The organism is bacterium SCSIO 12827, from assembly GCA_024397995.1.
Classification (GTDB): domain Bacteria; phylum Pseudomonadota; class Alphaproteobacteria; order Rhodospirillales; family Casp-alpha2; genus UBA1479.
On record CP073746.1, the window covers coordinates 1776158 to 1833828 of the forward strand.

Below are 57671 nucleotides of genomic sequence, written 5' to 3' on the forward strand. Positions count from 1 at the left end.
ACCGGCACGATGAACAGGGTCACCGCCTGGGCCGGGTCGATCACCATGACCATGATCGGCAGGCCCACGGCCGGGATGCCGGCCCCCAGGACCCCCTTGACCAGGGAGCCGGAAAACAGGCCCAGAATGATGACAAGCAATGCGATGGTGGAAAAGTCCGGCAGCGTCATGGTCTGGATATCCGCCGGATTTTGCCGTGTCCGGATGGGCTGGAGAGAGGATCAGGTAACGATGGGCGTATCCTGCCGGGCCCCCCACTCGGACCAGGACCCGTCATAGACCGCGACGTCTTCCTTGCCGATCAGGTAAAGCGCCAGGGCGGCGTAACAGGCCGTGACGCCGGACCCGCAACTGGTCACCAGCGGCCGGTTGAGGTCGACGCCCGCCTTGTCGGCCAGGGCCTTGATTTCCTCGGCCGAGCGCATGGTGCAGTTCTTGCCCGTGTCCATCAGGTCGCCGTAAGGCAGGTTCAGTGCGCCCGGCATATGGCCGGAGCGCATGCCTGCGCGCGGTTCCGGCGAGGTGCCGGCAAAGCGACCGGCGGCGCGCACATCAAGAACGTCCTCGCGCTTGCCGTCGATATTGGCCATGACCTGATCGACCGTGCGCACCATCAGGTGATTTTCGCGCGGCGTGAAATGGCGTTCCCGTGGATTGGGTTCGATGTCGGTCACCGGGCGGTTTTCCGCCAGCCACTTGGGCAGGCCGCCGTCCATGACGCAGACGTCGTCATGGCCGAACAGGCGGAACATCCACCACACCCGGGCCGCGGCCATGCCGCCACCGTTGTGGTCATAGCAGACGATGCGGTTGCCGTCGCCCAGGCCCAGCTTGCGCACCTTGGCCGAGAAAATATGCGCCGGCGGGATCATATGGGGCAGGGGGTTGTCGGGATCCTTGACGTCATCGATGTCAAAGAACACGGCGCCGTCGAGGTGCTGCTTGGCGTATTCCTCCCGCCCGTTGCGGCCGTCATTGGGCAGGTAATAGGTGCAGTCGACGATGCGCACGTCGGGGGCCGACATGTGATCGGCGACCCAGTCGGTGGAGACCAGAGCCTGCGGATTGGAATAGGGCATGGGGCGGTTTCCTTCCCGGCGATCAGGGCAGGAAGTCCGGGACCGGCAGGTCCTTGGACTTCAGGAAATCGCGGTTGAACAGCTTCGACGTATAGCGCGTGCCGATGTCGCAGAGGATGGTGACGATGGTCTTGCCCGGGCCCAGTTCCTTGGCCAGGCGCACGGCCCCCGCCACGTTGATGCCGGACGAGCCGCCGAGCACCAGGCCTTCGTCCTTGATCAGGTCGAAAATCAGCGGCACGGCTTCCTGGTCGTCGATGGAATAAGGCTGGTCGATCTTCAAGTCCTCGATGATCGCGGTGACACGGCCCAGGCCGATGCCTTCGGTGATCGAGCCACCTTCGGTCGCCTTGGCCTCGCCATCCTTGAACAGGTGGTACATGGCTGCCCCCTTGGGGTCGGCGCAGCCGACGACAATGTTCGGGTTCTTTTCGCGCAGGAAGGTGGAGGTCCCGGCCAGGGTGCCGCCGGTGCCGACGGCGCAGATGAAGCCGTCGACCTTGCCGCCCGTCTGTTCCCAGATTTCCGGCCCCGTGGAATGGTAATGGGCGCGGCGGTTGTCCAGGTTGTTCCACTGGTCGGCGAACAGCACGCCGTTTTCTTCCGTCGCGGCCAATTCCTCCGCCATGCGGCGGGCGATGTGCTGATAATTGTTGGGGTCGGAATAGGGCAGGGCCGGGACTTCGACCAGCTTGGCGCCGCACAGGCGCAGCATGTCCTTCTTTTCCTGGCTCTGGGTTTCCGGAATGACGATGGTGGTGCGGTAGCCGCGGGCATTGGCGACCAGGGCCAAGCCGATGCCCGTGTTGCCGGCCGTGCCCTCGACGATCAGACCGCCGGGCTTCAGGTCACCGCGCTTTTCAGCCTCCAGGATCATGTGGCGGGCCGGGCGGTCCTTCACGGATTGGCCGGGGTTGAGGAATTCGGCCTTGCCCAGGATTTCACAGCCCGTCGCCTCGGACAGCTTGTTGAGGCGAATAAGCGGCGTGTTCCCGATGGCGTCCACCAGGCCCTTCTTGATGTTCATGTATTTGAGTTCCGTCCCTAGAGGTTCGTCAGCTTGGGTTCGTTGGGGTTTTCGGCAACATAACCATGCCTGCGGGGCCGATCAAGGCGCGGGCTTTGGATTTCGCACGGATTTCCTGTTCCGTCAGGCCGGTGGTTGGCGCTATTCTCCCCGCCCGCCGGGACGGACAAGAAACAAATAAACCAGAATGGAGAACGAACATGGCCGACGAACCGGTCCTTGTAGAGATTGACGGGCGTGGTGTGGCCACGGTCACGCTGAACCGGCCCGAAGTCAACAACGCCTACAACGGCGAGATGATTGATGTCCTGCTGTCGGGAATCAAAAGCCTGTCCGCCAACGATGCCGTGCGCCTGATTGTGCTGCGCGGCGCGGGCAAGCATTTCCAGGCCGGGGCCGACCTGAAATGGCTGTTGTCTGTTTCCGAGAAGTCGGAAGCCGAAAATCTGGAAGTCTCCCGGCGCACGGAAACCGTTGTGCGGCTGCTCGACACGTGTCCCAAGCCGACGGTCGCCGTGGTGCAGGGGTTCTGCGTCGGCGGCGGCACCGGCGTGATCGCCGCCTGCGACGTGGTGATCGCCGCGTCGGATGCCACTTTCACCATTTCCGAAGTGCGTTGGGGCCTGATCCCGCAGCCGATCCTGCCGCAGTTGATCGCCGCCATGGGATCACGCAACGTGCGCCGCTATGCCCTGACCGCCGAACGCTTTTCCGCCGATCAGGCCAATAACATGGGGCTCGTCCATGAAGTGGCGCCCCCCATGCAGCTGGAACGCACGGCGGAAAAAACGATCGAGGCCTTTCTGCGCAGCGGCCCCGACGCCGTGACTCAGACCAAGGCCAAGATTCTGGAGCTTGCGGAAACCAGCATCGACGAGGCGACGGCCGAAGAATTGGCCCGTCTGCATTCGGAAAAGCGCCAATCGGCCGAAGCCAGCGAAGGGCTTGCCGCGTTTATCGAAAAGCGCAACCCAAGCTGGTTCAAGGAATAGGGCGGACGATCACGTCCACTCCCGGCGCACGGCATCCCGGTTCAGCTGCAGCCATTGCAGGCAGATGATGATGGTGCCGTTGTTGATGGTGCCGTCGGCGACCATGTGGAAGGCGTCTTCCGCCGGGACCGTGAACACACGGATGTCCTCGTTCTCATGGTCCAGGCCGTGGATGCCGCCGGCCTTTGAGGCATCGACCCGGCCGAGGTAGAGGCCGATGGTCTCCGACGAGCAGCCGGGTGTCACCAGATAGGACGTGATCGGTTTGAGGGCGAGGAGATCGCAGCCGCATTCCTCCATGGTCTCGCGGGCCGCGACGTCGTCCGGGTGCTCGCCCTCCTCGACGATGCCGGCGACGATCTCAATCAGCCAGGGCGAGGGCGCTTGACCGCCCCAATTGGGCGACGGCGCGCTGGCGGCGGCACCGACGCGGAACTGTTCGATCAGCACGACCTCGTCGCGGACGGGGTCATAGGGCAGGACGGCGACCGCATGGCCACGTTCCAGGCATTCGCGGGTAATCTCGTTGCTCCAGCCGCCTTCGAACAGGCGGTGGCGAAGGCGCCATTCGTCCATGCGGAAAAAGCCCTGGAACACCTGGCGCCGCGCCAATACATCAAGATCGTTACTGTCCATCAGACATCGCCCTTTCATGCTGCGGCGGTAGTATGGTCACCTTAGGTTTCATATCAACGACTTCCCCACTGACGAAAGGCCGCCGCCATGACGACAAGCGAAAAGGTTTCCTTCCCGGGCGCCCTGGGCGAAACCCTGGCCGCGCGCCTCGACCTGCCCGATGGCACGCCCAAGGCCTATGCCCTTTGGGCGCACTGCTTTTCCTGTACCAAGGACGTGTTCGCCGCGTCGCGGGTGGCGCGGGCGCTGACGGAAAGCGGCATCGCCGTGCTGCGCTTCGATTTCACCGGGTTAGGCGCCAGCGAAGGCGACTTCGCCAACACCAATTTTTCCTCCAACGTCGGCGACCTGATTGCGGCGGCGGATTGGATGCGGGGCAATTTGGAAGCTCCCGCCATGCTGCTGGGCCATTCGCTGGGCGGGGCGGCGGTCCTGGTCGCGGCGGCGAAGGTGCCCGAGGCCAAGGCCGTGATCACCATCGGGGCGCCCGCGGACGTGGCGCATGTCGCCCATAATTTTCAGGAGTCGGTCGAGGAGATCGAGGCCAAGGGTGAGGCCGAGGTCCTGCTGGTCGGCCGTCCGTTCCGCATCAAGAAGCAGTTCCTCGACGACATTCGGGCGCAGAACGTACAGGACGCCGTGGCGGGGTTGAAAAAGGCGCTGCTGATCTTCCATTCGCCGGTCGACGCCACCGTCGGCATCGACAACGCCGCCGCCATCTATGGCGCGGCCAGGCATCCGAAAAGCTTCGTGTCCCTGGACGATGCCGACCACATGCTGTCGCGCAAGGAAGACGCGGAATACGTCGCCGGCGTAATCGCCGCCTGGGCGCAGCGTTATGTCTGCCTGGGCGACGCCCCGGCATCGCGCATCGCCCCCCAGGCCGCACCGGGCACGGTGGTGGTCGAGGAAACGGGGCAGGGCAAGTTCCAGAACGCGGTTTCCGTCGGTGGGCGCCACGTGTTGCTTGCGGACGAGCCCACGGACGTGGGTGGCACAGACACGGGGCCCGGGCCCTATGACTTCCTGCTCACGGCGCTCGGCGCCTGCACGGCCATGACCATCCGCATGTACGCGGATCTAAAGAAGTTGCCGCTGACCAAGGTCCGGGTGACCCTGACCCACGATAAGATTCATGCCGAGGACTGCGCCGATTGCGACACCAAGGTGGGTAAGCTCGACCGCATCGTCCGCGACCTGCATTTCGAGGGCGATCTGAGCGACGAACAGAAAGCGAAGCTTTTGGAAATTGCCGACAAATGCCCGGTCCACAAAACCCTGCATTCCGAGATCGTCGAAGAAAGCCGGTTGGTCTAGGGAAGAGCAGGGGTGATGGATGGGCCTGCGCTGAGCTGATCGGATCGATAGTAATATTTATATTTCAAATATTAACCTACGAAAGAATTCGTTATTTCGGCGCACTGGTATCAGGTATTTATTCCCCTGCCGGCAATGAGCCGGTCACCGCGCCGGGGCACCCCGGCGATTTATTGAGGAAAATGAGCATGTTTTCCCGCACCAAACCCGCCACTTCAGCCGCCGGCAAACCGGCTGCGAAACCCGCCATCAGCAAGCCTGCCGCCAAGCCGGCAGCGCCTGCGAAAAAGAAATAATTTCGGATGCGGCGGCCGCCCTCACGGCCGCGTAACCGATGAACAGGGCCGCCGGATTCCCCCCGGCGGCCTTTTTCATGGGCGGTGTCAGTTGCCGGGCACCCAGCCCCAATAGCGGCCCGAAGCCCCCAAGGCCGCCGTGATCAGACCGAGGGCCAGATTGATCGCGACGATACGGCGGATGACATTCAAGCTGGCGCCCCCCGTGGGCCAGTCCTGGGCGGCGACGGCTGCCTGGAAGGTGCGGTAGGGCGCGAAGAACAGGTAGATGAACAGGGCGTTCATGACCCAGCCGATGCCGTGCATCCAGTGAACATGTATCGGCGCGGCGGCGAAGGTACCGTATTGCAGGGCGATCACCGCATAACCCGATACCGGCAGGACCAAAACGGCGGCCCATACCCATAGAAAGAACCGACCGAACACGCGGTTCCACAGCTTCAGGCGTTCCGGCGGCGGCGTGATCCCGCCCACGGCGGGGCGCAGGATCAAATAAGCGAAGAACATACCGCCGACCCAGACGACGGCGGCGATCGCGTGGAAACCGGTTGCAAGGGCGCTGAGCATGCGAATATCTGCCTTTCTAGTTCATCGCGGCGGCGGCGTCGGTCAGCTTTTTCAGCACGCCGGTCATGGTCTCGATGACCTTGTCCACCGTGTTGCCGTGGCGCTGCGCCAACCATTTGGGATCGTTGTAAGCGATCCAGCTGCCCTTGTCGTCCTTCCAGGCCAGAACCTTGAGCGGCAGGTCGATGCCCATGGTCCGCGTCGCCTGCATGAGCGGCGTGCCGAGTTTGGGATTGCCGAAGATCAAGACTTCCGTCGCGGGCAGGCTGAGGCCTGCCTTTTCGGCGCCGGCCGTGTGATTAATGCGGGCCAATATGGTGATATTCTTGGCTTTCAGCAGCTTTTCCAGGCGGTTTAGGGTTTCGCCGGGGGGGTGCTGGCTCGGCTTGACGATCAGGCCTTCGGCGGCCTGGGCCGGAGTGCTCAGGGGCGGGGCCGATATCAGGGCCAGGGCGGCGACGGCGAAGAAAAACAGACGATGGATGCGCATCCGGGAACTCTCCTGTGACGGGGGCGAAGATTTCAAAGTGTAACGGGTTCCTTGGCGCCGCGTGAACAAAGCTGCGTGAGTTGGTCTTCCATGAAAACCACCTGCGACACGCTTGGTCCGCCCGGTCGAGGAGGGGGCTAGGAGGCGTCGGGCAAGGGCAGACTGCGCGCCACGGGGAACACGAGATGGGCCGATGTCCCCGGCCGACCTCGCTTTCCATTTCCAGAACGCCGCCATGCAGTTCGATCAGTTTGCGCGACAGGGTCAGGCCCAGGCCCGTGCCTTCGTGCTTGCGGGTTAGGGAGCCGTCGACCTGCCCGAATTCGGACAGCGCCACGGCCATATCCTCGGGGGAGATACCGATCCCCGTGTCTGACACGGTCAGCCGTATGGCGCCGTCGTCCTGCTGGCGCGCCACGACGGAGACAGCCCCTCCTTGTTCCGTGAACTTGATGGCATTGGACAACAGGTTGACCAGCGCCTGTTTGACGCGCAGTTCATCGGCCATCAAGGGCGGCAGGTCGGCGGGGCAGTCGATCATCAGCGAGACTCCTGCCTCAAGCGCGCGTTCGCGTACCAGGCGATGGCAGGAGTTGAAGATCAGTCCCAGGTCCAGGCGTTGTTCGTTCAGGCTCATCTGGCCGCGTTCGATACGGGCCAGGTCTAGAAGGTCGTTGATGAGCTGCAGCAGATGCTTGCCGGCGTCGTTGATGTCGCCGGCGTATTCCTTGTACTGGGGCACGTTCATGGTGCCGAAGGTCTCGTTCACCAGGATGTCGGAAAACCCGATGATGGAATTCAACGGCGTGCGCAGCTCGTGGCTCATATTGGCGAGGAATTCCGTCTTCGCCCGGTTGGCCAGTTCCGCCTCTTCCTTGGCCGTACGCAGCGCTTGGTCCGACTGCCATTCACGGGTCACGTCACGGGCGAACCCCCGGTAGCCGAGAAAGGTGCCGTCGTCGGCGAACACGGGCGCGCCACTTATTCGGGTATAACGAAGATTGCCTTTGCTGTCGTTCAGGCCATATTCGAAGTCCCGAAACGGTCGCCGTTCCGCCAAATCCGCCCGATGCTGCTCGAAGGCGATGCGCTGCGCGGGCCCTCGGATCACGGCAATGGCTTCGCGCGTTTGACCGATCAAGTTCTCCGGCGACAGGCCGTATATGGTCTGCAGTCGGTCGGAGACGAAGGTGAAGCGGTGTTCGGTATCCGTTTCCCAGAACCAATCAGCGGCGGCGAAAATGAAGCGCCACCAATCGTCATCGTTCAATTTGCCGACCAGCGGGCCGGCAAGTTCCGGCGGCGGGGGCCGCCGCGATACGGTTTGACGCGACAAGGCAAGACCGACGGCGGCGGCGAGGGCCGCGACCAGGGCCGTGGTTAACGGACGCCATGTGTCGGCGGCCGTCGCCGGAAGCAATCTCGGTGCCCCGATTGCCTCCCATAAAATTACAAAAAGAAACGTAAAAACAAGACAGTATATGTATTTTTTCATGTAATTAATAACGGAGTATGCAAGCTCGTTGTTGGTATAAAAACCGTTCAATGAGGTCCGCCGGACTCCGGGATTCTCCCGCCGTTTCGCCCTTTTTCAGAGTATAACGTGAAGATCGTGAATTATCGGAGCATGAAATGACGGTGGAAAATTCGGCCTGGTTGCCGGCGGCATTGCTCCGGGTCGGCCAGATGGCGCAGGCCGATGCCGCGGCCATCGCGGGCGGCATTCCCGGCATCGATCTGATGGAAACGGCGGGGGCGGCCGTCGCCGCACGGGCCCAGGCCCTGTTTCACAGCCGTCCCACGGCTGTTTTATGCGGCCCCGGTAACAACGGCGGTGACGGCTTCGTCGCGGCGCGTCTCCTGAAAGAGCAGGGGGCCGAAGTGCGGCTTTACCTTTTGGGGGCGCGGGAAAAATTGCGGGGCGACGCGGCCCTGGCGGCGGACCGCTGGGCCGGTGCGGTGGAAGAGTTGACGGCAGGCTTTGATCCAGCGGGGGCAGGGGTTATCGATGCTCTGTTCGGGGCCGGCCTCACGCGCCCGCTCGATGGTGTCGCGGCGGCCGTGGCGGAAACCCTCAACGCCGCATCGGCGGATGTCTTGGCCGTGGACATCCCGTCGGGCGTCATGGGTGACACGGGTGCCGTCGCCGGATTGGCTATACAGGCCCGGGAAACGGTGACTTTCTGCCGCCGCAAGCCGGGCCATTTCCTGCGCCCCGGACGGGATTTCTGCGGTCGGATGAAAGTCACCGACATAGGCATTTCAGACGCCGTGGTCGCGGCCCAGGCCCCCGATACCTGGGTCAACAGCGCCGACATCTGGTGGCCTGATTTCCCCCATCCGGGGCCTGGCGATCACAAGTACACGCGCGGCCATGTGGTGATCTGGGGGGTAGGTGCCATGCCAGGCGCGCCGCGTCTGGCCGCCGACGGAGCCCGGCGGGCCGGGGCGGGGATCGTTTCCATCGCTTGCCTGCCCGAGGACACGGGGATATTCCGCGCCGGAGCACCCGGCGTGCTGGTCCGCCCCATGGGCGATGCCGCCGTGTATGAAACCTATGTCCAGGACGGCAACAAGACCCTGGTCGTCGGCCCCGGCAACGGGCCGGGCCCGGATACCCGCACGCGGGCCCTGGCGGCGCTGGCCACGGGCAAGCCGATGGTGTTGGACGCCGACGGCATTTCCGCCTTCGCGGACGATCCCGATGTCTTGATGTCGGCCTTGCACGGCAACTGCGTAATCACCCCCCATGGCGGTGAATTCGCCCGTGTTTTTCCAAACGGCGGCGACCGACTGAGCCGCGCGCGCCAAGCAGCCAAGAAATCGGGCGCGGTGGTCTTGCTGAAGGGCTTTGACACGGTTATCGCGGCCCCAGATGGTCGCGCAGTGATCAACGCCAACGGCTCCCCCCATTTGGCCTCCGCGGGTACCGGTGACGTGCTGGCGGGCATCACGGCGGGGCTGCTGGCCCAGGGCATGGCGTCGTTCCCGGCCGCCTGCGCCGCGGTCTGGCTGCATGCGGCGGCGGCGCAATGCATCGGCCATGGCCTGATCGCCGAGGATATTCCCGGTTTGCTGCCGGGCATTGTCGGCGCCCTTCCCGGGGCCGTGACGGGGGGTGTGCCCGGGCAAATTTTCACCCATTTGCCCCTTGAACCGACCGGTAAAAGCGAACAGGTTTAACGGGATGTCCGCGTACCTTTGAAAGGGCTTTGATGACCGAACATAAACCGAGCAGTTTCCTCGACCGAACCCTGGCCAACCTGCGCCGGGGATGGCAATCCATCGCCGGATCGTCATACGACGAGGATGCCGCAAGCACGCGCCCCAACCTGCCGGATGAGGACGCCGGGCGTATTCTGGAACAGATGCAGGAATGCCTGGACAATAAGGGTGGCGAGGTTTCGGCGCGGACCAAGGCGGCGGCCTTGGGCCGGGTCTATCTGGCCCTGGACAAGGGCGGGCGCGAGAAGTTCCTGCGCCTCATGGCCGGCAATTTCGGCACCGACGCCAAGGCTGTCGAGACGGCCATCGGCAAGTTCCAGGCGGCGGATACCGATGCCGCGCGTCTGGACGCGCAGCTTGCGATCAAAAACAGCCTGCAAGCCCCCTGGCGCCGGTTGCTGACCCAGTTCAACGCGCTGCCCGATGGGGTCAAGTTCCTGGTTGATCTGCGCGCGGAACTGATGCCGCTTGCCAAGTCTGACGCGGGTCTTAAGGCCATGGAACATGACCTGCGGGACCTGCTGGCCAGCTGGTTCGACGTCGATTTCCTGGAATTGCGGCGGATCGCCTGGGATTCCTCGTCGGCGTCACTGTTGGAAAAGCTTATCGCCTACGAGGCCGTGCATGCCATCAAGGGCTGGGAAGACCTCAAGAACCGGCTTGATTCCGACCGCCGTTGTTACGCCTTCTTCCATCCGCGGATGCCCGATGAGCCCCTGATCTTCGTCGAGGTCGCCCTGGTCAACGGCATGGCGGCCAATGTGCAGGCGCTGCTCGACACCAACGCCCCGGCGACCGATCCGGCCGCCGCCGACACGGCGATCTTCTATTCCATCTCCAACGCGCAGAAGGGCCTTGCGGGCATCAGCTTCGGCAACTTCCTGATCAAACGGGTGGCGCAGCAGCTGTCCCAGGAGTTCCCGAATCTCAAGACCTTCGCGACCCTGTCGCCGATTCCGGGTTTCCGCAACTGGCTCAACGAACTCCTGGCGGAGGGTGAGCCCAAGCTGTTCTCGGCCGAGGAGCGCAAGGCCCTGAACGCGGCCACGGGCCGCAAGGGTGGGGCCAAGGGGTCGTTGATTTCGGTCCTCGACACCCCCGCTTGGATCAAGGACGACGTCATGACCGCCGCCCTGCAAGGGCCGTTGACACGCCTGGCGGCGCGCTACCTGGCCAGGGAAAAGGGCCGGGGAGGGCGTGCGCGCGACCCGGTGGCGCATTTCCACCTGTCGAATGGGGCGCGGCTCGAACGCCTCAATTGGCTGGGGGATACCTCGGACAAGGGTTTGGCCCAGTCGGCGGGGCTGATGGTCAACTACCTTTATGACCTGGGCCGTATCGAAGGGAACCATGAGGCCTATACCTCGGCCGGCAGCGTCGATATGTCCTCGGGCGTAAAGACGCACCTGCGGGGGTGAGCCGGCGGGGCGCTGGTGCGGGGCCGATTTCCCGGTTGTAATCGTTGTCAGAATGGATAAAGTCGCGCCGCTCGCTGGTCGGGCATCCCGGCGGCGTTGGCGGGCGTGGCGGAATTGGTAGACGCGTCAGGTTTAGGTCCTGGTGGCCTTTGGTCGTGGGGGTTCAAGTCCCTCCGCCCGCACCATCCTCCAAAATGGCGAGGTTGCGCCTTCGGTTTCGGAGGCGGGATTATTCCGACCAGCCGTTTATCGTTGCCGGGTCCGGGGTGGCAGCCTATATATCCGCCCGGGAGTTGAGGGCTTAATCCTAGTGTGTTTTACAGGCGGCGCCGATTTAGGTGCTTCGCCGCAGATTTCCGAAACGGGAGTTCCATGCAAGTCGTTGAGACAAAATCCGAAGGCCTGAGCCGCGAGATGAAAGTCACCGTGGCCGCCAAGGACATCGAAGAGAAAATCAACCTGCGTCTTCAGGAAGTCGCACAATCCGCCTCGCTGCCCGGTTTCCGACCCGGCAAGGTGCCCGTGGGCCTGCTGCGCAAGCGCTTCGGACCGTCGATCCTGGGCGAGATCCTGGATCAGGCGGTGAACGATTCCTCGGCCCAGGCGTTGGCCGAGAAAGGCATCCGTGCCGCGACCCAGCCGCAGGTCGAGATCACTTCCTTCGACGAGGGCAAGGATCTGGAATACACGCTGGCCGTGGACATCCTGCCCGAAATCACACCGATGGACTTTTCCAAGCTGAAGCTTGAGAAGCTGGTCCTGAAGCCGGATGAAAAGCAGATCGAGGAAACCCTCGAGAATCTGGCCAACGCCCATAAGTCGTCCGAGCCGATCACCGCCAAGCGCAAGACCAAGTCTGGTGACGTCTGCGTCATCGACTTCGTCGGCAAGCTGGACGGCGTCGAGTTCGCCGGCGGCAAGGCCGATGGCTATCACCTGGAATTGGGCTCCGGCTCATTCATTCCGGGCTTCGAGGAACAGTTGATCGGCGTCGATGTCGGTGCCGACGTCGAGGTCAAAGTCAACTTCCCCGCCGAATATGCGGCCAAGGATCTGGCCGGCAAGGAAGCCGTGTTCGACGTCAAGGTCCACGAAATCCGCGAAGCTACGCCGGCGCCGATCGACGACGAGTTGGCCAAGAAGGCCGGCCTGGAAAGCCTGGACGCCCTGAAGGAACGCATCGTCGAGGGCCAGCGCCGCGAGTTCGATCAGATGGCGCGCATGCAGGTCAAGCGCGTGCTGTTGGATCAGCTGGCCGACAGCCATGATTTCGAGATGCCGCCCAAGATGGTGGAGATGGAATTCGACAACATCTGGGCCCAGTTCGAGGAACAGCGTAAGCAGGAACACGATCATGATCACGACCACGATCATGACCATGATCACGACCATGCCCACGATCACGACGACAAGTCGGACGAAGAGCACAAGGCCGAGTTCCGCGACATCGCCGAACGGCGGGTCAAGCTGGGCCTGTTGCTGTCCGAAGTCGGCCGCGCCAACGCCATCCAGGTGTCGCCGGAAGACGTCAACCGCGCCATGATGCAGGAGGCCCAGAAGTATCCGGGTCAGGAGCAGCAGGTGCTGGAATTCTTCCGCTCCAACCCCCAGGCGCAGGAGCAGATCAAGGCTCCGGTGTTTGAGGAAAAGGTCATCGATTACATCATCGAACTGGCCCAGGTGACGGAAAAGCCGGCGTCCTTCGAAGACCTGATCAAGGTTCTTGAGGCCGAGGACGAGGCCAAGGAAGCCAAGAAGCCTGTCGCCAAGAAGAAGGCCGCCCCGAAGAAGGCAGCGGCCAAGGACGACGCGGCGGACGACAAGAAACCGGCCAAGAAGAAGGCCGCGGCAAAGAAGCCGGCGGCGAAAAAGGAGTAGCGGCGGCGGGACCGGGGCGCTATCAGAGCATAGGCGGCCCGCCATCCCCGGACCCGTCATCCCGAGCAGCACGTATCATAAGGACCGCGGCATGACCGATCCCCACGACATCTACATGAATACCCTGGTGCCCATGGTCGTCGAGACCACTAACCGGGGTGAGCGCGCCTACGACATCTATTCGCGGCTGTTGAAGGAACGCATCATCTTCCTGACCGGTGGGGTCGAGGATCATGTTTCGAGCCTGGTTTGCGCGCAGTTGCTGTTTCTTGAATCTGAGAATCCGTCCAAGGACATCTCGTTCTACATCAACTCGCCGGGCGGCGTCGTGACTTCCGGCCTCGCGATCTACGACACGATTCGCTACATCAAGCCGGATGTGTCGACGGTCTGCATCGGTCAGGCGGCGTCCATGGGCTCGCTTCTGTTGGCTGCAGGTGCCCCCGGAAAGCGCTACTCGCTGCCCAATTCGCGGATCATGGTTCACCAGCCGGCGGGCGGGTTCCAGGGCCAGGCATCGGACATCGAAATCCATGCCCGCGAGATCATCGCGCTGCGTCAGCGGCTCAATGAAATCTATGTCGAGCATACCGGCCAATCGATGGAAACCATTGAAAACGCGATGGAGCGTGACAAATTCATGACTCCAGAGGAAGCCAAGGCGTTCGGCCTGATCGACGAAGTCGTCGCCAATCGGCCGGCCACCGGCGACGACGACGGCGGCAAGCCCGGCAAGGGTTGAGCTTCGGCATCCAACTAAACGGCTGTCCCCAGGTCTTGGGTGGCGGCGCAAATACTACGGGACGTCTCTCCGCCGCTACGTCTTTTGGCATAGCTCCATGGGCGTGATTGTGATTGAGTGTTGCACAAGGGTCCGGCTAACATGGTCTTGATCCGGGAGGCGGCGCGGGACCAACAGGATAAACAATGACGAAAACCACCGGCAGCGACTCCAAGAACACCCTTTATTGCTCGTTCTGCGGCAAAAGCCAGCACGAGGTGCGCAAGCTGATCGCGGGTCCGACCGTGTTCATCTGCGACGAATGTGTCGAGCTGTGCATGGACATCATCCGCGAAGAGCACAAGACGAACCTTGTGAAGTCGGGCGACGGCGTGCCGACGCCGATGGACATTTGCTCCGTCCTTGATGACTACGTGATCGGCCAGAACAGCGCCAAGCGCGTGTTGTCGGTCGCCGTGCATAACCACTACAAACGCCTGAACCACGGTGCCAAGAACAACGATGTCGAACTGGCCAAGTCCAACATCCTGCTTGTCGGTCCGACCGGTTGCGGCAAGACCCTGTTGGCGCAGACCCTGGCGCGCATCCTGGATGTGCCCTTCACCATGGCCGATGCGACGACCCTGACCGAAGCCGGTTATGTCGGTGAAGACGTCGAAAACATCATTCTCAAGCTGCTGCAGTCCGCCGACTACAATGTCGAGCGCGCGCAGCGCGGCATCGTCTACATCGACGAAGTCGATAAAATCAGCCGCAAATCCGACAATCCGTCGATCACCCGCGACGTGTCGGGCGAAGGCGTGCAGCAGGCGTTGCTGAAGATCATGGAAGGCACGGTCGCCAGCGTGCCGCCCCAGGGTGGGCGTAAGCACCCCCAGCAGGAGTTCCTGCAGGTCGACACCACCAACATCCTGTTCATCTGCGGCGGTGCCTTCGCCGGGTTGGACAAGATCATTTCCGCCCGCGGTAAGGGCTCCAGCATCGGTTTTGGCGCCGACGTGCGTGCGCCCGAGGAACGCCAGACCGGTGAAATCCTGCGCGAGGTGGAGCCGGAAGACCTGTTGAAATTCGGTCTGATCCCCGAGTTCGTCGGCCGCCTGCCTGTGGTCGCGACCCTGGAGGACCTGGACGAAGACGCGTTGGTGGAAATCCTGACCAAGCCGAAGAACGCCCTGGTAAAGCAGTACCAGCGCCTGTTCGAGATGGAAGACACCAAGCTGACGTTCTCCGATACCGCCCTTCGTTCCATCGCCGTCAAGGCCGTCGAACGCAAGACCGGCGCCCGGGGCTTGCGGTCGATCATGGAAAACATTCTCCTCGACACCATGTTCGACCTTCCCGGCATGGAAGGTGTGGAAGAGGTCGTCATCAATGGAGAGGTGGTGGAAGAAAGTGCCAATCCGCTGTTTATCTATGGCGAAAAGGCCGAAGAAGTGGAAACCAGCGCGTAATTTGCGTCTTTCCACGGTTATCCACGGTCTGGGCTTGCGCCGCAGCGTTCCATCCCCCACCTTTGTTGTGAAGCAATTCCAACCCGCCGTCGTCCTTGTGGCGCGGTCTTCCCGTGTTGAGGCCAGATGTTCCCAGGTATGAAGTCCCAGCAATTCCCCGTCCTGCCATTGCGCGACATCGTCGTGTTCCCGCACATGATCGTGCCGCTGTTCGTCGGGCGCGACAAATCCGTGCGGGCGCTTGAAGACGTCATGCAGGACGACAAGCAGATCCTGCTGGTGGCGCAGAAGAACGCGGCCCAGGATGATCCGACGGCCGACGACATCTACACCGTCGGCACGGTGTCGACGGTGCTGCAGCTTCTGAAGCTGCCGGACGGCACGGTGAAGGTGCTGGTCGAAGGCGTGCAGCGCGCAAAAGTCACCGAGTTCGTGGACAACCCTTCGTTCTTCGAAGTCGAAGCCGAACTGATCCCTGATGAGGAAGGGGATGAGAACGAGCTTGAGGCACTGTCCCGCTCGGTCATCGGCCAATTCGAGCAATACATCAAGTTGAATAAGAAGATTCCGCCGGAAGTTCTTGTTTCAATTAACCAAATTGACGAGGCAAACAAGCTGGCCGACACCGTTGCCTCGCATCTGGCGCTGAAGATTTCCGAAAAGCAGGAACTGCTGGAGATCGAATCGGCTGCCGAGCGCCTGGAGCGCGTCTATTCCCACATGGAATCGGAAATCGGCGTCCTGCAGGTCGAGAAGAAGATCCGCAACCGGGTCAAGCGCCAGATGGAGAAGACCCAGCGCGAGTACTATCTGAACGAGCAATTGAAGGCCATTCAGAAGGAACTGGGTGAAACCGACGAAGGCAAGGACGAGGTTGCGGAGATCGAGGAAAAGATCGGCAAGACCCGTCTGACCAAGGAAGCCAAGGAAAAGGCCGAGGCGGAGCTGAAAAAGCTGCGCTCCATGAGCCCGATGTCCGCCGAAGCTACGGTGGTGCGCAATTACCTGGATTGGATTCTGTCCATTCCGTGGAAGAAGCGCACCCGGGTTAAGAAGGATCTGTTGAAGGCCGAGGAAGTTCTCAACGAAGATCACTACGGGCTGGAAAAGGTCAAGGAACGCATCCTTGAGTACCTGGCCGTCCAGCATCGCACGAATAAGGTCACCGGACCGATCTTATGTCTGGTGGGCCCTCCGGGCGTGGGCAAGACGTCCCTCGGTAAATCCATCGCCAAGGCGACCGGGCGTAATTTCGTGCGCATGTCGTTGGGCGGTGTGCGGGACGAATCGGAAATCCGCGGCCACCGGCGCACCTATATCGGCTCCATGCCGGGCAAGGTCGTCCAGGGCATGAAGAAGGCAAAGTCGTCCAACCCGCTGTTCCTGCTCGACGAAGTCGACAAGATGGGCCAGGACTGGCGCGGTGATCCGGCCTCGGCGCTGCTGGAAGTTCTTGATCCGGAACAGAATTCCACCTTCAACGACCATTATCTGGAGGTCGATTACGACCTGTCGGACGTAATGTTCGTGACCACCGCCAATACGATGAACATGCCGGGCCCGCTGTTGGACCGCATGGAGATCATCCGCCTGTCCGGCTACACCGAGGACGAGAAGGTCGAGATCGCCAACCGCCACCTGCTGCCCAAGCAGATCAAGGCGCACGGTCTGAAGCAGGGGGAATGGTCGATTTCAGACGGCGCCCTGCGCGACGTGATTCGCTATTACACGCGGGAATCCGGGGTTCGTAACCTGGAACGCGAGCTGGCCAACCTGGCCCGCAAAGCGGTCAAGGAGATCATGATCGGGGCGTCCGAGACCATCAAGGTCACGTCCAAGAACCTGGAAAAGTACGGCGGCGTACGCAAATACCGGTTCGGCGAGATCGAAGCCGAGGACATGGTCGGCGTGGTTACCGGCCTGGCCTGGACCGAAGTTGGCGGCGAGCTTCTCAACATCGAAGCCGTCATGGTGCCGGGCAAGGGCAAGATGACCATCACCGGCAAGCTCGGCGACGTCATGCAGGAATCCATCCAGGCGGCTAAATCCTATGTGCAATCGCGCTCGGCTTCGCTCGGCATCCTGCCGCCGCTGTTCAACAAGCGTGACATCCACGTCCACGTGCCGGAAGGGGCGACGCCCAAGGACGGACCGTCGGCCGGCGTCGGCATGGTGACCTCGATCGTGTCCGTGCTGACCGGCATTCCGGTCCGCAAAGACGTCGCCATGACCGGCGAAGTGACCCTGCGCGGGCGCGTTCTGCCGATCGGCGGGCTCAAGGAAAAGCTGCTTGCGGCGCTTCGCGGGGGGATCAAGAAGGTCCTGATTCCCAAGGACAACGAGAAGGATTTGTCGGAGATTCCCGAAAACGTGAAGCGCGGGCTGGAAATCGTGCCCGTGACGACCGTTGACGAGGTGCTTTCGCATGCTCTCGCCAGCCCGGTGACCCCGGTCGAATGGGACGAGGAAAAGGCTGAATTGGAGGCCCGTGCCCTCCGGTCTGGCAGCGCCGATGACGACGATGTCGGCGGTGTGGTGACCCACTAAATTCAGGTAACCACTTACAATATATAGAAGTTTTTACGGACCGCCGGATCATCCGGCGGCCCGTTTTCGTGAAGATGGCGGAAATCCGCCCCTCCATGAGCATCGGGGGCATTCTTCCGAGCCCGGAATGAATGCCGGAAAATTCGTCGAAACCCGCAAAAATCTGGGGAAAACTGGGGCATGAAGATTGACGCCCCATGGGTGCGCACATACACTCTTTGCGATTCGAACGGGTGGCGAAACACCCGGTCGAGTGGGTGGCTAAACACCCGATCACGATAATAATCTATTTGTCCCAACCCGATACCTTTCAGCAAGAGGGGGCCTTTCAATTGAACAAGAATGATCTGATCGCAGCCGTTGCCAATAGCACCGGCTTGTCCAAATCCGATTCCGCAAGCGCGGTTGACAGCGTTTTCGACGCGATCGCTGGCGCTTTGAAGGGCGGAGACGAAGTCCGCCTGGTCGGCTTCGGCACCTTCAGTGTGACCAAGCGCGCCGCGACCACGGGCCGTAACCCGCGGACCGGCGAAAGCATCCAGATTCCGGCGTCCAACCAGCCCAAGTTCAAGGCTGGCAAGGGTCTGAAGGACGCGGTCAACTAAGACCGGCGTCTCAGCCACACGTAACGCCTACAGACCGGCCGCCGAATGTTTCGGTGGCCGGTTTCGTTTGGCTGTATGTCTTTGCGGCCGGGTTTTGCCCGTGGCGTAGGGCAGGGGGCTTGCGTGCTTGTGCCTGCCGGCATCTGCCCTTAAATAGAGCCCTCGGCAAACGGGCGGTTAGCTCAGTTGGGAGAGCGTCTGGTTTACACCCAGAAGGTCGGGGGTTCGAACCCCTCACCGCCCACCATTCGCCGCCGGGGGAGGGTGCCGCAAGCCTAAGATTTCCAAGGTAAGAGAGGTTAGTGGACTTTTCCCGCCGATCGTCCTTGACACTGCTTCCGGCGCTGGAGTACATGGTGCCCTCTTTCGCGCACCGGGGCCCATGCCCCAGGCGGAAAGACCCTTCAGAAGGGGGTGTAGCTCAGTTGGTTAGAGCGCCGGCCTGTCACGCCGGAGGCCGCGGGTTCGAGTCCCGTCACTCCCGCCATTTCCCCCAATTCCAGGTTTCCTTCGTGTCTATCGCCGGGCATCGGTTTTTTGCGCCTGCGTTGCGATAAAACCTTTGAAATTTATCCGGTTATCGGTCACTTTCCCCCGGTAGTCATCGACATGGCCGCATTAAGCCATCGACGTGGCCGCATCGCGGCATTCCTTAGAATGCATTCGGGGGGACCAAGGCAGGAAGCCGGGGACAGGGAGTTCGGCGTGAACGATTTGCTATTGGAATATCTCCCCATCCTGATCTTCATCGGGATTGCCGTCGGGCTTGCCGGCGCGATCATGATTGCGTCTTTCGTGATCGCCCAGCAGAACCCGGATGTGGAAAAGAACTCGGCCTATGAATGCGGTTTCGAAGCGTTTGACGATTCGCGCGGCCGGTTTGACGTTCGGTTCTATCTGGTGGCCATCCTGTTCATCATTTTCGACCTTGAAGTGGCCTTTCTGTTCCCCTGGGCGGTGACGCTGGGCAAGATCGGTGTCTTCGGTTTCTGGTCGATGATGGTATTCCTGTCCGTGCTGACCATCGGATTTATCTACGAGTGGCGCAAAGGCGCCCTCGAATGGGAATAATAGAGGGAGTGACCGAATGTCCGTCGTGACGCAGCCCGGAACCGCCCCCGACCTGGGCCAACCCCTGGGGCCCGGTGCCGAGCAGGACGAGATTCTCGCCCGCGTGACCCAGGAACTGCAGGACAAGGGCTTCGTCCTTGCCAATGTGGACAAGCTGGTCAACTGGGCGCGCACGGGATCGCTGTGGCCCATGACCTTCGGTCTGGCCTGCTGCGCGGTCGAGATGATCCACGCCTACATGAGCCGCTATGACTTGGACCGATTCGGCGTCGTGCCGCGGCCGAGCCCGCGCCAGTCGGACGTGATGATCGTCGCCGGCACCCTGACCAACAAGATGGCCCCGGCGTTTCGCAAGGTTTATGACCAGATGGCGGAGCCGCGTTATGTGATCTCCATGGGGTCCTGCGCCAACGGCGGCGGCTATTACCATTATTCCTATGCCATCGTGCGCGGTTGTGACCGCGTCGTGCCCGTCGACGTCTATGTGCCCGGCTGCCCGCCGACGGCCGAGGCGCTGGTGTACGGCATTCTCCAATTGCAGAAGAAAATCCGCCGTACCGGCGCCCTGTGGCGCTGACGCGACCGGACGAACCGCGACCGATCACTAAAAGAACCAAGAAGACCATGGATCAGGCCCTCAAGGAACTTGCCGAACACCTCCGCGACCAGCTTGGCGACAAGCTGCTGGCCGACGAGGTGCGTCTTGGCGAATTGATGATCACCGTCAGGCGGGACGCCATCGTCGCGGTGCTGAAATCCCTGCGCGACGATTCGAACTGCCGGTTCCATCAGCTGATGGATATCTGCGGCGTTGATTACGCCGATGAAAGCCCGCGTTTCGAAATTGTCTACAACCTTCTGTCCATGACCCATAACACGCGCATCCGCGTCAAACTGCGCTCGGATGAGGACGATCCCGTGCCGTCCGTCGCCGGCGTGTTCTCGACCGCCAATTGGTTCGAGCGCGAAATCTGGGACATGTATGGCGTGTTCTTCTCCGACCATCCCGATCTGCGCCGTCTGCTGACCGATTATGGGTTCGAGGGCCATCCCCTGCGCAAAGACTTCCCGCTGACGGGCTATGTCGAGGTGCGCTACGACGATGAACAGAAACGCGTGGTCTACGAACCCGTGAAGCTGACCCAGGAATTCCGCAACTTCGACTTCGAAAGCCCCTGGGAAGGCATGGAACGCGTCGTTCTGCCGGGCGACGAAAAGGCCGAGGCGGAACCGGAAACCGAGGCGTCCTGACCATGGCCGAAACCCAGATCAAGAATTTCAACCTCAACTTCGGGCCGCAGCATCCGGCGGCCCACGGGGTGCTGCGCCTGGTCCTGGAGATGGACGGCGAGGTCGTGGAACGCGCCGATCCGCACATCGGCCTGCTGCACCGGGGCACGGAAAAGCTTATCGAATACAAGACCTATGCCCAGGCCGTGCCGTACTTCGACCGCCTGGACTATGTCGCGCCGCAGAACCAGGAACACGCCTTCGTGCTGGCGGCGGAAAAGCTGTTGGGCATCGAAATTCCCAAACGCGGCCAATATATCCGCGTGCTGTATTGCGAGATCGGACGCATCCTCAACCACATCCTGAACATCACGGCCTTCGCCATGGACGTGGGTGCGATGACGCCGATGCTGTGGGGCTTCGAGATTCGTGAACGCCTGATGGAGTTCTGCGAATCCGCCTCGGGTGCGCGCCTGCACATGAATTATTTCCGCGTCGGCGGCGTTGCCCAGGACCTGCCGGCGGGGTTGTTGGAAGACATCGCCAAATGGGCCGATGACGAGTTCCCGGCCTTCCTTGACGATCTGGAAAGCCTGCTCACGGAAAACCGCATCTTCAAGCAGCGCACGGTCGATATCGGTGTCATCGATGCCGAACAATGCTTCGACTGGGGCTTCACGGGCCCGAATCTGCGCGCGTCCGGTATTGCTTGGGATCTGCGCAAGTCGCAGCCCTATGACGCCTATGCGGAAATGGATTTCGACATCCCCGTGGGCAAGATGGGCGACTGCTACGACCGCTATTTGGTGCGCATGCTGGAAATGCGCGAATCCTTGAAGATCATCCGTCAATGCGTTGAAAACATGCCCGGCGGGCCGGTCAAGTCGACCAACAAGAAGGTTACGCCGCCGACCCGCGGCGACATGAAGCAATCCATGGAAGCCTTGATCCACCACTTCAAACTGTTTACCGAGGGCTTCCACGTGCCGGCTGGCGAAACCTATACGGCCGTCGAAGCGCCCAAGGGTGAATTCGGCGTCTATCTGGTGGCCGACGGCTCCAACAAACCCTATCGCTGCAAGATTCGGGCACCGGGATTTGCCCATCTGGAAGCGACGGAATTCCTGTCGAAGGGGCATATGCTCGCGGACGTGGTCGCGAACATTGGTTCCATCGACGTCGTGTTCGGCGAAATCGACCGGTGACCGGGATGAATACAGAACAATCGTCGAGCTTCGCCTTTACGGCGGAGAACCTCGAAAAGGCCAAATGGCACATCGCCAAGTATCCGGCCGGCCGCCAGCAGAGTGCTGTGATGCCGCTGCTTGATCTGGCGCAACGGCAGAACGGCGGCTGGATTCCCCAGGCGGCGATCGAAGTCATCGCCGACATGTTGGATATGGCGTCGATCCGGGTTTACGAGGTCGCGACCTTCTACACCATGTACAACCTGAAGCCGGTCGGTAAGCACTTCGTCCAGGTCTGCACCAATCTGCCGTGCTGGCTGCGCGGCTCTGACCAGATCATGGCCGCCTGCAAGAAGGTCACCGGCTGTTCGAACGGCGAAACCTCGGCGGACGGCGAATTCACGGTGCTTGAGGTCGAATGCCTGGGCGCCTGCGTCAACGCACCGATGATGCAGATCGGTGATGATTATTACGAAGACCTGGATTCGGCCTCAACCGAAGAGGTCCTAACGGCGCTCAGGGCAGGTCAGAAGCCAAAGGTCGGTTCCCAGTCCGGACGTTATACCTGCGAGCCCGCCGGCGGGATCACGACCCTGACCGACCGTTATCCGGACCGGGCCGCCAAGGCGGGAGGCGACGACTGATGCTTGCCGACAAGGATCGTATCTTCACCAACATCTACGGTTTCGACAGCCCCTGGCTTGACGGTGCCCGCGCGCGCGGCGACTGGGACGGCACGAAGAAGCTGATCGAACTGGGCCGCGACAAGATCATCGAAGAGATGAAGGAATCTGGCCTGCGCGGGCGGGGTGGGGCCGGCTTCCCCACGGGCGTGAAGTGGTCCTTCATGCCCAAGGAGATCGGCAGCCGGCCGCATTACCTTGTCATCAACGCGGACGAGGGCGAGCCCGGCACCTGCAAGGACCGCGAAATCATGCGCTCCGAGCCGCATAAGCTCATCGAAGGCGCCTTGGTTGCGTCCTTCGCCATGGGCGCCCATGCGGCCTATTGCTACGTGCGCGGCGAGTTCCATCACGAGATCGATTGCCTGCAGCGCGCCGTCGACGAAGCCTACGAAGCCGGCCTGATCGGCGACGATGCCTGCGGCACGGGTTGGAAGTTCGATTTCTACGTCCATTCCGGCGCCGGGGCCTATATCTGCGGCGAGGAAACCTCGCTGATCGAAAGCCTGGAAGGCAAGAAGGGCCAACCGCGTCTGAAGCCGCCGTTCCCGGCGGGGGTCGGCGTGTGGGGCTGCCCGACGACGGTCAACAACGTGGAATCCATTGCCGTGGCGCCGACCATCCTGCGCCGGGGCGCGGATTGGTTTTCCGGCATCGGCCGGCCCAACAACGTGGGCACCAAGCTGTTCAACATCTCGGGCCATGTGAACCAGCCCTGCACGGTCGAAGAGGAAATGGGCATTCCGCTCAAGGAACTCATCGAACGGCATGCGGGCGGGGTGCGCGGCGGCTGGGATAATCTGCTTTGCGTCATTCCGGGCGGGGCGTCGGTACCGGTGCTGCCCAAGAACATCTGCGACGACGTGTTGATGGATTTCGACAGTCTGCGCGAACAGCGCTCGGGCCTGGGCACGGCGGCGGTCATGGTCATGGACAAGTCGACGGATGTGATCAAGGCCATCGCGCGGCTTTCGGCCTTTTACAAGCATGAAAGCTGCGGCCAGTGCACGCCGTGCCGCGAAGGTACGGGCTGGATGGCGCGGGTCATGCAACGCATGGTTTCGGGCGACGCCCATATCGACGAAATCGACACGTTGGAAGAGGTCACCCGCCAGGTCGAAGGGCACACCATCTGCGCCCTGGGCGACGCGGCGGCTTGGCCGATTCAAGGATTGATCCGCCATTTCCGTCCGGAAATGGAAAAACGGATCCTCGACAACATCGCGCGCCGGTCGGCGGCGGAATAGACAGGTTTACTAGGGGCTTGAGCTAGATGCCAAAGATCACCATCGACGGCACGGAACACGAGGTCGACGCCGGCATGACGATCCTGCAGGCCTGCGAGCAGGCCGGCAAGGAAGTCCCGCGCTTCTGCTATCACGACCGTCTGTCCATCGCCGGCAACTGCCGCATGTGCCTGGTGCAGATGGAACGCTCGCCCAAGCCGGTGGCGTCCTGCGCCATGCCCGTGGCTGACGGCATGGTCGTCTATACGGACACGCCCGAGGTCAAGAAGATGCGCCAGGGGGTGATGGAATTCCTGCTGATCAACCACCCGCTGGACTGCCCGATCTGCGATCAGGGCGGTGAATGCGACCTGCAGGATCAGGCCATGGCCTATGGCATGGATCACGGGCGCTACAAGGAAAACAAGCGCGCCGTCGAAGACAAGCACATGGGGCCGTTGATCAAGACGATCATGACGCGCTGCATCCATTGCACGCGCTGCGTTCGGTTCTCGACCGAGGTTGCGGGCGTGACCGATATGGGCCTGATCGGCCGCGGCGAAAACGCCGAAATCGTCACTTATCTGGACCAGGCCGTGAGTTCCGAACTGTCGGGCAACGTCATCGACCTGTGCCCGGTGGGGGCGCTGACGTCCAAGCCTTACGCCTTCGCGGCGCGGCCGTGGGAATTGAAGAAGACGGAAAGCATCGACGTGTCCGACGCCCAGGGCTGTGCCATCCGCGTCGACAGCCGGGGCCCCGAGGTCATGCGCGTGCTGCCGCGCCTCAACGAAGACGTCAACGAAGAATGGATTTCCGATAAGACGCGATATTGCGTCGACGGCCTGAAGCGTCAGCGCCTGGATCAGCCTTATGTGCGGGTCAAAGGAAAGTTGCAGCCCGCCACCTGGCCGGAGGCCTTCGCCGCCGTGGCCAAGGCGATCAAGGGCAAGCAGGGCAGCGAGATCGCCGCCATCGCCGGTGACTTGGCCGATTGCGAAAGCATGCTGGTGCTCAAGGAACTGATGGTCGGTCTGGGGTCGACCAACATGGACTGCCGTCAGGACGGATCGAAGGTCGACCCGACCCAGCGCGCGTCCTACATCTTCAATTCGACCATCGCCGGGATCGAGGATGCGGACGCGCTGTTGATCGTGGGGGCGAACCCGCGCTGGGAAGCGCCCGTACTCAACGCCCGGATCCGCAAGCGCTATCTGATGGGCAAGTTCCCCATCGCCGCCGTCGGCCCGGCCATCGACCTGAGCTATCCCGTGGACTGGCTGGGCGAGGGCGCTGAGGTCTTGGCGCAGATCGCCGCCGGCACGCATCCTTTCGCCGACGTTCTGAAAACGGCCGAACGGCCCATGATCATCGTCGGCTCGGGCGCCGTGGCGCGCCCCGATGGCGCGGCGGTGTTGGGCTTGGCGCGCCAGGCCGCGGAAGCGGCCGGTGCGGTGACGGCGGACTGGAACGGTTTCAACGTGCTGCAGCGCGCGGCGTCCCGCGTCGGCGGTCTGGACCTGGGCTTCGTGCCGGGCGAGGGCGGCATGGACACAGGCCGCATCCTGGATGGGGCCGCGACCGGCGCCGTCAAGGTTATCTATCTTCTGGGCGCCGATGAGATCGACACCAAGGATCTGGATAAGCCCTTCGTAATCTATCAAGGCCACCACGGCGACGCCGGTGCTCATGTCGCCGACGTCATCCTGCCGGGGGCGGCCTACACGGAAAAAGACGCGACCTACGTGAACCTGGAAGGGCGCGTGCAGCGCGGCCAATTGGCTGTCTATCCGCCGGGCGATGCCCGCGAGGATTGGAAGATCATCCGCGCCCTGTCGGACGCCCTGAATGCCACGCTGCCATATACGACTCTGGCCGATGTGCGCCGGGGGCTGGTCAAGGCCAACCCCGTGTTCCAAGGCATCGACGACATCCAGGCTGCGTCCTGGGGCGAGTTCGGGACGACCGGCGACGTGTCCGGCGCGTTTACCTATCCGATCGCCAATTTCTACATGACCGATCCGATCAGCCGTGCGTCCGCCACCATGGCTGAATGCACGGACGAAATTCTCGGCGGCGTGGAAGGGAAGACCGGCACCGATGGTTGAGGCCTGGAACAGCTGGATCTGGCCGACGGTCTGGATCGTCCTGAAAATCCTTGTGATCGTGGTGCCGATTCTGCTGTCGGTCGCCTATCTGACCCTGTTCGAACGCAAGGTCATCGGCGCCATGCAGCTGCGCAAGGGCCCGAACGTGGTCGGTCCCTTCGGCCTGTTCCAGCCTTTGGCCGACGGCGCCAAGCTGTTCCTCAAGGAAATGATCATCCCGTCGGGCGCCAATCCGGGGGTGTTCCTCCTGGCGCCCTGCGTGACCTTCGCCCTGGCACTTATGGCCTGGGCCGTTATTCCCTTCGATGAGGGTTTGGTTCTGGCCGATATCAATGTCGGCATTCTGTATCTGTTCGCGATCTCGTCGCTCGGCGTCTACGGCATCCTGATGGCCGGTTGGGCCTCCAACTCGCGCTACGCCTTCCTGGGGGCGCTTCGTTCGGCTGCGCAGATGGTGTCCTACGAAGTTTCCATGGGCTTCGTCATCATCACCGTGCTGCTTTGCGTCGGTTCCCTGAACCTGTCGGCGATCGTCGAAGCTCAGCGCGACATGTGGTTCGTCATTCCGCTGTTCCCCATGGCCGTGGTGTTCTTCATCTCGACCCTGGCCGAAACCAACCGCCATCCCTTCGACCTGCCGGAGGCCGAGGCTGAACTGGTCGCCGGCTACAACGTTGAATACTCCGGCATGGCCTTCGCCCTGTTCTTCCTGGGTGAATACGCCAACATGATCCTGATGTCGGGGATGACGACGATCCTGTTCCTGGGCGGCTGGCTGCCGCCGCTGTCGATCGAACCGCTGACATGGATTCCCGGGCCGATCTGGTTCGCGGCCAAGATCGCGTTCTGTCTGTTCATCTTCATCTGGGTGCGTGCGACCTTCCCGCGCTATCGCTATGACCAGTTGATGCGCCTCGGCTGGAAAGTGTTCCTGCCGATCTCGCTGTTTGCCGTCGCGGCTGTGGCCGGTGTGTTGCTGGCCTTCGGCTGGGTTCCCACCCCGGTCGCCGGTTAAGGGTTTAGGAGAGTTCCATGAGCTTCATCGGACAAAGCGCCAAGGCCCTGTTCCTGAAGGAACTTGTCGCCGGCATGGCGCTGACGCTCAAGTACTTCACCAAGCCCAAGGTGACCTTGAACTATCCCTATGAGAAGGGCCCGTTGAGCCCGCGGTTCCGCGGCGAACATGCGCTGCGCCGTTATCCCAACGGCGAGGAACGCTGCATCGCCTGCAAGCTGTGCGAGGCTATTTGCCCGGCCCAGGCGATCACCATCGAGGCCGAACCCCGCGACGACGGTTCCCGACGCACCACGCGCTATGACATCGACATGGTGAAGTGCATCTACTGCGGATATTGCGAGGAAGCCTGCCCGGTCGACGCCATCGTCGAGGGCCCGAACTTCGAATACGCCACGGAAACCCGCGAGGAACTGCTGTACGACAAGACCAAATTGTTGGCCAACGGCGACCGCTGGGAAACGGAACTGGCCGAGCGGCTGCGTGCCGACGCGCCCTACCGCTGACCATTCACCCTGATCGGGGCCGAAACAAGACTAGAAGGACTGACGAGGAAAGTATGAGGGGAATTGAGGACAAAGGCCGCGCCATGGCGCGGACAGGGAACGTGAAGGGAGGCGGCAGATGATCGTCGAAGCCCTGGCGTTCTACATGTTCGCCTTCATCGCCGTGGCCGCGGGCGTGCTGGTCATTTCCTCCAAGAACCCCGTTCATTCGGTGCTGTTCCTGATCCTGGCGTTTTTCAATTCGGCCGGGCTGTTCGTGCTGCTGGGGGCCGAATTCCTGGCCATGATCCTGGTCGTCGTCTATGTCGGCGCCGTGGCGGTGCTGTTCATGTTCGTGGTCATGATGCTGGACATCAACTTCACGGAACTGCGCTCTGGCTTTCTGCAGTACCTGCCGCTGGGCGGTCTGGTCGGCCTGATCCTGCTGGCGGAAATGGTCGTCGTGGCCGGCGGCTGGCAGTCCATTGCCGGCGGCGCCAAGCTGGCCGAGGCGGCGGCGCCGATCGCCAAGGGCACGACCAACACCCATGCCCTGGGTGAGATCGTCTATACGCACTACGTCTATCTGTTCCAGGCCGCGGGCCTGATCCTGCTGGTCGCCATGATCGGCGCGATCGTGCTGACCCATCGGCGGCGCACGGGCGTCAAGCGCCAGCGCATCGCCGATCAGAACGCGCGCGGCACGGATACGGTCGAAGTCCGCAAGGTCGAAGTCGGGAAGGGGATCTGAGGATGTTTGAAATCGGCCTGTCCCATTACCTGACCGTCGCGGCGATCCTGTTCACGCTGGGCATCTTCGGCATCTTCCTGAACCGCAAGAACGTCATCATCATTCTGATGTCGGTCGAACTGATGCTGTTGGCGGTGAACATCAACCTGGTCGCGTTTTCGTCCCACCTGGGCGATTTGGTGGGCCAGGTGTTCGCGTTGTTCGTGCTGACCGTCGCCGCGGCCGAGGCGGCCATCGGCCTCGCCATCCTGGTCGTGTACTTCCGCAACCGCGGGTCCATCGATGTCGAAGACATCAACATGATGAAGGGCTAGGGAGCGGCTCATGATCGAAATTATCGCTGTCTTCCTGCCGCTCGTCGGCGCGGTCCTGGCCGGTGTGATCGTGTTCATGCCGCAGGCGGACAAACACAAGCAGCACAAAATGGACACCCTGGCGCAGTGGATCACCTGCACCGGTCTGGTGCTGTCGGCCATCTGCGCGATCATCCTGTTCAAGGACGTGGCGCTCGACGGTAACGCCCGGGTGACGGAACTGTTTACCTGGATCGATTCCGGCAGCCTGGAGGTTTCCTGGGCGCTGCGGGTCGATCAGTTGACCTCGGTCATGATGATCGTCGTGACCGGCGTGTCGGCCATGGTGCACATCTATTCCTGCGGCTACATGCACCACGACAAGTCGATCCCCCGGTTCATGAGCTATCTCAGCCTGTTCACCTACTTCATGCTGATGCTCATCACCTCGGACAACCTGGTGCAGCTGTTCTTCGGCTGGGAAGGGGTCGGGCTCGCGTCCTATCTGCTGATCGGCTTCTGGTATGATCGCCCGTCAGCCAACGCGGCGGCCATCAAGGCCTTCGTGGTCAACCGGGTCGGCGATTTCGGCTTCGCGCTCGGCATCTTCGCGACCTTCATGCTGTTCGACACGGTCAACCTGGACACCATCTTCCAGGCCGTGCCCGGCAAGGCCGACGCCACGCTGAACGTGTTCGGCGGTGAATTCCATGCGCTGACCGTGTGCTGCCTGCTGCTGTTCGTGGGCGCCATGGGTAAATCGGCGCAGTTGGGCCTGCATACCTGGCTGCCGGACGCCATGGAGGGCCCGACGCCCGTGTCGGCGCTGATCCACGCGGCGACCATGGTCACGGCCGGTATCTTCATGGTCGCGCGTCTGTCGCCGATGTTCGAATATTCCGAGGTCGCGCTGACCGTGGTCACCATCGTCGGCGCCTCGACCTGTATTTTTGCGGCGACCATCGGCTGCGTGCAGAACGACATCAAGCGGGTGATCGCCTATTCGACCTGTTCGCAGCTGGGTTACATGTTCTTCGCCTGCGGCGTGTCGGCCTATTCGGCGGGCATCTTCCACCTGATGACCCACGGTTTCTTCAAGGCGCTGCTGTTCCTGGGCGCCGGCTCGGTCATCCACGCCATGTCCGATGAACAGGACATGCGCAAGATGGGCGGCATCTGGAAGCACATCAAGGTGACCTACATCCTGATGTGGATCGGCTCGCTGGCGCTGGCCGGTATTCCGCCCTTCGCCGGGTTCTATTCCAAGGACATCGTGCTTGAAGCCGCCTGGGGAGCGCATACGGGCGTCGGCCAGTACGCGTTCTGGCTTGGCATCACCGCCGCCTTCCTGACGGCGTTCTATTCCTGGCGCCTGCTGATCATGACGTTCCACGGCGCACCGCGCGCCGACGAGACGACCATGGCCCATGTCCATGAAAGCCCGATGGTGATGGTTCTGCCGCTGGTCGTGCTGGCGGGCGGGGCTTGCCTTGCCGGGGTGCTGGCCTATGACCTGATGGTCGGCCATCACATGGCGGAATTCTGGGGCAAATCCATTGTCGTGCTGGAGCACCACAAGGCTTTGGAAAACGCCCATCACGTGCCGCTTTGGGTGAAGCTGCTGCCGCTTGTCGTCGGTGTTGCCGGGATCGCCATGGCCTATGTGTTCTACATGTTCGCGCCGGGCATTCCGGGGGCGATTGCCGCCAGGTTCCAGGGCATTTACCAGTTCCTGCTCAACAAATGGTATTTCGACGAGCTGTACGACAAGGTGTTCGTGAAGCCGTCCTTCTACCTGGGGCGCAATCTCTGGAAAACGGGTGACGGTACGCTGATCGACGGGCTCGGCCCCGACGGCGTGTCCGCCGCCGTGCAGAACATTGCACGCCGCGCGTCGGCGCTGCAGACCGGCTACCTCTACCATTATGCCTTCGCCATGCTGGCGGGCATCGTGGTGCTGGTGACCTGGTATCTATTGACGAAGGCGGGGTGATACGACCATGGATTGGCCCATTCTATCGCTGGTCACTTTCCTTCCGCTTGTCGGCGTGGCGCTGATTGCGTTCATCCCGGCGGATAACCCGGAAAATTCACGACGCGTGGCGTTGTGGGTGTCGGGCGGCACGTTCATCGTGTCGCTGTTGATCTGGTTCAACTTCGACCGCACCACGGCGGCCATGCAGTTCGTCGAGGAAGCGGCCTGGATGCCCATGGCCGGGATCGCCTATCGGGTCGGCATCGACGGCATTTCCATGCTGTTCGTGCTGCTGACCACGCTGCTGACGCCGCTTTGCATCCTGGCCAGCTGGGAATCGATCAAGGTTCGCGTGAAGGAATACATGATCGCCTTCCTGATCCTGGAAACCTTCATGGTCGGCATGTTCGTGGCCCTCGACCTGTTCCTGTTCTACATCTTCTTCGAAGCGGTCCTGATCCCGATGTTCATCATCATCGGCGTTTGGGGCGGCCCGCGGCGCATCTATGCCTCGTTCAAGATGTTCCTCTACACCCTGCTGGGCTCGGTGCTGATGCTGCTGGCCATGCTGGCCATGTACTTCGACGCCGGGACGACGGACATCACCAAGCTTCTGGTGCATGACTTCCCGACCGCACTCGAACCGTGGCTATGGCTCGCCTTCTTCGCGTCCTTCGCGATCAAGATGCCGATGTGGCCTGTGCATACCTGGCTGCCTGACGCCCACGTCGAAGCGCCGACGGCGGGCTCGGTCATCCTGGCCGGGGTACTGCTGAAGTTCGGCGGCTACGGCTTCCTGCGCTTCTCGCTGCCCATGTTTCCCGAAGCCAGTGTCATGTTCACGCCGCTGATCTACACGTTGTCGATCATCGCGGTGATCTATACCTCGCTGGTCGCCCTGGCCCAGGAAGACATGAAGAAGCTGATCGCCTATTCATCGGTTGCCCATATGGGTTTCGTGACCATCGGCGCCTTCACCATGACGGTGCAGGGGGTTGAGGGGGCGATCTATCAGATGCTCAGCCACGGCGTCGTGTCGGCGGCCCTGTTCCTGATCGTCGGCGTCGTCTATGACCGCGAGCATTCGCGCGAGATCACCCATTACGGCGGGTTGGTCGAACGCATGCCGGTCTACGGCATCACCTTCATGCTGTTCATGCTGGCCTCCGTCGGTCTGCCGGGCACGGGTGGTTTTGTCGGCGAATTCCTGGTCCTGCTGGGGGCCTTCCAGGCCAACAGCTGGGTCGCGGCGCTGGCCGCCACGGGCGTCATCCTGGGGGCCGTCTATATGCTGTACCTCTACCGCCGGATCATCTTCGGCAAGCTGACCAAAGAACACCTGAGCAAGATCCTCGACATGGATAAGCGCGAGATCGCGGTGTTCGCGCCGCTTGTCGTTATTACCCTGTGGATGGGGATTTATCCGTCATCGTTCCTTGACGTCATGCATGTGTCCGTTGAAAACCTGCTGAAGCATGTTGAAACGGCATTGGCCGCGGCCGGCCACACCAATCTGGCCGGGCGCTAAGGGAGAACCGGACGAGATGTCGATCGATCAAATCATTCCGGCCCTGCCCGAAATCTTCGTCGCCTGCATGATCATGGCGCTGCTGATGCTGGGTGTGTTCCAAAAGGGTGCGCTCGCCGATCAGGATGTGAAAAGCTTCCGTCTGATTTCCGGGCTTTCCGTTGGCGTGCTGGGCCTGACCATCCTGTTGGTCGTCATGCTGGCCGACCGCCAGTTGATGGCCTTCAACAACATGTTCGTCGTCGACGGCTTCGCGACCTATGCCAAGGTTCTGGTGCTGATCGCGTCCGGCTGCGCCATCGTGCTGTCGGCGGGCTACATGGAACGCAACGGCGTGGCGCGGTTCGAATATGCCGTGCTGGTCGTGTTCGCGACCCTCGGCATGATGATGATGATCTCTGCCAACGACCTGATCTCGCTCTACATGGGGCTGGAGATGCAGTCGCTGTCGCTCTACGTCATCGCCTCGTTCCAGCGCGACGATCAGCGTTCTACCGAGGCTGGCTTGAAGTACTTCGTTCTCGGCGCCTTGGCCTCGGGCATGCTGCTGTACGGCGCTTCCATGGTCTACGGGTTCTCCGGCACCACCAACTTCTCAGTCCTGGCCGATCTGTTGAAGGGCGGGGCGCCCTCGGTCGGCCTGGTTGTCGGCATCGTCTTCGTGGTCGCGGGGCTGGCCTTCAAGGTCTCGGCCGTGCCGTTCCATATGTGGACGCCCGATGTCTACGAAGGGGCGCCGACGCCGGTCACGGCCTTCTTCGCCGTCGCCCCCAAGATCGCCGCCCTGGCCCTGTTCACCCGCGTGATGATGGAGCCCTTCGGCGAGGCCGCCGACAGCTGGCGTCAGGTCATCATCTTCATCTCCGTCGCCTCGATGATCCTGGGCGCCGTCGCCGCCGTGGCGCAGAAGAACATCAAGCGCCTGATGGCCTACAGTTCCATCGGCCATGTCGGCTATGCCCTGATCGGGCTTTGCGTTGCCAACGAGACGGGTGTGCGCGGCATTCTGGTTTATCTCGCCATCTATCTGGTGATGAACGTCGGCGCCTTCGCCTGCATCCTGTGCATGAAGCGCGGCGACCGCATGGTCGAACAGATTTCCGATCTGGCCGGCATGTCGAAAACCCATCCGACCATCGCCTTCGCGTTCCTGGTCTTCATGTTCTCCATGGCCGGCGTGCCGCCGCTGGCGGGCTTCTTCGCCAAGCTCTACATCTTCTGGGCGGCTGTTGATGCCGGCCTGATGGCGGTCGCGATCATCGGTGTGCTGACCAGCGTCATCGGCGCGTTCTATTACCTGCGCATTGTGCGGGTGATGTACTTCGAGGATGCCGAGGATCCGTTGGACGCCGGCGTCAGCCGTGAATTGAAAATTCTGATCGGCGTCACGGCCTTCATCATCTGCTTCTTCTTCATCCAGCCGAATCTGATCCTGGAGCCCGCGGCGGCGGCGGCGAAAGCCCTCCTTGCAGGGTAGAGAGTGAAGTCCGTCATGGACGCGCCAAGACTCCCGTCACTGTTCACCCTTGTCGAACTCGACACGGTCGACAGCACCAATGCGGAAGCCCGACGCCGGGCCGAGCAGGGGGCCGAAGCCGCGCCCGAGGGCACCCTGATCTGGGCTGCCGAGCAGACCGCCGGACGGGGTCGCCGGGGCCGCACCTGGGTCAGTCCCAAGGGCAATTTCTACGCCTCCATCATCCTGCGCCCGGATGTGCCCCTTAGAGATGCGGCGCAGTTCGGTTTCGTCGCATCGCTTGCCGTGTTCGACGCCATCGGCAGCCTGGCCCAGCCGGGTACGGAAGCCCATACCAAATGGCCCAACGATGTGCTGATTTCCGGGCGCAAGGTCGCGGGCATTCTGCTGGAGGCCCAGGGCGCCGCGTCCGCCGACGCGCAGCCCGATTTCGTCATCGTCGGTGTCGGCGTCAACCTGCGCAGCTTTCCCGAGGATGTGGAATTCCCCGCGACGTGCATGTTGGACGAGGGAACGGCCGTTCTGGTGCCCGAATTTCTTGAAAGCTTCGGGCGGCACTTCCTGGCCTGGACCCGCATCTGGGTCGACGAGGGGTTTGAGCGCCTGCGCAAGAATTGGCTGTGGCGCTGCGGCCAGGTTGGGAAGGAGGTCGAAGTGCGGCTTGCCAACGAAACCCTGACCGGCACATTCAAGGATCTGGACGACAGCGGCGCGTTGATCCTGGAAACGTCATCCGGTCTGCGCACGATCACCGCCGGCGACGTCTTTTTCCCGCAAAGCCGGGACGCCTGAGGGCGGGGCGGGGCATCATGCTGCTGGCAATCGATTCCGGAAATACCAACATCGTCTTCGCCGTGTTCGGCGACGACGGTGCCATCAAGGGATCCTGGCGCGCCAATTCCAAGCTGGAGCGCACCAAGGACGAACACGCCGTTTGGCTGCGGCCGCTCATGGAAATGAACGGCATCGACCCCGCTGGGATAACCCACGCCATCCTGGCCACGGTGGTGCCCAACAACCGTTTCCCCCTGGTCGGGTTGTGCCGCGACTATTTCGGGATCGAGCCCCTGGTGATCGGCGACGCGGATGTCGACCTGGGCATCAAGGTGCTGGTCGACCGCCCGGAACAGGTCGGGGCCGACCGTTTGGTCAATACGGTGGCGGCTCATGCCAAATACGGCGGGCCGCTGATCATCGTCGATTTCGGCACGGCGACGACCTTCGATGTCATTGACGGGCAGGGCAGCTATATGGGGGGCGTCATTTCGCCGGGCATCAACCTGTCCTTGGAGGCGCTCCATCAGGCGGCGGCCAAGCTGCCGCTGATCAGTATCGAGCGGCCGGACAGGGTGATCGGCCGCGATACCATCACCGCCATGCAGTCGGGCGTGTTCTGGGGCTATGTCGGCCTGATCGAAGGCATCGTTCGGCGCATCCAGATGGAGACGGGGGCCGACGCCCGGGTCATCGCCACCGGCGGCCTGGCGCCCCTGTTCCTTGACGCGACCAAGGCCATCGAACTGGTGGACGGCACACTGACCCTGGACGGGCTTTACATGATCCACCGGAACAACACGGCATGACCAAGCCGGCAAAGCCGAAGAAGGCGAAATCGAAAACGGCCAACGCCAACCCGGGTGGCAACGAACTCGTGTTCGTTGCCCTGGGCGGGGCCGGCGAGATCGGCATGAACCTGAACCTCTACGGCTACGGCCCGCCGGGGGAGGAGCGCTGGATCATGCTCGACCTGGGCGTCACCTTTTCCGACGGCTGGCCGCCGGGGGTGGATGTCATCATGGCCGATCCGTCGTTTATCGAGGAACGCGCCGGTCAGCTTGACGGTCTGGTGCTGACCCATGCCCACGAAGATCACCTGGGTGCGGTTCAATACCTGTGGGACCGTTTCAAGTGTCCGATATACGCGACGCCGTTCACGGCCCATATCCTGGCCCGCAAGCTGGCCGAGCCGGGTTGGGAGGACGATGCCGACGTCACCGTCGTGCCGTTGCAGGGCACGTTTTCCGTCGGGCCGTTCGAGTTGGAATTGATCACGCTGACCCACTCGATCCCCGAACCGAACGCCGTGGTCGTGCGCACACCCTTGGGCACGGTGCTGCACACGGGTGATTGGAAGTTCGATCCCGACCCGGTGATCGGCGACGTTTCGGACCAGGCGGCCCTGCGGGCCCTGGGCGACGATGGCGTTTTGGCCATGGTCTGCGATTCCACCAATGTTTTTTCGCCGGGCCAGTCCGGGTCCGAAGGCGAGATTCTGGACAGCATGACCGAGGTCATCGCCGGCTGTTCGGGCCGGGTGGCTGTCGCCTGCTTCGCGACCAACGTGGCGCGGCTTGAAACCATCGCCCGCGCGGCCCAGGAAACAGGCCGCCAGGTCGTTCTCGCCGGGCGTTCCCTGTGGCGTATCCAAAGCGCTGCCCGAGAGAACGGATACCTGGCCGACATACCGGCCTTTCTCGACGAAGGCGACGCCGACAGCCTGCCCGACGATAAGGTCCTGATCATCTGCACGGGCAGCCAGGGTGAGCCCCGGGCCGCTTTGTCGCGCATCGCTTCCGGCGACCATCCCCGCATTTCCTTGGGCGAGGGGGACTGGGTGATTTTCTCGTCCCGGGAAATTCCCGGCAACGAAACCTCGATTGCCCGCCTGCAGAACGATCTGGTGGCGCGCGGCGTGCGGATCATCACCTCACGCGATGCCTTCATCCATGTCTCGGGCCATCCCAACCGGGATGAATTGTCGCATATGTATCAGCTGGTGCGGCCGCGCTATGCGGTGCCGGTCCATGGCGAATTGCGCCACTTGCACGAACACGCGCGTCTGGCCCGCGAATGCCAGGTCGAGGCGGCGATCGTCGCCCCCAACGGCACCATGACCCGCCTTGCGCCGGGGGCGCTTGAGGTCGTCGACCATGTGCCGACCGGGCGGCTGGCCCTGATCGGCGGGCGGTTGGTGCCCATGGAGGGCAACCTGATCAAGGAACGCATCCGCGGCGTCTGGCACGGCGTGGTCACGGTCACCGTCGCCGTCGACGACGGCGGCCTGGCGGAAGAACCGCAGATCACCACCCTGGGCATTTCCGAGGACCAGCACAACGACCCGGTGGTCGATGCCGCCCGCGAGGCGGCGATCAACGCCGTGCGCTCCCTGCCGCCGCGCAAGTTGGCCGACGATGCGGCCGTCAGTGAGGCCGTGCGCCTGGCCGTGCGGCGGACATTCCGCGGGCAATTGGACATGAAGCCCGTGACAACGGTGCATTTGGTGCGTATCTGATAAAGACAAGGGGCAGGGACAACCGTGACGGAGAATTCTGCGACATGATCGGAAAATTGAACCACATGGCGATCGCCGTACCCGATCTGGCCGCCGCGACCGCGATTTACCGCGACACACTGGGTGCCAAGGTCTCGCCGCCGCAGCCGGAACCCGACCACGGCGTTACCGTGGTCTTCGTGGAGTTGGAGAACACCAAGATCGAACTGCTGCATCCCCTGGGTGAGGGCTCACCAATCCAGGGCTTCCTCGACAAGAATCCGTCGGGCGGCATTCATCATGTGTGTTATGAGGTCGCCGATATCCTGGCCTCCCGCGACCATCTGAAAGAGCAGGGGGCCCGCGTCCTTGGCGACGGCGAGCCCAAGATCGGCGCCCATGGAAAGCCGGTGCTGTTCCTGCACCCCAAGGATTTCAACGGCACCCTCATCGAACTGGAACAGGCCTAACTGTTATGAGCTGGCAAACCGGCCTCGCTGTCTATTTCGTGATCTGGTGGATCGCGCTGTTCGCGGTGCTGCCCTGGGGCGTGCGTCGGGTTGATCCCGAAGACCTCAACCCGGGCGAGGACCCGGGATCGCCGGCCAAGCCGCGAATCCTGTTGAAGTTCGCCGCCACCTCGGTGCTTGCCGGGATCATCTTCGCGGGATTCTACTGGCTGCACGAATCCGGGTTGATCAGCTTCCGCCAGTAGGTCCGGCCAAAGCCATCCCCCGCAGGCAAAAATAAAGGCAAGACCACTACGGTCTTGCCCTACTCAAGTCCAGAATTCTCTAAAGCTTCGCGCCGTTTGAAGGCTGCCGCTTAATTATTGCTTCTTGCTTTTTTCCTCCCAAAACCCGGGCCCAGTCTGACCGGCAGGTACTCGTCATTGCGAGCGAGGGCATCTTACCCGGAGCCCCAGTCGGGTCACCCTTTTTCTCAAGGCTGCACCTAGGTTTCTTTGTTAACCTGCTGATTGCACAGGGGCAAAGATACCTCCATACGTAGATTGACCGATGACGCTGGCCGATCATGGGCCCGTGGACAAAGCCCCCGTGGACAAGGTATGACCTTCCCTTGTTCTTGAACCCTTTACCGGGCTTTTGGGTCCGGTGTCGCAAACCACTTCGACTGCCCATCCCGCAGAGACAACCCGTTAACGGAAGGACCCCGGCCCGCATGCGCCTTTCCCGCTTTTTCATGCCGACCATGAAGGAAACGCCCGCCGACGCGCAAATCGCGTCGCACCGGCTGATGCTGCGCGCGGGCATGGTCCGCCAGTCTTCGGCGGGGATCTATTCCTGGCTGCCTTTGGGCTATCGGGTGCTTAAGAACATCACCCGCATCGTCGAGGAAGAACAGGACGCCATCGGCTGCCAGCAGGTCCTGATGCCGACGATCCAGCCGGCGGAACTGTGGCGCCAGTCGGGACGCTACGACGCCTACGGCCCCGAAATGCTGCGCATCACCGATCGTCACGATCGGGACATGCTCTACGGCCCGACCAACGAGGAGCAGATCACTCAGATCTTCGCTGACGCCGTGCGCTCCTACCGCGATCTGCCGAAGATGCTTTATCACATCCAGTGGAAGTTCCGCGACGAAGTGCGGCCCCGCTTCGGGGTCATGCGCGGGCGGGAATTCCTGATGAAGGACGCCTATTCATTTGATCTGGATTATGAAGGTGCCAGAAAGTCTTATCAGAAACATTTCGTGTCTTATCTGAAGACTTATGCGCGCATGGGGCTGAAAGCGATCCCGATGGCCGCGGACACGGGGCCGATCGGCGGCGACATGAGCCACGAATTCCTGATCCTGGCCGATACGGGCGAAAGCGAGATCGCCTGCCATAAGGATTTTCTCGACAACAATTGGCTCGACGGTGTCGATTTCGACGGCGACCTGAGCGGTGTAATGGATACCTTCACCGGAAAGTATGCCGCCACGGACGACAAGCGCGATCCGGCGCAGGAAGCAGCCCTCGGCGATGATCTGATTACGGCCCGGGGGATCGAGGTCGGGCATATCTTCTATTTCGGCAAGAAGTATTCCGAACCCATGGGGGCCAAGGTCACCGGTCCCGACGGCCAGGAAATCGTCTGCGAAATGGGATCCTACGGGATCGGCGTGTCGCGCCTTGTCGGCGCCATTATCGAGGCGTCCCATGACGATGCGGGCATCATCTGGCCAGAAGCAGTGGCGCCGTTCCGCGTCGGTCTGATCAACCTGCGCGCCGGCGACGCGGCCTGCGATCAGGCCTGCCAGGAAATGTACGAACAGTTGATGGGGGCGGGGCAGGACGTGCTTTACGACGACCGTGACGAACGGGCCGGCGGCAAGTTCGCCGACATGGACTTGATCGGTCTGCCCTGGCAGTTGATCGCCGGGCCGCGCGGCCTGGAAAAGGGCATGGTCGAACTGAAGAACCGGGCGACGGGCGAACGCGCGGAAATCAGCCGTGAATCGGCCCTCGCACGCCTGACCAACAAAGAAGGATAGCGCGCCCCGTGTTCAGCCGATTTGAATGGATGATGGCGCTGCGCTACCTGCGCGCCCGCCGGCAAGAAGGGTTCATCTCCGTCATCGCCTGGTTTTCGCTGCTCGGCATCGCCTTGGGCGTTGCCACATTGATCATTGTCATGTCGGTGATGAACGGCTTCCGCCAGGAACTGTTGACCCGCATCCTGGGCCTGAACGGTCATCTCAGCGTGCAGGGCCAGTTCCGCGACCTCAAGGATTTCGACCCCATCGGCCAGCGTATCCGCGACCTGCGCGGCGTGATCAGCGTGACCCCCCTGATCGAGGGCCAGGTCATGGCGACGGCCAACGGCACGGCACAAGGGGCGCTGGTACGCGGCATTCGCCATGCCGATCTGGCGCGGCGCAAGCTGATCGCCGACAACATCGCCCGTGGCTCCCTCGACGATTTCAAGGACGGCGGGCAAAGCGTCGTGATCGGCGACCGCCTGGCGCAAAAAATGGGGCTTCGCGTCGGCGACAAGATCACCCTGATTTCGCCCAAGGGCAGCGCAACGGCCTTCGGCACGGTACCGCGCACGGCGGCCTACCGCATCGCCGCGACCTTCGAGGTCGGCATGTACGAATACGATTCCAGCTTCGTGTTCATGGATCTGGCTGATGCTCAGGTCTACTTCAAATTCCCGAAGGAGGCCGTATCGTCGCTGGAGGTGTTCATCCGTGACCCGGACGAGGCGCTTGAGGTCAAAACCCGCATCGCCGGCGCCGTGCCGGGGATCGGCCGCATCCATGATTGGCAACAGGCCAACGCCAGCTTCTTCAACGCTATCCAGGTCGAACGCAACGTCATGTTCCTGATTCTGACGCTGATCATCCTGGTCGCGGCCTTCAATATCATCTCGTCCATGATCATGCTGGTGAAGGACAAGGGCAGGGACATCGCCATCCTGCGCACCATGGGGGCGACCCGCGGCATGGTCATGCGGGTGTTCCTGATCGCCGGCGCCAGCGTCGGCGTGATCGGCACGGTCGCGGGATCGGTCCTGGGCATCGCCTTCGCCGATAATATCGAGGGCGTGCGGCAATGGATTCAGGGCCTGACGGGCACGGATCTGTTCGCCGCCGAAATCTATTTCCTGTCGCAGTTGCCCGCCGTCGTCGATTGGAGTGAGGTCTGCGCCGTGATCGGGATGGCCCTGGGCCTGTCGTTCCTGGCGACCATCTATCCGTCCTGGCGGGCCGCCCGCACGGACCCGGCCGAGGCCCTGCGCTATGAGTGAGACAGGGACGGTGCCCGCCCTGGCGCTGCGCGGCATCCGGCGCACCTTCCACCAGGGGCGGGCGGATCTGGAAATTCTCAAGGGCATCGACCTGACCGTGCGACCGGGCGAAGTCGTGGCCCTGGTCGGCCCGTCGGGGGCGGGGAAATCGACCTTGCTGCATATCGCGGGTCTGTTGGAATCCCCCGATGCCGGCACGATCGAGGTCGGTGGTCAGGACTGTTCCGCCATGGGGGACGAAGAACGCACCCTGATGCGGCGCTACAACCTGGGGTTCGTCTACCAGCATCACCATCTGCTGCCGGAATTCTCGGCGCTGGAAAACGTCATTATCCCGCAGATCATTTCCGGCATCCCCCATAAGGACGCCAAGGACCGGGCCATGGAAATCCTCAACTGGATGGGCCTGTCCGAACGCCTGACCCACCGTCCGGCGCGGCTGTCCGGCGGCGAACAGCAACGCGTCGCTATCGCCCGGGCGTTGTCGACGGCGCCCAAGGTCCTGCTGGCGGACGAGCCCACCGGCAACCTGGACCCCCATACGGCGGATGAAGTGTTCTCGATCCTCCTGCGCCTGGCCCGGGGGGCAGGGCTGGCGGCCTTGATCGCCACCCATAATCCGCGCCTCGCGGCGCAGATGGACCGCACCCTGCGTTTGACCGACGGCTTCCTGTTTCCCGAATAGCACCAACGGACATCGCAGTCCGGCCGTCATCAAATCCGCGTGTGTCGGGTTTCCAATATCTGTTAGCGTTGGATCAAATTTGAGGGGCGCCGGCACCGACATTGTGTCCGGCCGGGGCCTCCTCAATCCTACGTCCACACAGGTTTGCCAGAGGATTTTCAGAGGTGTTCATATTTGCTCGCTCTTTCGTTACGGGCGCCGCGCTGATTGCGCTCGTCCCGGCCGCCGCACAGGCACAGCAGCTTCCCGAGGGGGCAGGAAAACAGACGGTTGAGGCCGTTTGCACCGCCTGTCACAACACGAGCCTGATCACCCGGTCATCGGGCTACAGCCTCGATCAATGGCGGGAACTGACCGCCACCATGGTCGACCTTTCCGGCGACCCCGCGTTACGGGATGAAATCACCGGTTATCTGGCGGCCAATTTCCCGCCTCATGACAAGTTGGCGCCGACACTGATCACGGGCCCGGAGAAGATCACGTTCAAGGAATGGGTTGTGCCGACCCTGGGGCAGCGGTCCCGCGATCCGATCCAGGCCGCCGACGGCACCATCTGGTGGGCGGGGCAGTTCGCCAATTTGATCGGGAAAATCGATCCGGTGAGCGGAAAAATGACCGAATACCCCCTTCCGGATGGGGCCTACCCGCACAGCGTGACCCTCGATGCCGCCGGGAACGTCTGGTACACGGGCAACAAGAACGGAACCGTTGGCATGTTTGATCCGAAGACGGAGAAGATCACCGTCTACAAAATGCCCGATCCGGCCGCCCGGGACCCCCACACGGCGATTTTCGACAACGCCGGGATCATGTGGTTCACGCTTCAGCACAGCAACATGATCGGGCGTCTCGATCCCCGGACGGGGGTCGTGAAATTGGTCAAAGTCGACACGCCGAAAGCCCGGCCTTATGGCATCAAGATCGACGCCACGGGCACGCCCTGGGCTTCGTGCAACGGCAGCAATTGCCTGATCAAGATCGACCCGGCGACCATGGCGCTGACCGAGATCAAGCTGCCGATCCCGGGAACCACGGTGCGCCGCCTGGACATCGCGCCCGACGGCATGATCTGGTACGTGAATTCGTCGCAGGGACGCCTCGGCAGATACAATCCCAATAGCGGTGAGATCAAGGAATGGCCGTCGCCGTCCGGCAAGGCGTCGCATCCCTATGCCATTGCCGTCGTCGACGGGATCGTCTGGTACAATGAATCCCGCCGCCGTCCGGACGCTCTGGTGCGCTTCGATCCGCGAACGGAAACCTTCCAAAGCTGGGCCATCCCTTCCGGCGGCGTCCATGCCGGGATCATCCGGCACATGCGGGCGACCCGCGAAGGCAATCTGCTGATCCACCAGAGCAGCACCAACCGGATCATCGAGGTCGGGCTCACCCGCCCGGCGACGGCAACGCAATAAGTTGCGGGATAAGGGGAGAACTGCACACAATGGCAGTCGAACGTCGGACGCAATTGTCACATGACGATTCACGCACACGGATAATTGCCGATGATCGTCGACCTGTCAGAAATCACCGACCCCGAAATCCATGAATTTGTTGCCTACTGGTCATCGGTGAAGGGAGAGGCCTTCGCACCGACCTGGAAGCAATTCAACCTCTCCAGGCTAAATCCGAAACTGGTGCCCTACGTCATTGTCGCCGATGCGGTATATTCCCCTTCCGGGGGCGAGGTGATTGATTTCATCATTCGGTTCTGGGGCACGGGCCAGACGGAATGGAAGGGTGCCGATAAGACCGGCAAACGAACCAGGGATTTCCCCCAATACCGAGGTCCCGAAGGCTGGGAAGAGTACCTGCGCGTCGTGCGGGAAAAGAAGCCCATTGCATCACGGGACACCGTCTACCGGGAGCAATACGGCAAACGTGTGAATATCGAGCAAATTCAGGTCCGGGTACCTTTGTCCGACGACGGTAATCTTGTGAGCAAGGTCGCCACGTTCGGCTGTTGGTTGAAAACCTGATCATGTCCGAGGAGGAGAACGCGCCATGCTGACGATTCATACCTTGAACGACCAAATCTGCGGCCATCGTGACAATGGCGGGCATGCGACAGAGGTGCCGCCGAACGCGCGGTTGCTGTTCTGCAATGGTCAGGTCGGGGCGCGGCAGGACGGGACGGTGCCCGAGGATACGGGCCAGCAGGTGGAAGTCATCTTCGAGCGGATCAAGGTCATCCTTGCGGCCGCCGACATGACCTTTCAGGACATCGCCAAGCTGACGGTCTATGTCACCGACCACGCGATCTTCGACGACTTCTACCGCCTGCGCGGCCGCTACCTGGGCGACCATAACCCGCCCGTTGTGCTGCTGACCGTCGGGCCGTTTCCGCGTCCGGGGGTCGAGGTCGAGATCGAGGCCGTTGCCGCCAAGGCGGCCTAGGATGCGGCCGCACCATCGAGCCGTCCGACGACATGGCCGAGCTTGTCCGGGTTGCGGGTGATGTAGATGGCAGTGATGCGGCCGTCCTCGATTTCCAACGCCGTGGTCTGCAGTACGTCGCCCCGTCCCTGGCTGATGTAGCCGGGCAGGCCGTCGATCCACACAGGACGGATATCGTTGGGCATTTTATCGGCGAACTTGCGGCTGAGACCGGCAAACAGGCGCAGCGCCCGGTCCAATCCGATGATGGGATTGCGGAAGGCCAGCACTTTGCCGCCGCCATCCGACAGGATCACCACGTTTTCGGCCAATAAGCCGCGCAGGGTGTCGATATCGCCCTTGGTCGAGGCGGCAAAGAAAGCTTGGGCGATGCGCTCGCCTTCCTCCCGGCTGACGTCGTAGCGCGGGCGGCCGTCGCGCACATGCTTGCGGGCGCGGGCGGCCAATTGACGCACGGCGGCGGGTTCCCGCTCCAGCGTCGCCGCGACCTCGCCCAACGGTACATCGAACACATCGTGCAACAGGAACGCCGCGCGTTCCAACGGCGACAGGCGTTCCAGAGCCAGCATCAAGGTCAGGGTCAGGTTATCCGCCCGCATGGCGTCGTCTTCCGGTTCGACGACAGGTTCGGGCAGCCAGGGGCCGATATAGGTTTCCCGCCGCACGCGGGCGGATTTCAAAACGTCGAGGCAAAGCCGCGTGACGATGCGGGTGAGGTACGCCCCCGGCGTGGCGACCGTGCCCCGGTCGGCCCGCCGCCAGTGGAGCCAAGCGTCCTGCACGATGTCCTCGGCCTCCAGCATGGAACCCAGCATGCGGTAGGCGAGGCGTACCAGCCGGGGGCGGTGCGCTTCGAATTCATCGGTTTGGCTGTCAGGCAGCGTCAACAATGTCCTCCTGCGGATGTGCCGCCCGGAAGCCGACCTGCAGGCGGTTCCACACGTTGATGGCGCCGATCGCCAGGGTCAGGTTGACCCGTTCGGCGTCCGTGAATTCGGCCTTCACCAGATCATAATCCGCATCCGGTGCACCGGTCTCCGCAAGGCGGGTCAGGGCCTCCGTCCAGGCCAGGGCTGCCCGCTCACGGGGGCTGTAGAGCGTTGATTCCCGCCAGGCGTTCAGCATGTACAGGCGCATTTCGCTTTCACCATGCTTGCGCAGGTCGGTCGTGTGCATGTGGATGCAGAAGGCGCAGCCGTTGATCTGCGACGCGCGCAATTTGACCAATTCCAGCAGGTTGTGGTCGAGCCCGCTGGCGGCCAGCGCCACCTCAAGTGCCTGCATGGCCTTGATGGGGGCTTGGGCCAGTTTGAAAGGCTCGTTCAGTCGCGGTGTCATGACGGTCTCCATCATCAAAAGGGGGGATATGCCCAGATGACGAGATGACGGACGCGATTGTGACATGCGGCGGAAAAAAGTTCCGCCGTGCGGCCCGCTAGGGTGCCCGTGACCGCAGGGCGTCGAGGCTCCACTTACCGCCGCCGGCCGCCGCAATGTACAGGAATACGAAACAGTACAGCGCCGCCAACTCGCCCCAGTTCAGGATGGGGAAAAAGCCCATCGGGAGGTGTTCCAGGAAATAGCCGACAGCCATGGTCCCGGAACAGATGAAGGCCGCCGGCCGGGTGAACAGGCCGATCGCGACCAGGGCGCCGCCGACCAGTTCGACCATCCCGGCCGCACCAATCAGAGAAAACGGATCGACGCCGCTGTATTTCGTGACCGGGAAGCTGAGAAACTTCGTCGTGCCGTGCTGCAGGAACAACAGGCCCGTCATAAGACGGAGAAGGCTATACAGATGGTCTTTAAAAGGATTCAGGAATTTCACGACGGCCTCCTAGGTTGAACGAGACATTGCGCAGAACTTCTGACGCGGCACCGCCGCTGGGCGCGTGATGACTACTTCAAGGCAACCGGCTGGCCGTGCGGTGTGGCCAGATAAGCATTGCGCCATTCCTCCGCGCGGTCGGCGACCTCGTCACCCAGGGCCAGTCCCTTGTCGGCGCAGAGGCGCTCCAACGTGGCTAGCCAGTGATTGTAATAGGTCTCGCCCGTGTCGGGATCACCCGCCGCCTGGGCGCGCTTGATCTCGGCGCCCAGGGCCTGGGCCCATTCCTCGGCGGTGAAAATGCCTTTGTCGATCAAGGCGTTGGCAAGGGCAAAGGCTTGGGCTTGCCAGGGCTCGCAGAACGCGGGGCCGTCTTCCTGCTTCAAGGCGGTCATGCCGGCTCCAGATAAGGTTCCCAAAGGTCGGCATAGACGGATGATTTGGCGTCACCGTCGGGGCCCCAAAGCTCGTCGCCCTCGAACCGCACGGAATAAAGCGGATAACCCTCCGTCACATCCGGCGTATGGGTATCTGGATAGACGTGGATGCCGTGCAGGCGCTGGATCACGCCGACCCGTCCCCGGGTGTAGCGGGGGGCCCGTGTATGGCCCTGGGGATGGAAGTTCTTAACGCGCACGGCATCGCCGACGGCATATTGGGCTTGAACCGGTGCGTCGATATCCGCCGGTCCACCGGCCTTGACCGCGTTCAGGGCTTCGTCCGGGCCGGGTACATGGATGGAATTCGGGGCCGGTCCCTGCGGCTTGCCCGTCGCCATTTCCTCGGCCGTGACCAGACCTGATTCCTTCAGCAGGACTTCCGTGCCGGTCAGCCAATTTTCATAGTAGGTGTTCATCAGATAGCGGGCCGGGTGCTGGCGTTCGCGCGAATGGCGGCCCATGTCGATGTTCCAGCGGCCGAGCAGGGCGGTCGCCAGAGTGAGGGAGAACGCCTTGCGCTCCCAATCGGCGTGGAACACGGGTTCCTCGTCCTGGGGCTCCGGGTTGATGGGGCCGAGGCCGTGCATCCCGCCGAGATCGTGGCCGCTGTTCATTCTGCCGCTCCCTTTAGTTCCTCGGGCGTCCTGGCTTTTTCGACGCCGATCATGGAATTGCGGGTAATCAACTGTTCCAGTTGTTCCGCGGTCCAGCCGTCGGTGCCGGCAGGGCGTTCTGGGATCACCAGATAGCGCATTTCGGAGGTTGAATCCCACACCCTGACATCGACGTCGGGGGCCAGCGTGGTGCCGAATTCGGCCAACACACCGCGTGGGTCCGCCACGGCGCGGGACCGATAGGGGGCGGATTTGTACCACACGGGCGGCAGGCCCAGGACGGTCCAGGGATAGCAGGAGCACAGTGTGCAGACGACCAGGTTGTGAACTTTGGGGCCGTTTTCCACGCAGACCATGTGTTCGCCCTGGCGGCCCTTGAAGCCGAAGTCGCCGATGGCGGCGCTGGCGTCGTCCTGTAGCCATTGGCGGTAGGCGGGATCGGTCCAGGCGCGGGCCACGACCCTCTTGCCGTTCTGCGGGCCGACGTGGTGTTCGTAGCGGTCGACCAGGGCGTCCAGGGTGGCGGGGTCGACCAGACCCTTTTCCACCAGAAGGCTTTCCAGGGACTTCACGCGGAGTTCGATGTCCGATGGCGGCTCCGTATGGTCGTGATCGTGGTCGTGTCCGTCATGCGGCATGCGATTCTCCCAATTTGTCTGCGCCCAAGGATGCGGGCGTGGGGATGATACAGCCTGAGGTGCGCGTTCAACAATGCCGGAGAACCTGCTTTGGCCCGGAATCCCCTGGGTTATCCACGGCAATTTTTCTGACGGTGGACAATTGTGTGCAAACGGTTTCCGCGCGCCCGCCGAAGTGTGGAATTATTGCCGCATGTCCCATGCTGATTTCGTCCACCTGCGGGTCCATTCCGCCTATTCCCTGTCCGAAGGCGCCATCCGCCTGAAGGACCTGGCCAAGATGTGCCGGTCCATGGACATGCCGGCGGTCGCCGTGACCGACACCAACAACCTGTTCGGGGCCCTGGAATTCTCGCTGGCCGCCACGGACAAGGGCATCCAGCCGATCATCGGCTGCCAGATTTCCGTTCAGATGGAGGCCGAGGAAGCCACCGGCCATGCCATGGCGCCATCGACCGGCGGCGGGCGGCGCGAGCGTGAGCCCTCGGTGGTATTGCTGGTCCAGAATCAGGAAGGCTATCGCAATCTGTTGCAGATGCTGAAGGTCGCCTATCTGGACGGCGACGACGGCGAGGAAACGGCGATCTCGCTGGACACCCTGCTGCAACACAACGGCGGCCTGATCCTGCTGACCGGCGGGCCGGGCGGGCCGGTCGGGCGATTACTGCAACAAGGCAAGGGCGACGCCGCGCGCGACCTGCTGACGCGTCTGGCCGCCGCTTACGGCGGGCGCACCTACGTGGAAATTTTGCGCCACGGCATGGCGGCGGAGGAACAGACCGAGGGCGCGTTCCTCGACCTGGCCTACAGCCTGGATTTGCCGCTGGTCGCGACCAACGAATGTTTTTACCCGACGCCCGACATGTTCGAGGCCCATGACGCCCTAATCTGCATCGCGGAAAGCGCCTATGTGTCGGAAACGGAGCGCCGCCGCCTGACCCCGGAACACTGGTTCAAGGGTGCTGCCGACATGCGCCGGGTGTTCGAGGATTTGCCGGAAGCGGTCGATAACACCCTGGTCATCGCCAAGCGCTGCGCTTTCATGGTCGAAAAGATCGCGCCGATCCTGCCGCCTTTCGATTGCGGCGAGGGGCGCACGGAAGAGGACGAATTGCGCGCCCAGGCCGTGGCCGGGCTGGAAAAGCGTCTCGACACCCATGTGTTCAGCGACGACATGGACGATGCGGCGCGGGACGCCGCGGCGGCGCCTTACCGTGAGCGCCTTGATTACGAGCTTGGCGTCATTAACGAGATGGGCTTTCCGGGATACTTTCTGATCGTTGCCGACTTCATCGGCTGGGCCAAGGAAAAGGGTATTCCCGTGGGGCCGGGCCGTGGGTCCGGCGCCGGGTCCGTTGTCGCCTGGTCGCTGCTGATCACCGATCTGGACCCGCTGCGCTTCGGGCTGCTGTTCGAACGCTTCCTCAACCCGGAACGCGTGTCCATGCCCGACTTCGACATCGACTTCTGCCAGGATCGGCGGGACGAGGTTATCCGCTACGTTCAGAAGAAATACGGCGACGACCACGTTGCGCAGATCATCACCTTCGGAAAGCTGCAGGCCCGCGCCGTGCTGCGCGATGTCGGTCGTGTGTTGCAGATGCCCTACGGCTATATCGATAAGATCTGCAAGCTGGTGCCCAACAATCCGGCCAATCCGGTGACCCTGGGCGAAGCCGTCGAGGGCGAACCGCAGATCCGCCAGATGATGAAGGAAGACCCCCAGGTTCAGCATCTGGTCGACTTGGCCATGAAGTTGGAGGGGTTGTTCCGCCATGCCTCGACCCACGCCGCCGGCGTGGTCATCGGCGACCGGCCGTTGCAGGAACTGATCCCGCTGTACCGCGATCCGCGTTCCGACCTGTCGGTGACGGGCTTCAACATGAAGTTCGTGGAAAGCGCCGGGCTGGTGAAGTTCGACTTTTTGGGCCTCAAGACCCTGACGGTGCTGGCGACGGCCGTTGACCTGTGCCGCGAGAAAGGGGTCGAAATCGACCTGTCGACCATCCCGCTGGACGACACCGCAACCTTCGAGATGATCGGGCGTGGTGAGACGACCGGGGTGTTTCAGCTGGAAAGTCAGGGCATGCGCGACGTGCTACGCCAGATGAAGGCCGACACCTTCGAGGACATCATCGCCGTCGTGGCGCTGTACCGCCCGGGGCCCATGGACAACATCCCGAGTTATATCGCCCGCAAGAAGGGTGAGGAGACGCCGGATTACCTGCATCCGATCCTGGAGCCGATCCTGACGGAAACCTTCGGCATCATGATCTATCAGGAACAGGTCATGCAGGCGGCCCAGCTGTTGTCCGGTTATACGCTGGGCGGCGCCGATCTTCTGCGCCGTGCCATGGGCAAGAAGATCAAGGAGGAGATGGATCAGCAGCGCCAGTTGTTCGTCGACGGCGCCGTGCAACGCGAGGTCGACGGCCGCAAGGCGTCGGACATCTTTGATCAGGTCGCCAAGTTCGCCGGCTACGGCTTCAACAAGTCGCACGCCGCCGCCTATGCCCTGGTCGCCTATCAGACGGCATACCTGAAGGCAAACCACCCGGTGGAATTCCTCGCCGCCTCCATGACGCTCGACCAGCACAACACGGACAAGCTCAACGTGTTCAAGCAGGAATTGGACCGCATGGGTGTGGATCTGCTGTCGCCGGACGTCAACAAATCGCAGGTCAAGTTCTCGGTCGAGCGGGACAACGGCGGCAGCGCCATTCGCTATGCGCTTGCCGCCATCAAGAACGTGGGCGAGGGCGCCATGGCATCCCTGGTCGAGGCGCGCAAGGAAGGTGGGCCGTTCAAGGACGTCGCCGATTTCGCCCATCGGCTGGACCCCAAGGTCATCAACAAGCGGCAGATGGAAAACCTGATCCGCGCCGGCGCGCTCGACAGCCTCAACCCCAACCGCCGCCAGTTGTTCACGGGGCTGGAACGCATCCTGAAGGAAGCGGTCAGCGCCCATCAGGACCGCACCTCCGACCAGATGGGCCTGTTCGGCGGGGCCGGGGGCAGCGACGCCCCCGAGGTGCCGGAAATCCGGCTCGACAACATTGCCGACTGGACGCCCATGGATCGGCTCAAGGAAGAATTCGACGCCGTCGGTTTCTACCTGTCGTCACATCCGCTCGCGACCTACGAAAGCATGCTGGAAAAGCACAAGGTCATGAGCTACGTCGAAATCCTGACCGCCGGCCGGCCCGGCCACCGGCGCATGGCGGGTACGCTGGTCGCCATGAAGGAACGCACCTCGGCCAAGGGTTCGCGCTATGCCTTTGTCAGCTTCTCCGACACCACGGGCACGTTCGAGGCGATCATGTTCTCCGAGGTCCTGTCCGCCGCCCGCGAACATCTGACCGAAGGCAATTCCTTCCTGATCGAGATGGAAGTGCAGATCGAGGCCGAAGCTCCCCGGTTCATGGTCCAGGGCCTGCGCCCGCTGGAAAGTGCCGCCTTGAATGCCGTCGGCTCCGTCACCGTGGTGATCGGCGGGGAAAGCCCGCTCGCCCCGCTGCGTGAGGTGCTGGAAAGCCAGGGCAGGGGACAGGTGCCGGTCTATGTCGTGCCCCGGCTTGAGGACAACCGCGAGGTCGTGCTGTCCCTGAATGGCCGTTACGCCGTGTCGCCGGCCGTGATCCAGGCCATCAAGTCGGTCCAGGGCGTGCTTGAGGTCGTCGAGGGCTGATCGTCTTTCGCCGGATCGTCACGCTTTTTTCCCTTGATTGGGCCGTTCTGCCCCTGTAAACCCACGCCCATATCGCACGGGGGGACGCGGCGCCTGTGCAAATTCACAGGTTTTGCCGCTCCGGTGTTCGGCCATGGGGCCGAATGACACCCTGCGGAGGCATAACCGGAGAAGAGATTATCATGGCGATTCCGTCGTTCACCATGCGTCAGCTGTTGGAAGCCGGCGTTCACTTTGGTCACAGCACCCGTCGTTGGAACCCGAAAATGGCGTCGTACCTGTACGGCGACCGTAACGGCATCCACATCATCGACCTGCAGCAGACCGTTCCCTTGCTTCACCAGGCGCTTGCCGCCGTGCGCGACGTCGTTGCGTCCAACGGCCGTATCCTGTTCGTCGGCACCAAGCGCGCGGCCTCGCCGCGGGTTGCCGAAGCCGCCAAGAAGTGCGGGCAGTATTACGTCAATCACCGCTGGCTCGGCGGCATGCTGACCAACTGGCAGACCATTTCCAAGTCCATCGCGCGCCTGCGCGAGCTGGACAGCAAGCTGGGCGGCCAGGAAGTCCAGGGCCTGACCAAGCGCGAGCAGCTCGGCCTGACCCGCGAGCAGGAAAAGCTTGAGCGCGCCTTGGGCGGCATCAAGGAAATGGGCGGCCTGCCGGACATCATTTTCGTGATCGACACCAACAAGGAAGACATCGCCGTCGCCGAAGCCAACAAGCTGGGCATTCCGGTCGTCGGCGTCATCGATTCCAACAGCAACCCGGCCGGCATCACCTATCCGATCCCGGGCAACGACGATGCGATCCGCGCGATCTCCATGTATTGCAACCTGGTCGCCGATTCCGTGTTGGACGGCCTGTCCGCGTCGCTGACCGCCAAGGGTGTTGATCTGGGTGCCGACGAGAACGCCGGTGGCGCCATCGAAGCGGCCCCGGAAGCCGAAGCCGCCCCCGAGGCGCCTGCTGAAGCTGCTTCCGAAGCGGCCGCAACGCCCGCCGAAGGTGGGGAAGCCCAGCCGGCTTCCTAACCGCGTCCGCGCGTACGGGCTGACGATACGATCTGAAGAGAAGGTAGAACTATGGCTGAAATCACTGCGGCTCTCGTCAAAGAGCTTCGCGAACAAACCGGCGCAGGCATGATGGACTGCAAGAAGGCCCTGGCCGAAAACGACGGCGACCTGGACCAGGCCATCGATTGGCTGCGCACCAAGGGGCTGTCCGCCGCTGCCAAGAAATCCGGCCGTGTCGCCGCTGAAGGCCTGGTGGCCGTTGCCGTTGACGGCAACAAGGGTGCGGTCGTCGAGGTCAATTCGGAAACCGACTTTGTGTCCCGCAACGAGCAGTTCCAGGACTTCGTCCGCGGCGTCGCGTCCCTGGCGCTGGCCGCCGACGGCGACATGGACAAGATGCTGGCCGCTGATTATCCGGGCGCAGGCCGCACGGTCGCCGATCAGCTGACCCATATGATCGCCACCATCGGTGAAAACATGACCATCCGCCGCTGTGACGTCATGTCCGTCGGCAACGGCGTGTTGTCGACCTATGTCCATAACGCGATGGCCGACGGCATCGGCAAGATCGCCGTCATCGTCGGTCTGGAATCGACCGGCGACAAGGGCAAGCTGGAAGCCTTCGGCAAGCAGCTTGCCATGCACGTCGCGGCGGCCAAACCGCAGTCCGTGTCGCGTGACGAACTGGACCCGGAGATCCTCGAGCGCGAACGCGTCGTGCTGTCAGAACAGGCACGCGAATCGGGTAAGCCGGAAGAGATCATCGGCAAGATGGTCGAAGGCCGTCTGCGCAAGTTCTACGAAGAGGTCTGCCTGCTGGATCAGACATTCGTGATCGATGGCGAAACCCAGGTTTCGAAGGCCGTCGAGGCTGCCGGTAAGGACGCTGGTGGCGCCATTTCCATCAATGGTTTCAAGATGTTCGTTCTTGGCGAAGGCATCGAGAAAGAAGTCGGCGATTTCGCCGCCGAGGTCGCGGCCGCGGCCGGATCCTGATCCTTCGACGCGGCGTCCCGGCGGCTTTTCCGGGCGCCGGGCAAGACGCCGTCCGACGGGTGATGTAGACTGTCACCCGGAACTCATTCCCGCCGCCGGTTTCCCATCTAATGGGCCGGCGGCGGATTTTGATGGAAGAGCGCGAGTGTCCCCAGTGTCCGAGGAACCCAAATACCAACGTGTCCTGTTGAAACTGTCGGGCGAAGCCCTGATGGGCAAGCGTGACTACGGCCTGGATCCGGACATGGTCGGGCGCATCTGCGACGAGGTCGCCGCCGTCCATGACATGGGCGTTCAGGTCTGTCTCGTCATCGGTGCCGGCAATATCTTCCGCGGCATGTCGTCATCGGCCGAAGGGATCGAACGCACCAGCGCTGACTACATGGGCATGCTGGCGACGGTCATGAACGCGCTGGCGGTGCAGAGCGTCCTGGAATCGAAGAGCGTGGACACGCGGGTGCTGTCGGCAATCCCCATGCAGACCGTGTGCGAACCCTATATCCGGCGGCGCGCCGTGCGCCATATGGAAAAGGGGCGGGTGGTGATTTTCGCTGCCGGCACGGGCAACCCGTTCTTCACCACCGATACGGCAGCGGCGCTGCGCGCGGTGGAAATGGGCTGCGACGCGCTTTTGAAAGGCACGCAGGTTGATGGTGTCTATGATTCCGATCCCAAAACCAACCCGGATGCCATGCGCTATGACAATCTGAAGTATCAGGATGTCTTGGCCCGCGACCTCAAGGTTATGGACACTTCGGCGATTGCATTGGCACGTGACAACCGGGTTCCAATCCTCGTGTTTTCAATTCACAATCCCGGAGAATTCTCCAAGGTTATCAACGGGGAGGGGCGGTTCACTCTGGTCGATTGACCGGGCGCTGGCCGGCCCCCTGGGACCGCGCGCAAGCGGCCGCAATGGGAGGAAATTATGGCGGAATTCAGTTTTTCAGATTTGAAGGGTGACATCACGCGGCGCATGGAGGGGGCGATCGATGTCCTTCACCGTGAGCTTGGCGGCCTGCGTACCGGGCGGGCGTCGACCAGCCTGCTGGAGCCGGTGACCGTGCAGGCCTATGGCTCTGACATGCCCATGAACCAAGTCGGCACCATCGGTGTGCCGGAACCGCGCATGCTGACCGTGCAGGTTTGGGACCGGGGCCTTGTCGGTGCCGTCGAAAAGGCGATCCGTGATTCCGGGCTGGGCCTCAACCCGGCGGCGGACGGCCAGCTTGTCCGCGTGCCGATCCCGGCCCTGACCGAGGAACGCCGCACCGAACTTGGTAAGGTCGCGCATAAATACGCGGAAGACGCGCGCATTTCCGTGCGCAATGTTCGCCGTCATGCCATGGATGAACTGAAGAACGCGGAAAAGGCGGGCGACATTTCCGAAGATGCCTATCACGGTTATACGGAAGACGTGCAGAAGGTGACCGACGAGCACGTCGCCAAGATCGACGAAATCGTCGCCAATAAAGAAATCGAAATCATGCAGGTTTGACGCAGATGCCCACGGTTCCCCTTCAACTTTCCGACGCGCCGGCAAATCCGGTCCACGTCGCCGTCATCATGGACGGCAATGGGCGTTGGGCGAAGGGTAGGGGATTGCCGCGCACAGCCGGTCATAAGGCCGGTGCCGAGGCCGTGCGCCGGACGGTGAGGGCGGCGGTCAGCCTGGGTGTGCCTTATTTGACCCTGTTCGGGTTTTCGTCGGAGAACTGGAATCGTCCGATCGGTGAAATCGGCGACCTGATGGGCTTGTTGCGGCTTTATCTGCGCAAGGAGATCGGCGAGCTTGACCGCGAAGGTGTGCGTCTTCGCATCATCGGTGAGCGCGCGCGGTTCGATGAGGACATTCAGCGTCTGATTTCCGATGCAGAGGAACGCACCAGGGCCAATACCCGGCTCAACCTGACGATTGCGCTCAGCTATGGCGGACGGCAGGAAATCCTGGGCGCGGCCCGGGCCTTGGCGGAACAGGTACAGCGCGGCGAAATCTCCCCGGAAGACATTGATGAAACCCGGTTTGAGAGCGCGCTATTCACCGCCGGCCTGCCGGAACCGGATCTGCTGATCCGGACCAGTGGTGAGCAGCGCGTCAGCAACTTTTTGCTGTGGCAGGTCGCCTATGCGGAATTCGTGTTCACCGACGTCCTGTGGCCTGACTTCGGTCACGAACACCTTGCCGAAGCGCTGGGCGATTTCCGTGGCAGGGAACGCCGGTTCGGCGGCGTCACGAGCCCCTAAGTCCCTTGGCGGATTGAATTTTGGCCCTTTCGGAATTTCATAAGCGGGTGCTGTCTGCCGCGGTCTTGCTGCCACCCGTGGTCGCTGCCGTCTATGCCGGACCGCCTTGGTACACGATCCTGATCGTCCTGTTTACCGCCGCCATGATGTGGGAATGGCTGGTCATGGCGCGATCACAGGTGCTGTGGCTGGTCGCAGGCTCTGCGTACATCCTGGCTGCTGCTTATGTCTTGTTTCTGATGCGGGGCGACGGCGCTGCGGGGCGCAGCCTGATCCTGTTCCTGTTCGTCGTCACCTGGATGACGGATACCGGTGCCTATCTGACCGGGCGGACTTTCGGCGGCCCGAAACTGGCGCCCCGGATCAGCCCGTCAAAGACGATTTCCGGGGCCATCGGCGGTTTGCTGGCTGGGGTCGGGGCGGGTATCCTGGTATGGTATTTGACCGGCGGGGCAATCGACGGTCAGGTCGCCGCCGCCGCCGTGGTCGGCAGCATTGCCTGCCAGGTTGGTGACCTTTTGGAATCGGGGGCAAAGCGCCATTTCGGGGTCAAGGATTCGGGGCGGCTGATCCCCGGTCACGGTGGCGTGCTTGACCGGGTCGACGGCCTTCTGGCCGCGGCGCTGGCGGTTGCGGGCACAGGAATTTGGCAGGGACTTTAGGAATGGATTTGGCCTTACAACCGGATGCGACGGCACAAGCTACGGACGCAGCCCCTCGCAGCGTCACTGTCTTGGGGGCGACGGGGTCTGTCGGCTGCAACACGGTCGATATTCTGGCCCGTCATCCAGGGGCATTTCAGGCTGAGGTTCTGACCGCGCACCGCAATGTGGACCTTCTGGTGGAGCAGGCCTTGCGCCTGGGCGCCAAACGGGCAGTGATCGGCGATGACAGTAAATACGCCGCCCTGAAATCAGCCCTGGCGGGCACGTCGGTCGAGGCTGCCGCCGGTGCTGAAGCCATTTCCGAAGCCGGTGATCAGCCGACCGATATCGTGGTCGCGGCAATCGTCGGGGCGGCAGGTCTGCCCCCGGTGCTCAAGGCGGTTCGGCGGGGGGCGACCGTGGCCTTCGCCAACAAGGAATGCCTGGTGTCCGCCGGTGATTTGATGGTGCGCGAGGTCGAGGCCTCTGGCGCCACGCTGCTGCCGGTCGATTCCGAGCACAGCGCGATCTTTCAGGTTTTCGATTTCGATCAACCGGACAAGGTCCGGCGCATCGTGCTGACGGCGTCGGGCGGGCCGTTCCGCACCAAGCCGCGCGATGAATTGGCCGCCGTCACCCCGGCCCAGGCCGTTGCCCATCCCAATTGGGATATGGGGGCCAAGATTTCCGTCGACAGCGCCACCATGATGAACAAAGGGTTGGAACTGATCGAGGCCTTCCACCTGTTCCCGGTGCCGGAAGATCGGATCGAGATTCTGGTGCATCCCCAGTCGGTTATCCACTCCATGGTCGATTATGTCGACGGCTCCGTGTTGGCGCAGTTGGGCACGCCCGATATGCGCACGCCCATCGCCTTTGCCCTGGCTTGGCCGAAGCGGGTGGAAACCCCGGCCGCGCGCTTGGCGCTTGAAGACATCGGGACTTTGACCTTCGAGGCACCCGATCCCGTGCGTTTTCCGGCGTTGCGTCTGGCGCGCGAGGCATTGCGGGCAGGCAACAGCGCGCCTACCTTACTGAATGCCGCCAACGAAGTCGCGGTGGCCTGGTTCCTGGAAAAGGGGCTGGGCTTTCTCAAGATCACGGAGGTTGTCGAACAGGTGCTGGAACGGGTGACCGCCCGACCGCTCGGCTCTCTCGACGACGTCTTCGCCGCAGACGCCGAAGCCCGCCGCGCCGCAGAGGAAATTGCTTCGAAATCAGTTGGTTAATTCCCAATTTTCGGGTATTTCACCGGCATGGGTTTCCGACAGGCCTGAAATAAGGACCCCACATGAATATCGTCGACTTCGCCTTCAATTACGTCGTGGTTTTCCTGATCGTGCTGACGATCCTGGTGTTCGTCCACGAATGGGGCCACTACTGGATCGCGCGCCGCTGCGGGGTAAGGGTCGAGGTGTTTTCCATCGGCTTCGGGCCGGAAATCTTCGGTTGGACCGATAAGCATGACACCCGTTGGAAAATCAGCGCCATTCCGCTTGGCGGCTACGTCAAGATGTTCGGCGAAGCCGACATGGGCTGGGAGGAAGAGGAAGAGTCCGAGCCCCTGCCGGCCGAAGAGAAGGCGGTGTCGTTCCATCACAAGAAGCTGTGGCAGCGCTCGGCCATCGTCGCCGGCGGGCCGCTCGCCAATTTCATTTTCGCCGCCGTTCTGGTGGCGCTTCTGGCCGGGATTGTCGGCACGGCGCGGCCGCTGGCCGCCGTCGGCGAGGTGCAGCCGGGCAGCGCCGCCGAATTGGCGCAGCTGCTGCCGGGTGACCGCATCACCGCCATCGACGGACAGCCGATCAAATGGTTCGAGGATCTGCGCCAGACAGTTTCCGCGCAACCGGGCGTGACGTTGCGCATGGACGTTGTGCGCGGCGCTGAAACCCTGACCTTGACCGTCACCCCTCAATCCCATTCCGTCGAAGGACAAGCGGCGCCGATCGGCCTGCTCGGTGTGCGGTTCGATCCCCAGGCGGTCGAATACGAGCGCCAGGGGCCGGTCGAAGCGGTTTCCACGGGGGTCGGATATACGGTGCAAATGGTGACCCGCATCTTCGGCGTGCTCGGCGAGATGATTACCGGTGATCGTTCGGCGGAAGAACTGGGCGGGCCGTTGCGCATCGCTCAGCTTTCCGGCGATATCGCAC

Annotated in this window: 56 protein-coding genes and 3 tRNA genes (2 of these 59 running past the window's edge); 46 read left to right on the forward strand and 13 right to left on the reverse strand. The window is 62.4% G+C overall.

Annotation, left to right across the window (positions count from 1 at the left end; translation table 11 throughout):
* The 3 genes in view from KFF05_08365 to KFF05_08375 are tightly spaced (at most 51 nt apart) and all read right to left on the reverse strand, a layout consistent with a single transcriptional unit that may run on beyond the window.
* Positions 1-170 carry the start of a sulfite exporter TauE/SafE family protein gene (locus KFF05_08365; GenBank protein ID UTW53340.1) on the reverse strand. Its footprint begins 583 nt before the window's first position, so the window shows 170 of its 753 coding nt (coding positions 1-170); its start codon is at positions 168-170; its stop codon lies beyond the left edge, outside the window.
* 51 nt (positions 171-221) lie between these two features.
* Positions 222-1079, reverse strand: coding sequence for a 3-mercaptopyruvate sulfurtransferase (sseA, locus tag KFF05_08370; GenBank protein ID UTW53341.1), 858 nt, complete (start codon positions 1077-1079; stop codon positions 222-224).
* Positions 1080-1101: 22 nt separating this feature from the next.
* Entirely contained in the window at positions 1102-2106 is a 1005-nt protein-coding gene (locus KFF05_08375; GenBank protein UTW53342.1) for a cysteine synthase A, read from the reverse strand.
* A 200-nt stretch (positions 2107-2306) separates the two neighbouring features.
* On the opposite strand from KFF05_08375, the gene KFF05_08380 reads away from it, so the two are divergent.
* Positions 2307-3098 carry an enoyl-CoA hydratase/isomerase family protein gene (locus KFF05_08380; GenBank protein UTW53343.1) on the forward strand — a complete coding sequence of 264 codons (792 nt, stop codon included), beginning with the start codon at positions 2307-2309 and terminating at the stop codon, positions 3096-3098.
* Between the two features lie 9 nt (positions 3099-3107).
* Here the strand turns inward: KFF05_08380 and KFF05_08385 are convergent, their stop codons facing one another.
* Positions 3108-3734 (reverse strand): NUDIX domain-containing protein, encoded by a 627-nt coding sequence (locus KFF05_08385; protein ID UTW53344.1) that lies wholly within the window; start codon positions 3732-3734, stop codon positions 3108-3110.
* 87 nt (positions 3735-3821) lie between these two features.
* On the opposite strand from KFF05_08385, the gene KFF05_08390 reads away from it, so the two are divergent.
* Entirely contained in the window at positions 3822-5051 is a 1230-nt protein-coding gene (locus KFF05_08390; protein UTW53345.1) for an alpha/beta fold hydrolase, read from the forward strand.
* 383 nt (positions 5052-5434) lie between these two features.
* On the opposite strand, the gene KFF05_08395 is transcribed toward KFF05_08390, so the two are convergent.
* The 3 genes from KFF05_08395 to KFF05_08405 are packed head-to-tail and all read right to left on the reverse strand — an operon-like array spanning position 5435 to position 7824.
* The gene (locus tag KFF05_08395; GenBank protein UTW53346.1) at positions 5435-5914 is read right to left on the reverse strand and encodes a CopD family protein; all 480 of its coding nucleotides are present in this window, start codon (positions 5912-5914) and stop codon (positions 5435-5437) included.
* Between the two features lie 16 nt (positions 5915-5930).
* A complete protein-coding gene (locus KFF05_08400) occupies positions 5931-6227 on the reverse strand; it encodes a DUF302 domain-containing protein (GenBank protein ID UTW53795.1) in 297 nt (98 codons plus the stop codon).
* On the reverse strand, positions 6214-7824 hold the full coding sequence (locus tag KFF05_08405; GenBank protein UTW53347.1) for a PAS domain S-box protein: 1611 nt from the start codon (positions 7822-7824) through the stop codon (positions 6214-6216). Before KFF05_08405 ends, KFF05_08400 begins: the two co-directional genes overlap by 14 nt.
* A 212-nt stretch (positions 7825-8036) precedes the next feature.
* On the opposite strand from KFF05_08405, the gene KFF05_08410 reads away from it, so the two are divergent.
* From KFF05_08410 to KFF05_08580, 35 genes are all read left to right on the forward strand, one after another.
* Positions 8037-9587, forward strand: coding sequence for an NAD(P)H-hydrate dehydratase (locus KFF05_08410; GenBank protein UTW53348.1), 1551 nt, complete (start codon positions 8037-8039; stop codon positions 9585-9587).
* Between the two features lie 32 nt (positions 9588-9619).
* The gene (locus tag KFF05_08415; protein ID UTW53349.1) at positions 9620-11047 is read left to right on the forward strand and encodes a malonyl-CoA decarboxylase; all 1428 of its coding nucleotides are present in this window, start codon (positions 9620-9622) and stop codon (positions 11045-11047) included.
* Between the two features lie 99 nt (positions 11048-11146).
* Positions 11147-11232: transfer RNA gene (locus tag KFF05_08420), tRNA-Leu, on the forward strand.
* Between the two features lie 187 nt (positions 11233-11419).
* Positions 11420-12925 carry a trigger factor gene (tig, locus tag KFF05_08425; protein UTW53350.1) on the forward strand — a complete coding sequence of 502 codons (1506 nt, stop codon included), beginning with the start codon at positions 11420-11422 and terminating at the stop codon, positions 12923-12925.
* Positions 12926-13049: 124 nt separating this feature from the next.
* Positions 13050-13667, forward strand: a complete 618-nt coding sequence (gene clpP / locus KFF05_08430; protein ID UTW53636.1) for an ATP-dependent Clp endopeptidase proteolytic subunit ClpP — start codon at positions 13050-13052, stop codon at positions 13665-13667.
* A 185-nt stretch (positions 13668-13852) separates the two neighbouring features.
* Positions 13853-15118 (forward strand): ATP-dependent Clp protease ATP-binding subunit ClpX, encoded by a 1266-nt coding sequence (gene clpX / locus KFF05_08435; protein UTW53351.1) that lies wholly within the window; start codon positions 13853-13855, stop codon positions 15116-15118.
* Between the two features lie 126 nt (positions 15119-15244).
* Positions 15245-17665, forward strand: a complete 2421-nt coding sequence (gene lon / locus KFF05_08440) for an endopeptidase La (GenBank protein ID UTW53352.1) — start codon at positions 15245-15247, stop codon at positions 17663-17665.
* A 332-nt stretch (positions 17666-17997) separates the two neighbouring features.
* Positions 17998-18270 carry an HU family DNA-binding protein gene (locus tag KFF05_08445; GenBank protein UTW53353.1) on the forward strand — a complete coding sequence of 91 codons (273 nt, stop codon included), beginning with the start codon at positions 17998-18000 and terminating at the stop codon, positions 18268-18270.
* Positions 18271-18441: 171 nt separating this feature from the next.
* Positions 18442-18517 (forward strand) — tRNA-Val (locus KFF05_08450).
* A gap of 163 nt (positions 18518-18680) precedes the next feature.
* Positions 18681-18757 (forward strand) — tRNA-Asp (locus tag KFF05_08455).
* A gap of 218 nt (positions 18758-18975) precedes the next feature.
* A complete protein-coding gene (locus tag KFF05_08460; protein ID UTW53637.1) occupies positions 18976-19341 on the forward strand; it encodes an NADH-quinone oxidoreductase subunit A in 366 nt (121 codons plus the stop codon).
* A 16-nt stretch (positions 19342-19357) separates the two neighbouring features.
* On the forward strand, positions 19358-19918 hold the full coding sequence (locus KFF05_08465) for an NADH-quinone oxidoreductase subunit B (GenBank protein ID UTW53354.1): 561 nt from the start codon (positions 19358-19360) through the stop codon (positions 19916-19918).
* Positions 19919-19965: 47 nt separating this feature from the next.
* Entirely contained in the window at positions 19966-20592 is a 627-nt protein-coding gene (locus tag KFF05_08470; protein ID UTW53355.1) for an NADH-quinone oxidoreductase subunit C, read from the forward strand.
* Between the two features lie 2 nt (positions 20593-20594).
* A complete protein-coding gene (locus tag KFF05_08475) occupies positions 20595-21776 on the forward strand; it encodes an NADH-quinone oxidoreductase subunit D (protein ID UTW53356.1) in 1182 nt (393 codons plus the stop codon).
* A 5-nt stretch (positions 21777-21781) separates the two neighbouring features.
* Positions 21782-22402, forward strand: coding sequence for an NADH-quinone oxidoreductase subunit NuoE (nuoE, locus tag KFF05_08480; protein ID UTW53357.1), 621 nt, complete (start codon positions 21782-21784; stop codon positions 22400-22402).
* Positions 22402-23688: an NADH-quinone oxidoreductase subunit NuoF gene (gene nuoF, locus KFF05_08485; GenBank protein UTW53358.1), complete on the forward strand. Its 1287-nt coding sequence runs from the start codon at positions 22402-22404 to the stop codon at positions 23686-23688. The genes nuoE and nuoF overlap by 1 nt, the downstream gene beginning before the upstream one ends.
* Positions 23689-23714: 26 nt before the next feature.
* Positions 23715-25775, forward strand: a complete 2061-nt coding sequence (locus tag KFF05_08490; GenBank protein ID UTW53359.1) for an NADH-quinone oxidoreductase subunit G — start codon at positions 23715-23717, stop codon at positions 25773-25775.
* A complete protein-coding gene (gene nuoH, locus KFF05_08495; protein ID UTW53360.1) occupies positions 25768-26790 on the forward strand; it encodes an NADH-quinone oxidoreductase subunit NuoH in 1023 nt (340 codons plus the stop codon). The genes KFF05_08490 and nuoH overlap by 8 nt, the downstream gene beginning before the upstream one ends.
* Before the next feature lie 17 nt (positions 26791-26807).
* Entirely contained in the window at positions 26808-27296 is a 489-nt protein-coding gene (gene nuoI, locus KFF05_08500; protein ID UTW53361.1) for an NADH-quinone oxidoreductase subunit NuoI, read from the forward strand.
* 118 nt (positions 27297-27414) lie between these two features.
* Complete coding sequence (locus KFF05_08505) at positions 27415-28026, forward strand: NADH-quinone oxidoreductase subunit J (protein UTW53362.1); 612 nt, start codon at positions 27415-27417, stop codon at positions 28024-28026.
* A gap of 2 nt (positions 28027-28028) precedes the next feature.
* Entirely contained in the window at positions 28029-28340 is a 312-nt protein-coding gene (gene nuoK, locus KFF05_08510; GenBank protein UTW53363.1) for an NADH-quinone oxidoreductase subunit NuoK, read from the forward strand.
* A gap of 10 nt (positions 28341-28350) precedes the next feature.
* Positions 28351-30312, forward strand: a complete 1962-nt coding sequence (gene nuoL, locus KFF05_08515) for an NADH-quinone oxidoreductase subunit L (GenBank protein ID UTW53364.1) — start codon at positions 28351-28353, stop codon at positions 30310-30312.
* Between the two features lie 7 nt (positions 30313-30319).
* Positions 30320-31822, forward strand: a complete 1503-nt coding sequence (locus KFF05_08520) for an NADH-quinone oxidoreductase subunit M (protein ID UTW53365.1) — start codon at positions 30320-30322, stop codon at positions 31820-31822.
* A gap of 16 nt (positions 31823-31838) precedes the next feature.
* The gene (nuoN, locus tag KFF05_08525) at positions 31839-33299 is read left to right on the forward strand and encodes an NADH-quinone oxidoreductase subunit NuoN (protein UTW53366.1); all 1461 of its coding nucleotides are present in this window, start codon (positions 31839-31841) and stop codon (positions 33297-33299) included.
* Positions 33300-33314: 15 nt separating this feature from the next.
* Positions 33315-34091, forward strand: a complete 777-nt coding sequence (locus KFF05_08530) for a biotin--[acetyl-CoA-carboxylase] ligase (GenBank protein ID UTW53367.1) — start codon at positions 33315-33317, stop codon at positions 34089-34091.
* A gap of 17 nt (positions 34092-34108) precedes the next feature.
* Positions 34109-34882 carry a type III pantothenate kinase gene (locus KFF05_08535; GenBank protein ID UTW53368.1) on the forward strand — a complete coding sequence of 258 codons (774 nt, stop codon included), beginning with the start codon at positions 34109-34111 and terminating at the stop codon, positions 34880-34882.
* Positions 34879-36591: a ribonuclease J gene (locus tag KFF05_08540; protein ID UTW53369.1), complete on the forward strand. Its 1713-nt coding sequence runs from the start codon at positions 34879-34881 to the stop codon at positions 36589-36591. The genes KFF05_08535 and KFF05_08540 overlap by 4 nt, the downstream gene beginning before the upstream one ends.
* A 44-nt stretch (positions 36592-36635) precedes the next feature.
* Entirely contained in the window at positions 36636-37040 is a 405-nt protein-coding gene (gene mce, locus KFF05_08545; protein ID UTW53370.1) for a methylmalonyl-CoA epimerase, read from the forward strand.
* Between the two features lie 5 nt (positions 37041-37045).
* Positions 37046-37285: a DUF1467 family protein gene (locus tag KFF05_08550; protein ID UTW53371.1), complete on the forward strand. Its 240-nt coding sequence runs from the start codon at positions 37046-37048 to the stop codon at positions 37283-37285.
* 467 nt (positions 37286-37752) lie between these two features.
* Positions 37753-39072 carry a proline--tRNA ligase gene (locus KFF05_08555; protein UTW53372.1) on the forward strand — a complete coding sequence of 440 codons (1320 nt, stop codon included), beginning with the start codon at positions 37753-37755 and terminating at the stop codon, positions 39070-39072.
* A gap of 29 nt (positions 39073-39101) precedes the next feature.
* Complete coding sequence (locus KFF05_08560; protein UTW53638.1) at positions 39102-40331, forward strand: lipoprotein-releasing ABC transporter permease subunit; 1230 nt, start codon at positions 39102-39104, stop codon at positions 40329-40331.
* Positions 40324-41016, forward strand: a complete 693-nt coding sequence (locus KFF05_08565; GenBank protein ID UTW53373.1) for an ABC transporter ATP-binding protein — start codon at positions 40324-40326, stop codon at positions 41014-41016. Before KFF05_08560 ends, KFF05_08565 begins: the two co-directional genes overlap by 8 nt.
* Before the next feature lie 203 nt (positions 41017-41219).
* Entirely contained in the window at positions 41220-42431 is a 1212-nt protein-coding gene (locus KFF05_08570) for a cytochrome C (GenBank protein UTW53639.1), read from the forward strand.
* A gap of 90 nt (positions 42432-42521) precedes the next feature.
* Complete coding sequence (locus KFF05_08575; protein ID UTW53374.1) at positions 42522-42995, forward strand: hypothetical protein; 474 nt, start codon at positions 42522-42524, stop codon at positions 42993-42995.
* A gap of 25 nt (positions 42996-43020) precedes the next feature.
* Entirely contained in the window at positions 43021-43413 is a 393-nt protein-coding gene (locus tag KFF05_08580; GenBank protein UTW53375.1) for a RidA family protein, read from the forward strand.
* Here KFF05_08580 and KFF05_08585 read toward each other — a convergent pair.
* From KFF05_08585 to nthA, 6 genes are all read right to left on the reverse strand, one after another.
* Complete coding sequence (locus tag KFF05_08585; protein UTW53376.1) at positions 43410-44300, reverse strand: sigma-70 family RNA polymerase sigma factor; 891 nt, start codon at positions 44298-44300, stop codon at positions 43410-43412. The genes KFF05_08580 and KFF05_08585 overlap by 4 nt on opposite strands.
* Positions 44287-44751 (reverse strand): carboxymuconolactone decarboxylase family protein, encoded by a 465-nt coding sequence (locus tag KFF05_08590; protein ID UTW53377.1) that lies wholly within the window; start codon positions 44749-44751, stop codon positions 44287-44289. Before KFF05_08590 ends, KFF05_08585 begins: the two co-directional genes overlap by 14 nt.
* A gap of 97 nt (positions 44752-44848) precedes the next feature.
* Positions 44849-45190, reverse strand: a complete 342-nt coding sequence (locus tag KFF05_08595; GenBank protein ID UTW53640.1) for a DoxX family protein — start codon at positions 45188-45190, stop codon at positions 44849-44851.
* 122 nt (positions 45191-45312) lie between these two features.
* On the reverse strand, positions 45313-45636 hold the full coding sequence (locus KFF05_08600) for a nitrile hydratase accessory protein (protein UTW53378.1): 324 nt from the start codon (positions 45634-45636) through the stop codon (positions 45313-45315).
* A complete protein-coding gene (gene nthB / locus KFF05_08605) occupies positions 45633-46295 on the reverse strand; it encodes a nitrile hydratase subunit beta (GenBank protein UTW53379.1) in 663 nt (220 codons plus the stop codon). Before nthB ends, KFF05_08600 begins: the two co-directional genes overlap by 4 nt.
* Positions 46292-46933 (reverse strand): nitrile hydratase subunit alpha, encoded by a 642-nt coding sequence (gene nthA, locus KFF05_08610; protein UTW53380.1) that lies wholly within the window; start codon positions 46931-46933, stop codon positions 46292-46294. The genes nthB and nthA overlap by 4 nt, the downstream gene beginning before the upstream one ends.
* 193 nt (positions 46934-47126) lie before the next feature.
* Here nthA and dnaE point away from each other — a divergent pair, with 193 nt between their 5' ends.
* The 9 genes from dnaE to rseP form a co-directional block, all read left to right on the forward strand.
* The gene (dnaE, locus tag KFF05_08615; protein UTW53381.1) at positions 47127-50621 is read left to right on the forward strand and encodes a DNA polymerase III subunit alpha; all 3495 of its coding nucleotides are present in this window, start codon (positions 47127-47129) and stop codon (positions 50619-50621) included.
* Positions 50622-50803: 182 nt separating this feature from the next.
* A complete protein-coding gene (gene rpsB, locus KFF05_08620) occupies positions 50804-51652 on the forward strand; it encodes a 30S ribosomal protein S2 (GenBank protein UTW53382.1) in 849 nt (282 codons plus the stop codon).
* A 51-nt stretch (positions 51653-51703) separates the two neighbouring features.
* A complete protein-coding gene (locus KFF05_08625) occupies positions 51704-52630 on the forward strand; it encodes an elongation factor Ts (GenBank protein UTW53383.1) in 927 nt (308 codons plus the stop codon).
* Positions 52542-53501, forward strand: a complete 960-nt coding sequence (locus KFF05_08630) for a UMP kinase (GenBank protein UTW53384.1) — start codon at positions 52542-52544, stop codon at positions 53499-53501. The genes KFF05_08625 and KFF05_08630 overlap by 89 nt, the downstream gene beginning before the upstream one ends.
* 57 nt (positions 53502-53558) lie before the next feature.
* Positions 53559-54128 (forward strand): ribosome recycling factor, encoded by a 570-nt coding sequence (gene frr, locus KFF05_08635; GenBank protein UTW53385.1) that lies wholly within the window; start codon positions 53559-53561, stop codon positions 54126-54128.
* A 5-nt stretch (positions 54129-54133) separates the two neighbouring features.
* Complete coding sequence (locus KFF05_08640) at positions 54134-54874, forward strand: isoprenyl transferase (protein UTW53386.1); 741 nt, start codon at positions 54134-54136, stop codon at positions 54872-54874.
* A 143-nt stretch (positions 54875-55017) separates the two neighbouring features.
* On the forward strand, positions 55018-55536 hold the full coding sequence (locus tag KFF05_08645; protein UTW53641.1) for a phosphatidate cytidylyltransferase: 519 nt from the start codon (positions 55018-55020) through the stop codon (positions 55534-55536).
* 2 nt (positions 55537-55538) lie between these two features.
* On the forward strand, positions 55539-56747 hold the full coding sequence (locus KFF05_08650) for a 1-deoxy-D-xylulose-5-phosphate reductoisomerase (GenBank protein ID UTW53387.1): 1209 nt from the start codon (positions 55539-55541) through the stop codon (positions 56745-56747).
* Positions 56748-56809: 62 nt separating this feature from the next.
* Positions 56810-57671, forward strand: partial view of an RIP metalloprotease RseP gene (gene rseP, locus KFF05_08655; protein UTW53388.1) — the 5' portion only. 275 nt of this gene lie beyond the right edge of the window; only the first 862 of its 1137 coding nucleotides appear in the window; it begins with the start codon at positions 56810-56812; its stop codon lies beyond the right edge, outside the window.

What these genes read in the sequence shown, in the direction of transcription:
- sseA (UTW53341.1), bottom strand. Translation starts at nt 1,079, where the DNA reads ATGCCCTATTCCAATCCGCAGGCTCTGGTCTCCACCGACTGGGTCGCC.
- KFF05_08375 (UTW53342.1), bottom strand. Translation starts at nt 2,106, where the DNA reads ATGAACATCAAGAAGGGCCTGGTGGACGCCATCGGGAACACGCCGCTT.
- KFF05_08380 (UTW53343.1), top strand. Translation starts at nt 2,307, where the DNA reads ATGGCCGACGAACCGGTCCTTGTAGAGATTGACGGGCGTGGTGTGGCC.
- KFF05_08385 (UTW53344.1), bottom strand. Translation starts at nt 3,734, where the DNA reads ATGGACAGTAACGATCTTGATGTATTGGCGCGGCGCCAGGTGTTCCAG.
- KFF05_08390 (UTW53345.1), top strand. Translation starts at nt 3,822, where the DNA reads ATGACGACAAGCGAAAAGGTTTCCTTCCCGGGCGCCCTGGGCGAAACC.
- KFF05_08395 (UTW53346.1), bottom strand. Translation starts at nt 5,914, where the DNA reads ATGCTCAGCGCCCTTGCAACCGGTTTCCACGCGATCGCCGCCGTCGTC.
- KFF05_08410 (UTW53348.1), top strand. Translation starts at nt 8,037, where the DNA reads ATGACGGTGGAAAATTCGGCCTGGTTGCCGGCGGCATTGCTCCGGGTC.
- KFF05_08415 (UTW53349.1), top strand. Translation starts at nt 9,620, where the DNA reads ATGACCGAACATAAACCGAGCAGTTTCCTCGACCGAACCCTGGCCAAC.
- tig (UTW53350.1), top strand. Translation starts at nt 11,420, where the DNA reads ATGCAAGTCGTTGAGACAAAATCCGAAGGCCTGAGCCGCGAGATGAAA.
- clpX (UTW53351.1), top strand. Translation starts at nt 13,853, where the DNA reads ATGACGAAAACCACCGGCAGCGACTCCAAGAACACCCTTTATTGCTCG.
- lon (UTW53352.1), top strand. Translation starts at nt 15,245, where the DNA reads ATGTTCCCAGGTATGAAGTCCCAGCAATTCCCCGTCCTGCCATTGCGC.
- KFF05_08465 (UTW53354.1), top strand. Translation starts at nt 19,358, where the DNA reads ATGTCCGTCGTGACGCAGCCCGGAACCGCCCCCGACCTGGGCCAACCC.
- KFF05_08470 (UTW53355.1), top strand. Translation starts at nt 19,966, where the DNA reads ATGGATCAGGCCCTCAAGGAACTTGCCGAACACCTCCGCGACCAGCTT.
- KFF05_08475 (UTW53356.1), top strand. Translation starts at nt 20,595, where the DNA reads ATGGCCGAAACCCAGATCAAGAATTTCAACCTCAACTTCGGGCCGCAG.
- nuoE (UTW53357.1), top strand. Translation starts at nt 21,782, where the DNA reads ATGAATACAGAACAATCGTCGAGCTTCGCCTTTACGGCGGAGAACCTC.
- nuoF (UTW53358.1), top strand. Translation starts at nt 22,402, where the DNA reads ATGCTTGCCGACAAGGATCGTATCTTCACCAACATCTACGGTTTCGAC.
- KFF05_08490 (UTW53359.1), top strand. Translation starts at nt 23,715, where the DNA reads ATGCCAAAGATCACCATCGACGGCACGGAACACGAGGTCGACGCCGGC.
- nuoH (UTW53360.1), top strand. Translation starts at nt 25,768, where the DNA reads ATGGTTGAGGCCTGGAACAGCTGGATCTGGCCGACGGTCTGGATCGTC.
- nuoI (UTW53361.1), top strand. Translation starts at nt 26,808, where the DNA reads ATGAGCTTCATCGGACAAAGCGCCAAGGCCCTGTTCCTGAAGGAACTT.
- KFF05_08505 (UTW53362.1), top strand. Translation starts at nt 27,415, where the DNA reads ATGATCGTCGAAGCCCTGGCGTTCTACATGTTCGCCTTCATCGCCGTG.
- nuoK (UTW53363.1), top strand. Translation starts at nt 28,029, where the DNA reads ATGTTTGAAATCGGCCTGTCCCATTACCTGACCGTCGCGGCGATCCTG.
- nuoL (UTW53364.1), top strand. Translation starts at nt 28,351, where the DNA reads ATGATCGAAATTATCGCTGTCTTCCTGCCGCTCGTCGGCGCGGTCCTG.
- KFF05_08520 (UTW53365.1), top strand. Translation starts at nt 30,320, where the DNA reads ATGGATTGGCCCATTCTATCGCTGGTCACTTTCCTTCCGCTTGTCGGC.
- nuoN (UTW53366.1), top strand. Translation starts at nt 31,839, where the DNA reads ATGTCGATCGATCAAATCATTCCGGCCCTGCCCGAAATCTTCGTCGCC.
- KFF05_08530 (UTW53367.1), top strand. Translation starts at nt 33,315, where the DNA reads ATGGACGCGCCAAGACTCCCGTCACTGTTCACCCTTGTCGAACTCGAC.
- KFF05_08535 (UTW53368.1), top strand. Translation starts at nt 34,109, where the DNA reads ATGCTGCTGGCAATCGATTCCGGAAATACCAACATCGTCTTCGCCGTG.
- KFF05_08540 (UTW53369.1), top strand. Translation starts at nt 34,879, where the DNA reads ATGACCAAGCCGGCAAAGCCGAAGAAGGCGAAATCGAAAACGGCCAAC.
- mce (UTW53370.1), top strand. Translation starts at nt 36,636, where the DNA reads ATGATCGGAAAATTGAACCACATGGCGATCGCCGTACCCGATCTGGCC.
- KFF05_08550 (UTW53371.1), top strand. Translation starts at nt 37,046, where the DNA reads ATGAGCTGGCAAACCGGCCTCGCTGTCTATTTCGTGATCTGGTGGATC.
- KFF05_08555 (UTW53372.1), top strand. Translation starts at nt 37,753, where the DNA reads ATGCGCCTTTCCCGCTTTTTCATGCCGACCATGAAGGAAACGCCCGCC.
- KFF05_08560 (UTW53638.1), top strand. Translation starts at nt 39,102, where the DNA reads ATGATGGCGCTGCGCTACCTGCGCGCCCGCCGGCAAGAAGGGTTCATC.
- KFF05_08565 (UTW53373.1), top strand. Translation starts at nt 40,324, where the DNA reads ATGAGTGAGACAGGGACGGTGCCCGCCCTGGCGCTGCGCGGCATCCGG.
- KFF05_08575 (UTW53374.1), top strand. Translation starts at nt 42,522, where the DNA reads ATGATCGTCGACCTGTCAGAAATCACCGACCCCGAAATCCATGAATTT.
- KFF05_08580 (UTW53375.1), top strand. Translation starts at nt 43,021, where the DNA reads ATGCTGACGATTCATACCTTGAACGACCAAATCTGCGGCCATCGTGAC.
- KFF05_08590 (UTW53377.1), bottom strand. Translation starts at nt 44,751, where the DNA reads ATGACACCGCGACTGAACGAGCCTTTCAAACTGGCCCAAGCCCCCATC.
- KFF05_08595 (UTW53640.1), bottom strand. Translation starts at nt 45,190, where the DNA reads ATGACGGGCCTGTTGTTCCTGCAGCACGGCACGACGAAGTTTCTCAGC.
- KFF05_08600 (UTW53378.1), bottom strand. Translation starts at nt 45,636, where the DNA reads ATGACCGCCTTGAAGCAGGAAGACGGCCCCGCGTTCTGCGAGCCCTGG.
- nthB (UTW53379.1), bottom strand. Translation starts at nt 46,295, where the DNA reads ATGAACAGCGGCCACGATCTCGGCGGGATGCACGGCCTCGGCCCCATC.
- nthA (UTW53380.1), bottom strand. Translation starts at nt 46,933, where the DNA reads ATGCCGCATGACGGACACGACCACGATCACGACCATACGGAGCCGCCA.
- dnaE (UTW53381.1), top strand. Translation starts at nt 47,127, where the DNA reads ATGTCCCATGCTGATTTCGTCCACCTGCGGGTCCATTCCGCCTATTCC.
- rpsB (UTW53382.1), top strand. Translation starts at nt 50,804, where the DNA reads ATGGCGATTCCGTCGTTCACCATGCGTCAGCTGTTGGAAGCCGGCGTT.
- KFF05_08625 (UTW53383.1), top strand. Translation starts at nt 51,704, where the DNA reads ATGGCTGAAATCACTGCGGCTCTCGTCAAAGAGCTTCGCGAACAAACC.
- KFF05_08630 (UTW53384.1), top strand. Translation starts at nt 52,542, where the DNA reads ATGGTTTCAAGATGTTCGTTCTTGGCGAAGGCATCGAGAAAGAAGTCG.
- frr (UTW53385.1), top strand. Translation starts at nt 53,559, where the DNA reads ATGGCGGAATTCAGTTTTTCAGATTTGAAGGGTGACATCACGCGGCGC.
- KFF05_08640 (UTW53386.1), top strand. Translation starts at nt 54,134, where the DNA reads ATGCCCACGGTTCCCCTTCAACTTTCCGACGCGCCGGCAAATCCGGTC.
- KFF05_08645 (UTW53641.1), top strand. Translation starts at nt 55,018, where the DNA reads ATGATGTGGGAATGGCTGGTCATGGCGCGATCACAGGTGCTGTGGCTG.
- KFF05_08650 (UTW53387.1), top strand. Translation starts at nt 55,539, where the DNA reads ATGGATTTGGCCTTACAACCGGATGCGACGGCACAAGCTACGGACGCA.